This is a genomic window from Roseivirga sp. BDSF3-8, from assembly GCF_041449215.1.
Classification (GTDB): domain Bacteria; phylum Bacteroidota; class Bacteroidia; order Cytophagales; family Cyclobacteriaceae; genus JBGNFV01.
Map to the genome: position 1 here is coordinate 57,672 of NZ_JBGNFV010000002.1, position 56,147 is coordinate 113,818.

A 56,147-nucleotide genomic window follows, 5' to 3' on the forward strand; every position below is an offset into this window, starting at 1 on the left:
TGCGCTGCACATTCTCACGGCTTATGGTGTTGGGGCTGCTTACGGACTGTACGTTGGCCAGTTCGGTGAGTGGAGCCATGCTGCCGTTTGGCAAGGTGATAAGTGCATGGCTTATGTTGCGGATGGAATTGCGCGATTCAGGGCGGAACCTGACTATCAGGTCGAAATACTTCTGCCCCTCGTAGATCTCCCCGGCTTTCTCCCCGGCAAATGCCACATCTACCTGGTGCATGAGGTCCCCCACGGTCATGCCATGGGCCGCAAGCATGTGCCTCCTGGGAGTGATGCGCAACTGGGGCACTTCTATTTGCTGGTCTACCGCTACGTCTGCTATGCCTTCGATGGGGGTGATGGTGTTCTCTATGCTTTTTCCCAGCTCGAAAAGCTTTTGCAGGTCATCACCAAATACTTTGATAGCTATGTTAGCGCGCGTACCGGACAGCATGTGATCTATCCTGTGGGCAATGGGCTGCCCCAGGCTAATATTGATGCCGGGTACAGTGCTGAGTTTGGTCCGGACCTCTTTAAAGAACTGCTCTTTTGTCTTGTCTTCCAGGGTAAAGGGCACGTCTATTTCGGCTGCATTTACTCCCTGGGCATGCTCGTCCAGTTCAGCCCGGCCGGTGCGTCGGGTCACTACCTCTACTTCGGACATTTCCAGGAGGATTTCCTCCACCATCTTGCCGGCCTTATTACTTTCTTCAATGGACATGCCCGGTATACCTACGGCACTTATGACCAGGGAGCCTTCATTAAACTCGGGCAGGAAGCTCCGGCCTAGCTGGGTAAAGAGGATCAGGCTGACTCCGAATGCTATGAGGGTGAGGCCAATGACCGTTTTTGGGAAACGCAGTACATAATGTAGTACCCGCCCATAATGTTTTTGCAGCCACCGTTCTACGCGGGTGCCTCCGGCCTTTTGGCTTAACTTCTTCCTGCTTTTGAGCAGGTATGAGCATAAGACCGGCGTCACGGTCACGGCCACCAGTAGTGAGGTAAGTACTGAGGTAATAAAGGCCACCCCAAGAGGCCTGAGCAGACGGCCTTCCATGCCGCTCAGGAAGAAGAGGGGAACAAATGAAACAATGATGATGAGGGTGGCGATGATGATGGAACTGCGTATCTCTACACTCGCCTCGCGCACCACGGTGAGCACCGGCTGCCGTGTGGCTTTTGGCTTACGTATGTTTTCGCGCAGGCGCTTGTATACATTTTCCACATCAATGATGGCATCATCCACCAGGGCGCCTATGGCAATGGCCATGCCTCCCAGGCTCATGGTGTTGATGGTGTAGCCTAATAGCTTAAGGACAATGACGGATACGAGCAGTGAGACGGGGATGGCAATAAGGGAGATAAGGGTGGTGCGCCAGTTCATCAGGAAAATGAATAGCACGATGATGACGAAAAAAGCCCCTTCCAGCAGGGTCTGGTTCAGGTTATCTATCGATGCTTCAATAAAGTCTGCCTGTCTGAAAATGTGGCTTTCTATATGCACCCTGCCGGGGAGGGTCTTTTGCAAATCGGCGAGGGCGGCATCCAGCCGTTCGGTCAGGTCCAGGGTGTTTACATCAGGCTGTTTGGATATGGTGAGGATCACGGCGGGGGAGGCATTCAGTGAACCGTCGCCGATCTTATCCGCAGCGCCTACCTTTACCTGGGCCACCTCACGCAGTTTGACTACGCCGTCATCCGTCTGCCTTACGACGGCCTCTCCAAGCTCCTCTATTGAGTAAGCACGGCCGCTTCCTTTTACCAGGTATTGATTGCCATATTGATTAAGGAACCCGCCGGGAGCATTTACATTAGCTGCCTGCACCTTTTTCAGCAGTTCGCCGAGGCTTATGTTATGATACCTCAGCTTTTCAGGATGTGCCAGCACCTGGTATTGCTTGTATTCACCGCCAATGACCACTACGTTGGCAATACCACCTATGGCTTTTACTCTTGGTCTGATGGTCCAGTCGGCCAGGGTTCGTAGCTCCATAGGGCTCAGGCTATCAGAGCTGAGGCCCAGCAGCATGACTTCCCCCATAATAGAGGAGATGGGGGCCAGGATGGGGTGCTGACCTCTGAGGGCAGGTTTTCCTGCACCAGCGGGATACGCTCGCTTACTATCTGCCGGGCCCGGTAGATGTCGGTGCCCCACTCAAACTCCACCCACACAATAGAAATACCTGCTGCGGAGGACGAACGGATGCGCCGTACGTTTGGCGAGCCGTTCATGGCAGTCTCGAGTTGGTAAGTGACTAGTCTTTCCACTTCCTCAGACTCCAGGCCGTGGGCTTCCGTCAATATGGTGACGGTAGGGGCGGTGAGGTCAGGAAATACATCCACGTTCATCTCCCGCGCGAGATAAAGCCCTGCCACACTTAACAGTACTGCCCCCAGCAAGACCATTATGCGATTTTGTAAGGATGCAGCGAGTATTTTATTTAACATGTGAAATTTAAGTTTTTAGTGCTTAGTTGTTTGAGGTTTGTCCCAACTGTCAATTTGTAACCCGGCATTCTCAATTCTCCCATCTCTGTACTTATTTAGTTTTTAGTTTTAAGTGCTTAGTGTTTAGTTGATGGTGCGATACCCTGACTCAAAACTCATAACTCAACACTCAAAACTTTCCCGTCACTGTACTTATTTAGTTTTTAGTTATGAGTGCTTAGTGTTTAGTTGGTGCTGCTGTACCTCAACTCAAAACTCACAACTCAACACTGAAAACTTTCCCATCCTTGTGCTTGGTTAGTATTTAGTTGGTGCTGCGGTACCCCAACTCATTCCCCACCATTCAAAACTTTCAATTCAAAACTTCTTTCCATTTTTCAATTCACTCTGTGTGGTCTTGACGATAGAGGTGAGCAGGCGGATGAGCTCATCGCAGGCTTCCATTTCAATCGTAAAATCATAGGTGACAAGCTGACTTTTCTGAAGTAAAAAGAGCCAGTATTTTGATTCACGGGCTTCTTTAGATGAGATAGACATTTTAGCCAGAAAGTCTTTTCTGCTTTGACCGGCCAGCGCTTCCGATATATTTGCGCCTATAGAGGTGCCACTACGTAGCAATTGCTTTGACAGGACATACTCCTTCTGCGCTTTGCATAACTTATAGAGCTCTATGATCTGCAAAGCGAATAGTATGGCTTTTTCCTCTACAATGCTTTTCCCTTTCATTTATTTAGTGGTTAGTTAATGGTACTTTCTGCCGGCTCTTTATTTGTCGCTCGATATTTGAGGTTATCCTCATCTCTGTGCCTGGTTTAGTGTTTAGTTTTAAGTGCTTAGTGTTTAGTTAATGGTGCCTTTCTCTAACTCAAAACTCAAAATTCAAAACTCACAACTCTACATACCCTATCAGTGTGCGTGGCCATGTGCGGGAGCCTGTCCGGCCATAGAGGCCATTTTTACCTGGAAGGCACCTTCTGTAACCACCACTTCGCCCGGATTCAGTCCTTCCGTGATTTCTGTTTCGTGGCCATTTTGCTTTCCTATCTTCACATAGCGTCTTTTGAAGGTTTCACCACCGGTCTGGACGATCACCGAATACTGACCGTAGTCTTCCAGCAGTGCTGAGGAGGGTATTACCGTGCTTGCGCTGGCTTCACCTATGGCAAGTTGTACCTCGGTAAAGCTGCCCTGTGGCATCTGCACTGCCTCACTTACCCGGGCAAATACTGAAAGGTTAGCCTGCCCGCTACTTACCTTTCTGTCCACTGACAACACCTCACCGCTGCTCTCTTTCAGGCTTGACCACACGCCTTGCCGTGGCTGATACCATATATTCTGAATGTCTGCCATAGAAAGGCCTGCCGAGGCACTTACTTTTGCTTCCAATACGCTGTTGCTCTGGCGGCTCACCGTCAGCAGGCGGGCCCCCTCCTCTACAAAATCACCGTTGCCGGCAGTAATAGAGGTGATATAGCCATCGAAAGGGGAGAAGATGCTCTTTTTACCTCCTGATACACCGGCTGTCAGAGACTGATAAGTAGCCCTGGCCACCTCATACTTTTGCTGAGCCTGCTCCAGTTCCGCTCCGGGGATGATCTTTGACTCGTTCAGCTTCTTTTTTCGCTCATACTCAGCCTTTGCCTGCTCCAGAGAGGCGCGGGCTTTTTGAATTTCTGCGCTAAGGTTATTCGCTGTAAGGCCCTCCGTGCTAAGGGTCATCAGAGGCTGCCCGGCTTTCACGGCGGTGCCTTCTGTCAGGTTTTCATAGCTGAAATTCACCCTGCCTGTAGAGGTGGCCACCAATGTATGCATGTCTGAAGGGGCTGTATTCCAGGTGCCTGAGGTGTTTATTACCTCATATATAGGTTTTTGCACGACCATGGCTGTCCGGAAGTCCATTTTCCAGGCCTGTTCTTTTGAAAAAGATATCCCCCCTTCCTCTGCCTCATGGCTTGTCGCTTCGGCTGCGGCCTCCTCTGTGGGGTACACCCGTACCTCGTTAATAGTGATTCTGTCAGTGAATCCCGAAGCTTGTAAATCGAACACCAGCGTATACTCACCAGGCTCCTTTGGCTGCAAGGCAGGGGTAAAGATGCCTGGGGAAGCAGGCCCCTCCGCCGTGTTTCTGATACCGCTACGTCCCCTGATCAGGCTGGCCGTTACCTTACCCTCTGTTACAGGCTCATGCCCCTGAAGCCTGGTTAGGTGGGCAGCAAAGCGGCTGGTTTTTCCGGCCACCAGGGCGGGAAACTCTACAAACAGCTCTGTCTGGTCTGTCCATACGGTGTAGGAGGCAGTGGCCCCGCTCTCATGAGAATGCCCGCCCTCTTCTCCGTGCGCATGTCCGCCGGAGGCTTCGTGGCTATGGCCGCCACCCAGCTGCCCGCAGGCAGTCAGGGCAAGGGCCAGTGCTATTAATAAAAGCCTCATGGATCAGTGGTCGTGGTCATGGTGAGACGTACCCTCTTCATGCATGTGGGTGCTATCTTCCGATACTTCGAATTCCTCCTGCTCGTGCATGTGGTCGTGGGCATCCTCCCCATGGGCATGGTCGTGCTCATCCCCTGCATGGGTATGCTCTGTGGCATCAGGGCCGTGCTCATGCCCGTGATCATTTTCAGAGGCTTTTTCCGAGCACGCCATAGCGAAAGTGAATAGTAGTGCGAATAGAATAGTCGAGATTTTCATGACTTATAGATTAAGATTAAAATGAATCAAAGAGTATGTTTTAAAAGGTCGGTCTGGAGCTGAAAAAGCGTCTTTTCCATTTCCAGCATCGTGTCGTAAGCCTGGCGATAAAAGTCCAGCTCCTGGTAGTATGCTATGAAGGATAATTCCCCCAGCCGGTAGGCCTGTAGCAGCAAGTCCTCTGTGTTTAGTTCGCCCAGTGTTTGCCGGTACTCGCGGTATTTGTGTGCCTTATGCTGTAGCTGGCTGAACTGTTCGTCAAATTCCGCACGGGCCTTTATGATAGTGGCTTCGGCATGGTTGTCTTTGTATTCCAGGTCTTTGCGTGCGGCCTTTACGGTATGGCGGCTGCTCCAGAGGGGTATGCTCAGGCCTGCATATACTCCCGAAAAGCTTACCTGCGAATCGTTCTGGTAGTTATATCCCGCCGTAAGGTCAGGGAGTACCTGATGCCGGGTCAGCTTTAGTTGCTGTTCAGCTATGGCCTGTTGCTTTTGCAGTTGCTGCAGAGCCGGGTCCATAGCCAGTTTGGTCTGCCACAGGCTGTCTTTTTCTCCGGCAGTAAGCAGCCTCATGTCATACGCTGCCTGCTCCAGGGTGAGCGGCTCCCCGCCATTTAGCCGGGCAAGGTGGCGTAAGGTGATTTGCCGCTTACTTTCTATTTCTTCTATGGTGAACTGCTCCTGCATCCAGGCCAGCCGGGCCTTGTTGAGGTCGAGTATGCCCACCTGGTCTTGTTCAAACAGCTCCTGCACCTGCTCATAGATGTTCTGTGCCTGCCGGTGGCGTAGCGTTTCCACCTCCAGTCTTTTATTAAGGTACACCAGTTCCAGGCAATACCCGGCGGCCTCCAGGAGGACGGCCTGCCTGCGTGACTCATAGTCAAGGCGCAGTCCCTCCGCCTGTTTCTTTATGAGATTACTTCTTGCACCATATACCGTGGGAAATTCCATGGACTGGCTAATCTCCAGCTCGCGGTAGTTTCCTTGGGCACCGGAGCCGAATGGCAGGTAGTAGGCAGCCACCCGCGGGTCTGGCAGGGTGTTGCCTGACTTCAGCGCCAGCTCACGGCTTTCGATGTAGGTAGCCAGGGCTGTAAGCTCTTTATTGTTCTGTTCTATTTCCTGCAGGATAGCTGTCATACTGCCCGCCTGACCATCTACTCGGGCAGATAACAGGTATACGCACAGGGCGAACACCACGTGTTTTTTCATGAGAAAAGGGGATTATAAAAGTGATCCGATGCAGCAAGTGGGCAGTACTGCTGTGTACCGCTGCCTGCTGATTTTACGCACAGGCGAGGGCAGGCGGACCACGTAAGGGAGGGGCGTCAGGATAGTAAAGTGATGGGGGGAAAAGGGCTGTGTACCCTGGCGGAGAGGGTTCTTTACCTATAGTATAGTCGATAGAAAACGGGCTGCCGGCCATTGACTGACTTTGGCCTGCCGCATCTTTTACCTGCTTTCCATACGCGATTGGGGTGCCATATTGCAGATGGAAGGCTCCTGTATGGCTATAGCCCTCAGCAAATAGGGGAATAAGATGGCCCTTATCCGAGTCGCATTCTTTTTGTGGATCAGGCTGGTGATCGCCAGCGCTTTCATCTTGGCTGTGTCCGTGATGGTGATGATGGTCATGGTCGTGCGAGTGGGCCTTCTGTTCATGCCCATGAGCGTGCGACTCACCCGTGACCTTGTGATGATGGTGAGGCACGACATTGTGCATGATCATGATTCCCATGATCAGGGCAAGGAATGCTGATTGTATTTGCCGTGCTGATGCCATGTACTTCAAAAGTAACGAAAATTTTCCAGATAGAGCAGGCGTGCGCGCCCTGCGGGATGTGGATGGCGTGATTGTGGGCGGAAAGCGCTGTGATTCAGTAAAAAGGCTTTTTGTAATATTATTCTTACCGGAACATATGTGTTTTTTTATGGAATCGTGCGTTTTTCTTATCCCTGTTATGTACATCAATGTGACCAAATCATGAAATATGCTTTTGCCTTACTAACCAGCCTGATCATTTCCGGAAATGCTTTTTCACCATCAGACGCTACCGCCCTGCCGCCGGATGAAGCGGCTTTTGAACTGGCGATGGAGTTTTACCATGATGAATCATATAAAGTGGCCCTCGATATGTTCAGTGAGTTTATGGATGATTTTCCGGAAAGTGACCTGCTGGCCCGTGCTGACTATAATAGGGCTATGCTGCTTTTGTATAACGGCCGGCATGAGGAGGCTATTCCGGTTTTTAAGGAGATACTGGTCTCTGGCTATAATGAACATGATGAGACAGGGGGCATAATGGAGCAGTACGCCCTGTACAAACACCATAGCGCGACCCACCTGGCATTGGTCTACCTGGAAAGGGAGGAGTGGGACAGTGCGGCCACGTATATCCGTATGTTTGACGAGGTATACCCCTATCAGCACTTCTGTGGCAATGAGCTTACTGCCGATGCTATATTTACCTCCCTGTGCTATGCCCGGCTGTACCGGGGCCAGGGGCAGCCGGAAAAAGCCATAAAGGAACTCTTACCCCACATCTTCGACAGCGGCCTGGCAGACCACAGCGAAGTACAGGACATGCTTATCGAGCTGCTGGATGAAACTTATACCGGGGAGGAGGCGACCGGGATCATGGAAAAAGCGGTTAATTCGGTAAAAGTGAAGAAGAATCAGGTACAGATGCGGCTTTTCGGAGAAAAAATAACCTTGAACAGGTACTGGTATATTTATGATGATAATGGAGAGATGGACGATTTGTCGGAGAAAGATAAAGCAATAATAATGATCCGTAGCAACGTCGTTTTTACCCGGTACCTCTAAGTATAATCTGCTATATTGAGGAGGTGGAAGCTATAACATACCGCCTGCTTCAGCCTGATGAGGCAGGCGAATACCGCACACTCAGGCTACGCTGCCTCAAAGAAAATCCCATGGCATTTGCTACGAGTTTTGAAGAAGAGCAGGCGAATGAAAAGCTACGTTTTCATGAGGCGATAGCGTCCGGCGACCCGGATGATTTTGTGATGGGGGCTTTTCAGGGCCCTTCCTGCGTAGGCATATGCGGGCATTTGCGTGAAAAAAAAGGTAAGGCCAGGCACACCGGCCGGCTGCTGCAGGTATATGTACATTCGGAACAGCAGGGCAGGGGGGTAGGCTCAAAGCTGATCCTTGCTACGGTAGATCACGTATTTAATAAATTAGGGGTCGAAATGGTCACCCTGGGCGTGGTAGCCCGTAACGAGGGGGCCCTGTCCACCTACACCCGGCTGGGTTTTGAACAATATGGCCTGCTTAAAAAGTATCTTTATTATGAAGGTAACTACTATGATGAGGTGCTGATGGCGAAATATAAATAAGTCCTGTATAAGTACGTTTCTCCTCCTGGCACCTCCCTACACATGCCATTGACTTTTCCCTTCCTGCATTGCTTCGGAATTTATCTTGACTTATTTTGTTTTTCTTAGTATTAAGATGGGCGGGAATCATTTACTATGATCCTAAATCCTGTTAGCTTTGTTGCAGCAGGTAACAACTGGTTATTTAACCCCTTGACTTTCACTATATGGCAGGAAAACAAACCCCAAATGTAAAATGTGAGGATTGTGAGTTCAGACAGCAGTCGCTGTTCGGCGTGCTTTGCGGCCATGAGCTGGATGATCTGAACGAAGCAAAATCCTGTACCGCCTATAAAAAAGGCCAGGTACTTTTATATGAAGGAACTCGCCCCCTGGGTGTATTTTGCATTAATAGGGGTAAGGTAAAAGTGTATAAGCTGGGTATAGATGGTAAGGAGCAAATAATCCGTATTGCCAAAGAGGGTGATATCCTCGGCTATAAGGCCATGATCAGTAATGAGACCTACCCCGTGACCGCTGAAACCCTCGAGCCCTGCACCATCTGCTTCCTGCCCAAAACCGATTTTCTCAGTCTGCTATCCAATAACCAGGAGTTTAACCAAAAACTGCTACAGGCCGTATGTCACGAACTCGGCGTAATGGCGGATAACCTTACGAACCTGGCACAGAAAAGTGTACGCGAACGCCTGGCCGTTACGCTGCTCATGCTCAGGGATACCTATGGGATAGATGGTGAGCGGGAAGAGGTGGAGATCAATTTAACGCGTGAAGATCTGGCGAATATTGTAGGTACGGCCACAGAGACGCTCATACGCCTGCTGCATGACTTTAAGGAAGAGAACCTTATCATTACCAAAGGCCGCAAGATCACTGTCACAGACCCTAAAGGCCTGGTGAAAGTGGGACGCCTTTAAGGGATGCACGTCCAAGGGGGTAAAATACCCAATAAAACAGTCTTAATTCCCCGGCTGTGGGCCGTAAGGGGAACCACTGTAGTGAATGTTTTGGCTCAGGATTTTTATTGACTTGGTGATGGTCAGGATTTTCTTATCGCTATTATTTCTGGTCTTACCCGCATTAATCCAGAAGAGCCACCTCCAAAATTCCTTCCCTGTTTTAGGGAAGGTGTCCGCGCCTGAAATATGATTCACTATCATAATATGCCTGGTTGAAAAACAAACACCATGTTTACAACTACCGCTCCCTCGCGGACGGAAGGGTAACAGGCAGATAGTGGGCTAAATGTACTAGCGGCCATTTAGCCTGCCTTTGCTGCTTGGTTACATTCCCCGATATCTACTCCTCAACTTCGAATAGCTGTTCTGCATCTGCCCGTGTTCGAGTCCAACCTCCGCAGGTAGTCCATAGCCGTCAAGTTAAAAGTAGTAGTATACTGAAATGATTACTCTCTTGCCATTTGCTGCATGTACCACCGGGTTGCCGGCTCAGCGAAAGTCGGACCATTGAAAGTCGGACCATTGAAATGCTGGACCAATCAACTGGTTCGAGATTAGCGAAGTGTATCTCGTCCAGAGTGGATTGGACCTATTATTTAAGTTTAGTTTGTAACTGAACAGCCCCCCAAGGGGCTAATAGCTGAGCAGCTAATCCAGGCTGTTCGATGCTTGGAAGTACAAATCAACCTTCGTGCATGCGAAGTTCAACTTCGCTTAGGTGGCAACCCCGAGGTACAACCCCGCGGCAGTTATTTTTATTCGGTATAAAAATAAATATTTAATATGCTGATAAATAGCGCTTTACATCCTTAGCTTGACGGCTATGCTCTTTGAAAGAGGGGAATTATTTGTATACCCTTTTAGTCACTTACGTCAATCTTTGATGCCAGTCCGTCCGGAGACAGTAAGCCTATGCCGGGTCCGTGAAGCCCCTTTTTCATTTCCTGACATTTATCAGTTTTTGCCTTGAGACCGGTCATGCCTAAAGGGTAAATATATGCTTTGCTTTGTAGAGTGAAGGAAAAGCATATGCGTTGTCGTAAAATACTGATAGGATTCGATAGTAATGAGAGCCCCGGGGTGGAGATAGACTTTGTAAGCCGGTACCTTGCCCGTGGCCGCGGGCTGGTGGTCGGCTCTCTCATTAGGAAGTTCAACACACTGCCTGCCATCTGCAAGTGCGTAGGGTGTGGCAGTAAGAAGGACTGTGGCACCAAGCGTGCGGCCAGGCAACTGGATGAACTGGCTGGTCAGCTACAGACCGCGGGCCAGCTGGCCGGTTTTCGGTCCCTGGTACGCCGTGAGCAGGATGGCACCCTCAATGACCTGATCCGTGAATCGCGCTTTGCCGACTTACTGGTGGTGAGCCAGCATACGTGGAGAAAGATCATTGCCGGACTGGGCAAGTCTGCCATATGTCCCGAGGATGCCGTGGAATGCCCGGTGCTGATTGTGCCGGACCCGCAAAAGGGGATAGACCAGGTAATACTGACCTACAATGGCACCCCCGAAGCCATGCGGGGCATTAAGCAGTTCGTATATATGTTGCCTGAACTGGCTGCTAACCTGCCGGTAACTATTCTCACGACTTATGACAGTGCCCACACGCCCTCAGGTACTGATGAGAAGCTTTTCATAGAGTACATGAAGGAGCACTTTAACGAGGTGGCCCTGCACAAAATGGATAGTCACTCCGAGCATACGCTTATCTCGGCAGTAGGGCTGAACCAAAACAGCCTGGTGATCATCAATAGTGACTCCCCGGAATCATTTACCCTGCTGAATAGCCTGCTGAAACCGGACGGTGATACACTGATACCGGTAGAACTTTACACCGGAAGGGCCCCTTTGCCCACGGGTGTGACCCCCCACCACCTTAATTAATATGTATAAAGAAGCCTGTCTTGACCAAAAGTGCCGCCACTGCGGTGATCCTCTACCAGCTACCGGAGGGCTTACTATACCTGACCATCAGCCAGATAGAGGGGCATTTTGCTGCGAGGGCTGCCGCACAGTATACGCCATGCTGCATGAGGCCGGCCTGGATGATTTTTATACCATCGATGAGGAAGCAGGGCAAAAGATCAATGAGGCGAATAAGGATAGGTGGGCTTTTCTGGACCTGGAAGAAGTGCAGGGTAAGGTGCTTGACTTTACAGACGGCCATACGGCCCGCCTTACGCTGGACCTGCCTACCATACACTGCAGCTCATGCATATGGCTGCTGGAGCATCTGAACCGTCTGAATCCTGCCGTGCTGGAGGTGCAGGTAAACTTTCCTAAGAAACAAGCGGCTATAAGCTGGCACATCAGCGAGCTGCCGCTAAAAGACCTGGTGGTATTACTGGACAGGCTCGGCTACCCGGCAGACATCAGACCGGAAAAGAAAAAGAAGGCAAAGCAGCCCAACCGCAGCCTTGTCATCCGGCTGGGTGTGGCCGGGTTCTGTTTCGGTAATATCATGTTGCTGAGCCTGCCGGAGTACCTCGATCATAATGGCCTGCTGGAGCAGCACTATCGCAGCTACTTCTTATGGCTCAATATGCTGCTGGCCATACCGGTGTTGCTGTACTCCGCCTATCCCTTTTTTCAGTCTGCACTCAGTGGCCTCAGGCACCGGTTTATCAATATGGATGTGCCGATAGCGCTGGGTATCACCGTGCTGTTTGCCCGCAGTACCTATGAAGTGCTCAGCATGACCGGCCCGGGCTACTTCGACTCCCTGGCTGGCCTGGTATTCTTCCTGCTTATCGGGCGGTGGTACCAGGGCAAGACCTACGATGCCATGAGCTTTGACCGGGAGTATGAGAGCTACTTTCCTGTAGCCGTGACCGTACTAAAAGATGATGAAGAACATACGACTCTCATAAAGGACCTGCAGGCAGGGGATGTGCTCCTGATCCGTAGCGGGGAACTGATACCAGCGGATAGCATCCTGCTGAAAGGGGAGGGAGCGATAGACTATGCCTTTGTTACCGGGGAGTCGGACATACACCAGCGCCGCAGCGGCGACAGGTTATATGCCGGCGGCAGGCAAACCGGAAGTCCTATAGAAATAAGCCTTAGCCGTGAGGTGGCGCAGGGCTACCTTACCGGCCTGTGGAACCGCAGGCAGAAAACCCTGCCCTACGGCCTTGGTAATATCGCTTCGGGTATGGGCAAGTGGTTCACTTTCTTCATCCTCATCCTCTCTGCGGGTACCGCTATATATTGGTATCAGCAAGATGCCTCCCGTATGTGGGAGGTAGTCACTGCTGTACTCATTGTGGCCTGTCCCTGTGCGCTGGCTCTGGCCGTTCCCTTCACTTACGGCAGTGCCCTGCGGCTATACGGCAGGCAGGGCCTTTACCTGAAAAATGCCGATGTGGTAGAGAAACTCGCCAGCCTGGACACGCTCGTATTTGATAAGACCGGTACCATTACTCATAAAGGCAAGGGGGCGGTGACGCCACACCTTGATCTGAGCCATGACGAACGGGCAGCAGTGGCCGCCTTATGTCGCAGCTCCACCCACCCGCTCAGCCGTCAGGTATATGACCAACTGGTGGAAACAGTAGATAAGCTACCCGCTCTTATGAACTTTCGTGAAACGGCCGGTCAGGGTATAGAAGGCGTGGCCGGGGGGTACTATGTACGGATGGGTTCTGCGGCCTTTACGGGTAATGCTCAGGCGGAAGGTACCCGTGTATACGTTTCTCTCAATGGACGCAAAGCGGGTTACTTTAGCATTACCAGTGAGTTTCGCCCGCACCTGTTTGCTACCCTCGGCACACTGGCTCGGCGTTACAGGCTGTGGCTCGTGAGCGGGGACAATGAAAAAGACCGGCAGGCTTTGGAGGGCTATTTCTCCAGGCTTGCATTTAATCAAAAGCCCGGCGACAAGCTAAACCATATTGAAGGCCTTAAGGCGGAAGGTAAAAAAGTAATGATGCTGGGCGATGGCCTTAACGATGCCGCTGCCCTTAGCGCGGCCGACATTGGGGTGAGTGTAAGTGACGATGTATACCAGTTCTCTCCTGCCTGCGATGCCATCATGGACGGCTCACGGCTGGATCAGCTTCCGGTCCTGCTTAGGTTATCCAGGGTGAGCCGGATAGTGGTGCTGGCTGCCTTTGGCCTGTCACTTACCTACAATGCCGTGGGCATAGGCTTTGCCATCACCGGCATGCTTACCCCGCTTGTGTCAGCCATACTTATGCCTCTTAGCTCTGTAACTGTAGTAGGGTTCTGCACACTGGGCGTGGGCCTTGGGTTTAAGTTTTACGCTAAACAATAACCTGCATTCTAAACTCTCGAAATAGTTAGAGGCTGTTCCCACAGGGGGCAGCCTCTTTTTCTGGCATACAACCTAATTAAGGCAACCTGGGCATTGCCTTCAGCCCCCGGTCTGTTCTGCTATCCGCTACGAGTCGCGATCAATCGCGCCTCTACAGGGGTAGCTCTTTCAATTATTGTGTTATTCAATCATTCTATTACTTTACTCATTCACCCATTCAAAATTCATTCATTAAAAAAGGCAGCAACCCTCCGGCCAGTACCCCTTCTCCATTATTCTACCACTCTCCAACTCAACACTAAAAACTCAACACTCAATAACTCTGTTACTCAATCATTCTATTACTTCACCCATTCAAAATTCACTCATTACCCTTGTAAACAGGGCGATGTTTTTGTACTTTTACTATACGGCTCCTCTCCACTAAAGCTACTTTTTAGTGAAAAACGCCCTTTTTCTCCATAATCATCTTTCGCTTCTGCTTCGCTCATCCTACGGTTCTGCTTCGCTTCTCCTTCGCTATGAGTATTACATCAGCCCATGGTGCGTTCGTCTTGCCTTCGTTCCTCCCCCGATAAAACCCATAAATTGCACTATTCTCATAAAGTCATACCCGCTTACGAAAACCTTATTATTCAATTAATCTGTAACTCAATTATTCTATCATTCCCCCATCTCCACCATTCTACCCTACTCCAACTCATAACTAAACACTCAACACTCTATTATTCCATCATTCACTCATTAACTACCCTGCTATCCGCCACCCCATCAATCTACCACTCTCCAACTCAACACTAAAAACTAAACACTCAACACTACCCCTCCTCAACTATTCACTCATCCACTCATTCAAAATTCACTCATTACCCAACACCTCAAAAATGTGCTTTGATCAGTTACAAAAAATGCATAATTTGCTACCTGTTCTGTTTCATAAGAAAATAATACCCGGAAAAAGATCAGATCACACCCGGCATTATGGCGGCAAATAGCCTGGTGCTCAGGTGTATAAGAAAGTTACGTGAACATAAAGCATAATACATTGAAGACTAAACCAGCAAACCAAGAAAGCGCACGGCAGCTCCGCCTGATTGATGAATGCACAGCTTCCATTTTAGGTACAGCAGTCAAGCTCTGCTTTAATTCCCCTACTTTTCAAGGAGGGGGGAAATAAAAACGCGGACGCGTGTTTTATTTCGGGGTGGTTATGTCTCAGCAGGTCCGACTTTCGGTGGCCGACATTCGCTGGGCCGACTTTCGGTGGGCGGCATTCCGCAGGTCCTACTTTCGGTGATTCATGCAGCAAAGCACAAGAGCCTAAGACCATGGTACAGGGCATACACCCACCTTTACCATGCCTGCCTGTGCCCTCTTCTGCTTGTCGGCAAAATGCCTTATTTTGTCATATCAAATAAACTGTAGCGTATTAGGCGACAACACGCCTCATATGCTACCCAAAAAATTTTGCTATGACATATAACAAAAAAGAAAACTTTGAAGCCGTGCGGCAATTCTGCCTGCTTAGCAACCAATCGGCCCTTTTATTTGGTGGATCTGGCGACGGAGGGACCGTAGGTAGTGGGGGAAGCGGCACCGGAGAATCAGAAGATCCGCCACCAATTTGGTATGATCCAAAAAATACAAGTAGCAGCCAAATGGCTTCGCCAAACGTTTAGCAGAAAATGAAAAGACTTCTACCAGTTATTATTTTACTGATTACTTTATGCTCATGTGAAAAGGAGCAAATACCGGAGGGGGGAAATACCACCCCCTCCAACTTCAGAACAGTATCTTCCCTGAATAAGGGAGCCAGGGAAATTTACAAGGAAGATCCGGATAAGGCTATCCAAATGGCTAAACAAGCCTTAAGTCTTGCTGAGGAGGAAGGCTATTTGGAAGGACAAAAGCAAAGCCATAATACGCTCTCCTTCATTTATTTGAAAGGGGCTGAAGATAAAAGGCTGGCTGAATATCATTCAAGTGAATTTATCCGTCTTAACAAAGAGGTTGAAGAAAATAATGACCTGGCACTACTCAACTATAACAAAGGTTACACCCTATTCAAACAAGACCAGCTTTCCGAGTCCGTTCCCTATCTCTTTGAGGCCAGAGACCTATATCACGGCCAAGGTGATTTTGAAAAAGAAGCTTATTCTTTATATGCCCTTTCCCTAATATTTGAAAAGGTAAAGCAGTACGAAAAAGGCATTGAATACCTGAACAAAGTAAATTTTGAAGCGCTGGATAAAAACTTTTCGTGGTCTGTATACCACCTAAGAGGTAACCTAAACTTTAAGCTAGGTAATTTTAGAGAGGCCCAAAGGGATTTTAGTAAGTCATACGAAATTGTAGTAGAGTTAAAAAAAGAGGAGAAAGCATTAATGCTTTTAACCGCTCTTTCCCTTGTAAGTATAAATCAAAATGACTTTGAAGCAGCCGATAGCTATTTAGAACAAGGAATTTCTAAAGCCAGCGAGCTAACTCATGATGGCTACCTGGCAAAGTTCTACCTAAATTATGGCTTGCGATTCCTGACATCAGAACAATACCATGAGGCTAACAAATGGAGCTACAAAGCCGCTGCAATAAGCAAAAGGACAAATGCTTTTGACCTGCAAGCTACGGCCCTTCTGAACTTGTCAAATGGCTATTATCATCTGGAGAAACTTGACAGTGCATTGAACTATGCGGAACTAGGATTACTGCTAACAACCGACTCAGTTAGTCAAACGACATCCGACCTTCATTACAATTGCGCCTTATTTAGTAAAGCCCTGGGTGATTTAGCGAGCTATCATGAGCACAACAGCAAAATCAAGGACATCCGTATACATTCACTCGAAACCAGCCAATACGGTGGCGTTCATAAGCAGGAACTTGCCTATCGTGATAAGGTAGATGAGAGGCGGTACCTGGCCTATCGGGATAACGTTCACCAAGAGATAGCCCAGCACCAGCGCTATAAGCACTTCTACCTCATGGTCAGCATTGTATTTGCTTTCGGGCTCGTGTTTATACTGGCCATGCGCCTGCCCATACGCTACATCATGAAGCGGGCCGAGCGCTACACCTTCCTTATGGAAGAGCTCATGGCCGCCTTCAAAAAACGTATGCGGGGCAAAGGGCCTATCTACCCTGCTCCTGAACCCCTCAAACCACCTGAGTTACGTGATGAACGCGACCTGCATAACCTGTGGCGAAAGGACAGACACGGCCGCAAGGGCGATAAAGACAAAGGCAAAGACGACCCCGCCCCCGGCCTGGATGACGATGATGAATAACCCCCTGCAGCCATGAATCCAATACTAGAAAACGGAGCCGCCCTCACCGTCATTTTATGCGCCCTGCTCATGATAGGGGTGGGCCTGTACCAGTTTATCCACATGGGCCGCTTTATGGCCATATGCTACAGCGGCCTGGCGCGCATGCTCCGGTCATGTGATGAGCTGGACGTGACCCTGCAGCAGGTGCAGCGCACCGGGCGGTATGAGGCCGCCCGCCGGCATACCCACCACTACCTGGGCACCCTCGTACAAGACCGCATCGTCATGCATCACCATGATATGATGGAGCTTATCAATGACCTCTTTTACCGGATGGACGGTGACCGCGAGGAGTTCCGCCCCTACTTCCATGACCTCATGGACCACGTAAGCCGCGGAGGGCGCATCAGTTGCCTGCTCAGTGTATGCCTCAATAGTACCATGGGCCTTTACGGCATACTGAGGGTTCACTGCGTGGCGGCCATGAAGCACGATTTTAAGCACCTGAGCCTGTATAGTAACCAGGAGGACCGCCGCCTGCCCCACGAGCTGGAAGATGACCTTGCCGTGATCTACGTCCTGCTCTTCATCTACTTTGCCTTTGACCGTACCCCCGACAGCATCCACATGAGCCTGCAGTTTGGCGAAAACAGTGTGTCTTTCACAGTGTCTGATGATGATGCAGAGGCCCCCGGAGGCCTTACCCTGAGCCAGAGCGAGCCCGGTCAGTGGCCCGCAGCGCTGCATCATGCCAGTAGCTTTGCCAGCTTACACAAAGGCTTTGCCACGGCAGACGCCACCTATACAGAAGGCCTCAGCTTCACAGTCTGCGTTCCTTATTATGCCGATAGGCTGCTGTCAGAGTAGTCCCCGTTCCTGTCAAAAGGTACGTGCAGGTAAAAGTGCTGGTACTTGTCCTTCCTCACCCAATTCCAGTGGGCACTGAGTAGCTCCCGGTAAGCAAAGGCCATACTCTCAGGGCTGTTTTGCATCTTTTCCAGCCTTAGGTGCTCGCTTAGGTCCAGGGCAGAGTCCGTTACTATCTCAGCCCAGGCCATCTGTTCGTTCTGGCCTACATTGATCTGGCAAAACTCGGCCTTACCCATGCCCCCCGTATAGCTGTCCATAATGATAGTAAGTATGCCATAGTAATAGGCTAGCTGTTGCTGCGGCAGTTCTACCGGCGACTCCTCATTGAGGCTTACGCTTAGCTGCTGCCTTATACAGGACGTTTTCAGGATATACTCCTGTAAGGCACTTACCAGGCCCTCCTCCAGCTTTTGCGGTGCGTACCGCGTTCTCAGGTTTAGTTCATCATACTTCAGGTCATCCAGCCCCACCTGTTGATAGTAAGACAGGCTCAGGTTCAGGCTTTCAATGAAGTCAATGGCTTCTTGCAAAGTCGCCTGGTACAGCATGTTTTCTTCATGTATGTACTCTATGGCCAGCTTTAAAATATGCTTAGTAGCCAGGTTATCAGGGTTTACAGCGGCTAATTGCCTGCCTGTCAGGTGGCGCCTTCTCAGGAAATATACGTTCGCCCCCAGTAATAGAATCGTAACAGCAAGAAGAGAAATATATAGCGTGGTCATACGTGTGGAATTACAGTGCCGGATCAGAGGTAATAGTAAGGTCGGTTAAAGGTGCTTAGGTTGCGTTAATTCGCTGTCCCCTGCACCGGCCAGTCTTTTTACAGGCTCCCACATTTGCTGTACGTCCCGCATCAGCATTTTGCCATCTACCCAGTGGACGTATTTGTCACTACTCGCAGGCTTCCTGTCTCCTGATTTCACACTAACTAACTGACCGCCTGTAATTAACAGGTATTCATTATCACGCTTAAGGTCCGTCAGCCCTGATTTCCTGCAGATTATCTCATCGCCCGCCTGGTAGGGCGGCAGGTCATTCACTATCAGAAACCCTACGTAGGTATCAGTCACCCTGGCAGTAAGCGCCACTTCGCACAGCTTAAAGTGCTTAGGGTAGTCCGCCTCATCAGTAAGGCGTATCAGCTTATCTACATCGTCCTGTGGCACACGGTAGTAGCGCAAGCCATTTATTACCCTGAAGGCCTTCTTTTCCGCCGCTTCGTATGTAATAGCCTCTGCGTCTTCCTCCAGGTAAAGCCAGTTCAGGTCCACCCCGTTTTCATAGTAATAGTTCAGCAGATCATGAGGCACCATCTTGTCCCTCACACCCTTTTCTATGGCGCTGATGTCCCGCTGCGAGCGGTCCAGGTCATAAGACACCTGCCGCTGCGTTCTGCCAAGGAGCTTACGCACCATCTTTATTTTTTTGAAGAAATAAGGGCCAATGTTTTTGCCATCCATGATTACTATACTTTGGGGTTCAAATGATCGCCAATTTAGACAAAAGAATACAAATATGCATTTTATGCATCTTGTTGTTTCGTCTCGGCTCCCATCTTCTTCAGCCTTGTGTGCTGTAATACAGGGCTTTATAAATGGCCATAAAAACCCAACACTCCCTAACTCATAACTAAAAACTAAACACTCAACACTCTATTATTCAATTACTCTGTAATTCTATTACTCAATTATTCACTCATTCTCTCATTCAAAATTCATTCATTAACTTTCTGCCATCCGCCACAAGTCGCGATCAATCGCGCCTCTACAGGGGTATCTCTCTTTCTATTATTCCGTTATCCAACCCTACCAACTCATAACTATCTTATGTAATGACTCAATTATTCTGTCATTCTATTACTCATCAATTCACTCCTTCTCTCCTTCAAAATTCACTCATACCTAACCCTTACAGAACCTGATATATATCAGTTTTTGCGCTGATGCCCATCATCCCAATCCAGCCGGTGGCTGTGCACCTTTGTAAGGTCAGAAAAGCAAAAAGATTATGAGTGCCATTTTTATCCTTATCGGAATTAGCCTGCTGGTAGCCTGTGGCTTCCTGGGGGCCTTTCTGTGGGCCAGCAAGAGCGGCCAGTATGAAGATGATTACACGCCCTCTGTCCGTATGCTCTTCGATGACGAACTGATCGATAAAAGTCAAAAAACCGGAAAGTAGATATGAGTATCGGTGTACTATCCACATCCGAAAAAGAGAGCCGTTCCCGTGAGCAAATGCACCTCACACCGGAGCGGTTCTCTTACGATAATAATATCGTTAGGATGTTTGCTGCCGCCACCACGATTTGGGGCGCTATTGGAATGCTGGTGGGCTTACTTGTGGCCCTGCAGCTTGTTTGGCCGGATTTGAGCTTCGGCATTCCTTATACCACATTTGGCCGTATCCGACCGCTTCATACCAATGGGGTGATCTTTGCCTTTGTAGGAAACGGTATCTTCACAGGGGTATACTACTCGCTGCAGCGCCTTTGCAAAGCACGGATGTACAGTGATGCCCTCAGCAAGATCAACTTCTGGGGATGGCAGCTTATCATCCTCGCCGCCGTGGCTACCCTGCCGCTGGGTATCACCACGAGTAAGGAATATGCCGAGCTGGAGTGGCCTATTGATATCGCCATTACCCTTATGTGGGTGGTATTTGGTGTTAATATGTTCGGTACCATCCTCAAGCGCCGCACCCGCCACCTCTACGTGGCCATATGGTTTTACATAGCCACTTTTGTGACTGTGGCGGTGCTACACATCGTTAACTCATTCGAGATACCCGTTACTTTCTTTAAAAGCTATAGCTGGTATGCCGGTGTACAGGACGCCCTTGTACAGTGGTGGTATGGCCATAACGCGGTTGCCTTTTTTCTAACTACCCCTTACCTCGGCCTGATGTATTATTTTATACCTAAGGCTGCCAACCGTCCTGTATACTCATACCGATTATCTATTATACACTTCTGGGCTCTCATATTCATCTATATATGGGCCGGTCCTCACCACCTGCTGTACAATGCCCTGCCTGACTGGGCGCAGAACCTGGGCGTGGTATTCTCCATCATGCTGATTGCGCCTAGCTGGGGCGGTATGCTGAACGGCCTCCTTACGCTGCGTGGAGCCTGGGACAAGGTGCGTGAAGATCCCGTACTTAAGTTTATGGTAGTGGCCGTTACGGCTTACGGTATGGCGACATTTGAAGGCCCTCTGCTTTCACTGAAAAGCGTAAATGCCATCAGCCACTTTACCGACTGGACCATCGCCCACGTACACGTAGGCGGCCTGGGCTGGAACGGTATGCTCACCTTCGGTATGCTTTACTGGCTCATACCTAAGCTGTACCGTACTAAGCTGCACTCTGTGAAGCTGGCCAATGTGCACTTCTGGATTGCCACCCTGGGTATCCTCTTCTATGCCCTGCCTATGTACTGGGCCGGCTTTACTCAAAGCCTTATGTGGAAAGAGTTTACGGAAGAAGGGCTGCTTGCCTATCCCATCTTCCTGGAAACGGTTACTCAGCTTAAACCACTGTATGCGATGAGGGCCTTCGGTGGGGCTGTCTACATCGTGGGTGTGATTGTGATGGCCTATAACCTGATCAGGACTGCTTCTCAGGGTAAATTCCTGAAGAATGAAGAGGCAGAAGCCATGCCTTTAAGTAAAGACTACACTGAGCACAAAGGAGAGCACTGGCACCGCTGGATCGAACGCCGCCCTGTGCAGATGCTGGTAGGTAGCCTTGTCGTGATCCTGATTGGTGGTATGGTAGAGATGGTTCCTACCTTCCTGATAGAGAGCAATGTACCGCAGATAGCAACAGTGACGCCCTATACCGCGCTGGAACTTGAGGGCCGCGATCTCTATATCCGTGAGGGCTGTAATAACTGCCACAGCCAGATGGTAAGGCCCTTCCGCTCGGAAGTGGAGCGCTACGGCGATTACTCCAAGGCCGGTGAGTTCGTGTATGACCACCCCTTCCTGTGGGGTAGTAAACGTACGGGGCCCGACCTGGCAAGGATAGGAGGGAAGTACCCCAATAGCTGGCACTTTAACCATATGCTCAATCCGGAAAGCACCTCCAGCGGCTCTATCATGCCGGTATATGACTGGCTCATTGAAGATAAGCTGGACTATGCCAACATCGGGGATAAGATAGAAGCCATGCGTACCCTCGGGGTGCCGTATCCGGAAGGATACGAAGACAGTGCCCGTGCTCACCTGGAGCGCCAGGCGGCGGAGATCACGCAGGATCTGACGGAAAATGGCATACCTGCCGTACAGGACAGTGAGATCATCGCGCTCATCGCCTACCTGCAGCGACTGGGTACGGACATAAGCGTGGAAGAGGACAAGCAGTACGAGCCTTATGAGATAGCTCCGGCCGAAGAGCCAGCGATACGATAAAGCGATAACCTAACCGGAAGCCGGAAGTGGCGGGAGGTATGACCCTCCCGCCATGAACCCGGAGTTTCTGACCAAATACTGATATCATGTTAAAGTTCATAAAACATCATATGGAAAGCATCAGTGGTATAGATATTTACCCCCTGTTTTCCCTCATCGTTTTCTTCCTCTTCTTCACCGTGCTCATCGTGCTGGTGATGCGTACCGGTAAAAGCAAGATAGACGAAGTAGCGGCCATGCCTCTGGATACTGATACACTGCCTACTAATCTTACGAGCCATGAATAAATACATGAAATATAGCTTAGCAACCGTCCTGCTGCTGGGAGTGAGCCCGCTGGCTGCCTTTGCACAGGCATCCGGTGCAGCCGGCTATAGTGAACAGGACCTCATGCTCTACGGCATCATCGGCCTGCTGGCCCTGCTGATACTTGCCACTGCCGGCCTGGTATACAGTGTCTTCTCACTGATGAAGTTCCTCAAAGATCCTGAGGGGGCGCTGGCAGAAAGCGAAGCGGAAGAAACGAGCTTCTGGCAGCGCTTTAATACCAAATTTAACGACGCGGTGCCGCTGGAACGCGAGGAGGAGGTACTTACAGACCATGAGTATGACGGCATACACGAACTGGATAACAACCTGCCCCCCTGGTGGAAGTACATGTTCTATGCCACAATCGTGTTTGCCGTGGGCTACCTCGCATCCTTCCATATGTTTGGCCTGATGGATAGCCAGGCAGAGGCTTTTGAGGTAGAAATGCTGGAAGCAGAGCTGTCCCGCAAGGCCTACCTGGCCAGTGCCGCCAACCTGATCGATGAGACCAACGTGGCGCTGATGACGGATGAGGCAGGACTGGAAGCGGGTAAAACGCTCTACCTGCAGCACTGTATGCCCTGCCACGCCAAGGATGGCGGGGGAGGGGTAGGTCCGAACCTCACAGACCCCTACTGGCTGCACGGTGGCACCATCCACGATGTATTCTCTACGGTAAAATACGGTGTGCAGGAAAAAGGCATGATCAGTTGGGAGAGCATCCTTACACCCCAACAGATGCAGGAAGTGTCAAGCTACGTCATCAGCCTGCAGGGCACCGAACCTGCTAACCCCAAAGAACCCCAGGGCAAAATGGTAGCTCCCGTAGAGCCCGAAACAGTTACGGACGAGATAGAGGTAACCAAAGAACCTGACGGGGATGTGGAGAATAGTAATGAATGAATTTTGAATGCAGGAATGGTGGGAAGTAATTGAATTACAGAGTAATTGATTTATTGAGTAGGTGAAAATGGAATAGCCGTGCAACGAGGGAATATTAATCAGAGTTGGGCAGACTTTAATCCGGCGGATTTCTTGATTTTAGCCATGATTTTCAAAAGTTCTGTAGCCTCAGTAGCCAGTTTTTCAAGAGAAGGAGGGCAATGGATGTTTGATTCATTCAGTAATTCGATCCAGAAACAGGTTTCGTCTGCCTCTTCTACTACTATGCAGATTTTAGCATAAAACTCTTTACCGGATCGGGCACGGCAAGCGGCACGATAGTTTGCTGCAACGGAAGTAGCACTTCTGAGAAGTTGCCTTTTAATGACATAACATTCGTCTGCCTTAGGTAAAGCCTGGCAAACGCGAATAGCCAAAAGGGCAAATTGCTTGGTTCGGGATTTTAACGTATTAGAAAACTCTATGGTACTTGGTAACACGGCTGATTGAATTAAGTGGCCTGCAAATCTAATATAAATTTTATCAGATCACAGGATAATTAAAGTATGGCGCACTGCTTACCACCCCGTCGTTCATTCTATTAATCGATTACTCTGTAAATCAATTACTAAACAATTCACTCATTAACAAACGTCTATGCTAACGGCTGAGGAAAAACAATCTTATCGTGATAAAATTTCCACTGTGGATGCGGAGGGAAAGCGTGTATGGATATATCCTAAAAAGCCTTCCGGGCCGTATTATAACTGGCGAAAGTGGGTGAGCTATGGCTTATTGATATTATTATTTGCGGGCCCGTTTTTAAGGATAGATGGGCAGCCTGTATTATTATTAAATATCCTTGAAAGGAAGTTTATAATATTAGGACAGGTATTCTGGCCGCAGGACTTTCATTTATTTGCCCTTGCGCTTATAGCGGGTGTGGTATTTATAATATTATTTACTGTAGTATATGGCAGGCTGTTCTGTGGGTGGGTATGTCCGCAGACCATCTTTATGGAGATGCTCTTTCGCCGGATAGAGTACGCCATAGAAGGCGACTGGACCGCCCAGCGTAAGCTGGATAAAGAGCCCTGGCACCGTACTAAGGTCCTGAAAAAGGGCAGCAAGCACCTCATCTTCTTCGTGATCTCCTTTATCATTGCAAATACATTCCTCGCCTACATCATAGGTAGTGAGGAGTTAATTAGTATCATCACGGACCCGCCTGCAGAGCATGTCGGCGGCTTACTGGCCATCCTCATCTTTACGGGTGTTTTCTACGGCGTATTTGCGAAATTCCGTGAGCAGGTTTGTACCACGGTATGTCCCTATGGCCGGCTGCAGGGCGTGTTGCTGGATAGAAAGTCAGTAGTAGTAAGCTACGACTATAACCGCGGAGAGCCGCGGGGCAAGTTCCGGAAAAAGGAGGACCGGGAAGAGGTGGGTAAGGGCGACTGCATCGAATGCATGCAGTGCGTGCAGGTATGCCCTACAGGTATCGATATACGTAACGGCACCCAGTTGGAGTGCATTAACTGTACCGCCTGTATAGATGCCTGCAATACTATCATGGATCAGGTAAACCTGCCACGTGATCTGATACGCTATGACTCAGAAGAGGCGATTGCTGACCCCACCAAAAAGAGCGGTTTTCGCATGGATACGCGCAGCGTGGCCTACAGCCTGGTACTGGTGGCCTTACTCGGTGTCATCGGTGCGCTTCTGTTTATGCGCTCCCAGGTGGAGACCTCTGTACTGCGTACTCCCGGCACGATGTACCAGGAGCAGCCCGATGGCCGCATAAGCAACCTCTACCAGTACAAGGTAGTGAATAAGAGTAATGAAGAACTGGAAGTAATGCTGACTACGCCGGACCATCCTGACGCTGAGATTTCCTTTGTGGGTCAGGAGAGCATCATCCAGGTACCTCCACAGGGTACGGCCGAGGGCGCCATGTTCATCATATTACCACAGTCAGCTATACGCGAGATATCCCAGGAAATCAATCTGCAGGTGGAAAGCCCGGCAGGCGAGGAGTTTGAGGCTGTAAGTACCACATTTTTAGGGCCTGTAAAGTAAGCCTGTGGGCGACTGCTCGAAAACCTGATATATATCAGATTTTAGGCTGAGAGCACTCATACTCCGTGTAGCTTTCATTCCCCACCTTTGTCATAAATGAACGGGGATAGCCTGCGGCGCTCTGGTTAATTTTGCTAATGCAGGTCTTCGGTAGACTTATAAGTGCCCGGGTGTCCCCCTCATTTTTACTATAAACAGAATGACTATGAAGTTTAATTGGGGACATGGAATCGCCTTGTTTTTCAGCTGTTTCGTAGGGTTTATGGTCTTTTTGGCCGTGAAGTCGCATAGCGTGAATATAGACCTTGAGGCTGAGGACTACTACGCTCGTGAGCTGGCTTATCAGGCACATATGGAAAAGAAACATAATGCCGAAAGCCTGAGTACTGCACCTGAAGTGCGCCAGGAGGGCCATACCCTGGTGGTTACCTTTCCCGAAGATGGCGTACCCGATACGGGAGAATTACTTCTCTTTCGCCCCAGCGATAAGCAGTATGACCGCGAAGTGGCGCTGAGGCCCTCCAAGGGTACTACCCGCACCCTGAATGTCGACGGTCTACCGGGCGGACGCTACCGCCTGCAGCTTGACTGGGAGCGGGCTGGCGTCGCCTATTTTACCGAACTTTCTGTTTACCTCAGATAACCATCTCATGACTCTGGTGCCTGCCTTTATCATCGGATTTGCCGGTAGCCTGCACTGCGTAGGCATGTGCGGCCCCCTTGCTCTGGCTGTGCCTGCCGGCTCTATCCGGACAGGTCGCTGGCTGCTACACCGTACAGCCTATCAGGCCGGCCGCCTCCTTGTTTATGCTTTACTGGGGGCGCTTATAGCCCTGGCAGGGCAGGGGGCCGCCTTTGCCGGCTGGCAAAAGGCGCTTTCTATCGGGGCAGGAATGTTTCTTTTACTACTAGCTGTATTACCTGCTCAGATGGAGCGCCTTGCCTCCGGTAACGGGCGTGTGGCGGCACTCATTTCCCGGTTACGAAAAAAACTTTCTGTGCTTATTAAAGCCGGAGGATGGAAAGCAAGCGCTACCCTTGGGGCTTTGAATGGTCTGCTACCCTGTGGCCTTGTTTATGCCGGACTGGCAGGAGCTCTGCTCACAGGCTCTGCCCTGAATGGGGCCTTATGGATGCTGGCATTTGGCCTGGGTACGCTGCCGGCCATGATCCTTGTGCTCACCTCCGGCAACCTGCTCCTGGCCCGGTTCAGGCCACAGGTGCGCAAGGTGATGCCCCTTACGGCTGGCCTCCTTGGCGTAGTGCTTATAATAAGAGGCCTGGAGCTGGGCGTGCCTTACCTGAGCCCCCTACTGGAATGGACCACCCGCAGCATACCTGTTTGCGGGGGCTGATTATCCATTTAGAAAAACACTGGAAAAATGAATACCTCGCTTATAAGAAAATACAATGTGCCCGGCCCACGCTACACCAGCTACCCTACGGTACCCTACTGGGACGAGACACCCCCTACAGAATGGGAATGGAAGCAGCATGTAAAGGCCTCATTTCTGAGAGACAAAAGCATCAGTCTCTACATTCATCTGCCCTTTTGCGAGAGCCTTTGTACCTATTGCGGGTGCAATACCCGTATCACAGTGAACCATAAGGTAGAGGTGCCCTACCTGGAGACCGTCCTGAAGGAGTGGCGCATGTACCGCGAACTGCTGGGGGAGGCACCGGTACTGCGTGAGCTGCATCTCGGTGGCGGCACACCCACCTTTTTCTCTCCTGAAAACCTGGAAAAGCTTATTACTGGTATTCTTAATGACTGCATTGTGCCAGACCAGGCTGAGTTCGGCTTCGAAGGCCATCCTAATAATACTAATTACGCCCACTTACAGACTCTTTATAGCCTTGGCTTCAGGCGGGTAAGCTTTGGCATACAGGACTTTGATCTCAAGGTGCAGAAGATGATAAACAGGGTGCAGCCCTATGACAGGGTAAAGCAGGTGACTGAGTGGGCGAGAGAGATAGGCTATACCTCGGTAAACTTTGACCTCATATACGGTCTGCCTCTGCAGACCTCTGAAAGCGTGAGGGAGACCATACGGCTTACGAATACCCTGCGGCCCGACCGCATTGCTTACTACAGCTACGCCCATGTGCCCTGGGTAAAGCCTGGCCAGCGCCGCTATACCGAGGCGGACCTGCCCTCTAATGAGACCAAGCGACACCTGTACGAAATAGGTAAGAGCATGTTTGAGAAGAACGGCTATGCAGAGATAGGCATGGACCACTTTGCCCTGCCTGAAGACAGCCTGGCACAGGCCATGAGCAAGGGAGAGCTCCACCGCAATTTCATGGGCTATACCACACAGGCCACCGGTATGATGATCGGCCTGGGGGCCTCTTCCATCTCAGATACCTGGACGGCCTTTGCTCAGAATCTGAAGAAGGTAGAGGCGTACAAGGAAGCAGTAACCGAAGGCCGTTTTCCCGTCTTCAGAGGGCATCTTCTCACTGAAGAAGACCTGGTTCTTCGCCGTCATATACTTAACCTGATGTGCCGGTTTAAAACAGGCTGGCAGAAGGAGAATAGTGAAAATGTCTATCTGCAGGGAGTGGGAGACAGGCTGCGGGAGCTGGCAATGGACGGGCTGTTGCGCGTGGAAAAGGACTCCATCTCCATACCGGAGCGGGGCAAGCCCTTTGTGCGGAATATCTGTATGGCATTTGATGCCCGCCTCTGGCGAAAACAGCCGGAAACACAGGTATTCAGCTCTACTGTATAAGCGTTCATTTATAGCTTCTATAAACAAAAATGCCCCGGTGCGTACCGGGGCATTTTGTCTTTAAAGCACTTCCAGTTTTCTCATGATTTTCATGGGAATGTATTCCCCCAGTCTCGGTTCGTATATATCTCTTTCTATGTAATATACTTTCACACGTGAGCCTTCCAGTTTTTTAGCGGCCGGGCCTTCCACCTGGTTGGCATTTTCGAAAAACTCCTGCCATAGCAGCTTATGTTGCCTGCCGCTTTCGTCTTCTATATACAGCACGTTAAACTGCTTACTTTCCAGGCCGCTAAAGGTACCGGTAATGACTCCCCCGCCAGTGCTTTCGCCCTCAGCGTAGTCATCTTCCTCCGCTATCTCATTGATCTGGTCCAGGTTTTCCCCTACATACTGAAGAAAAGCCGGGCAGGATGATACCATGCGCAGGGCCAGCATCTCGAAGAACTTCTCCATGCCGGTCTCGTCATCAAGGTTTTCTATGTTGAAGTCATGTTGCTTCCTGATCTGTTTTGCATATGGAGTGGCTGCCTGTATACCGCATAATGCGATCTGCATTTGTAGTTGTTCTGCAGATTTTATACTTGGTGCCTGGTTGGTGAAGCATTCGCAAGTGGCCTCAGCCACCTTGTCCATCACATCCTGGCTTTGGGCGGTGCCGGTTACTGTCAATAAGAGCATGACAGTGCCAATAAGTACATTTTTCATGTTTAAGCTTTCTAAGTATTAATCAAAGTTAATTTCCGTTATGATCCTGGCGGGAATGTATTCGTTCATGTCGGCCCGATACAGTTCCTGGCTATAGTAGCTTACCCTCACCTTTGTTCCCTCCAGTTTTTTTGCCTCTGCTTGAAGCAGGTCTTCACTATTTTTAAAGTCGTGGAGAATGACGAAGGTGTATCTTTTACCGCGATTATCCAGCAAGGTGAGCTTATAGAAACGCCCTGCCTCCAGGTATTGAATTGTGCCTTCCACTTCTTCCTCTTCGGGATAGCTCTCCGGGCGAGGTATTTCTCTTTCGCTTTTGATGTGGCCCATTCGTTGTTGATAAGCCGGGCAGTCAAGCAAAAGGCGGGTAGCCACCTGTTTTCCCATTTCCCCTATTTGGGGAGGTACCTCACTCATTTCCTCCAGTTTCTTCATGTGGGGCTCCAGGGCCAGATTCATGCACTCGGCTATAGTGTACTTCAGGTCCACAGAGGACATGCTCTCCAGCGGTTTTTTATCCAGGCACTGGCAGGTTTCCTCAGCAAGCTTATCGTAAAAAGCATCATCCTGGGCAAAAGCCGGGGGCAAGAGGCCCCCTAACAGGGCCAGGGTTACGACTGAAGTCAAAATGTACTGACGCATGCGTAATTAGAGCAAGGTGAATTTTCTAATAACATTGGTGGGCTCAAACTCCCCTGAGGCAGGGTTTAGCAGGTCTGTTTGTATATATTCGACCCTTACTTTTTTGCCTTTGAGTTTTTCGGGAGATGTCTTCATAAGCTCCCGGCTGCCGGAGAAATACTGGAGCCAGAGGAATTCATGGGTCTTTCCATCGGTATCTTTTACCATGAAGCTTCTGAACTGTTCACCTTGCACGCCTGAGAGCGTGCCTTCCAGCGCATAGGGCGATGGGCTTTCACCTCTCATGGTGCGCCGGTTGGTATCGTCCAGGGAGCGCCTGAACACCAGGGAGCCAAAGTCGGGACATCTTCGTATGATAGCCATGATGAGGCTCGCCGTTACCTTATCCCATTCGTATGTCGTTTCTTCCTTTATGCCATAGGCCTCCAACAGTTCATCTTTTTTGACCTTAATGATCCGGTCAGAGCAACTTGTAACGGCATCGAGTTTCTGCTCTTCGGATGAGGTGTCCCCGGCTTTTGATCCGGCACATTCGCAAATTGCCGACGTTACCCTGGTAGTAAGCTTTTCTTTAGCACTCAGGTTATCATCAGCCTCCAATTGGGCCGCCTTCATGGAAACACCCACAATGTCACACGTGCTTACCATCTCCTGCCTTACCATATAAGCTGCCTGGTTGGCCTCTTCATAAACCCCGAAATCGAGATCATAAGCGGCCTTAAATTCAGCCTTTCTTCTTTTTATTTCCAGGTAGACACAGGCTGAAATATCATGGGAGGCATCCGGATCTTCCACTGATAACAATTCCAGGCAGTAGCAGGCATCGGCTGCCGCTTCCCTGGCAAGGTTGCTATCCTGTGCCCCGACGGATGAACTACATGAGAACAAGACACAAGCGAGTAAAAATCTCTTCACGTATTGATATGAATTTTCCCTCACAAATATGCACTGTTATTGGTCTTCAGGCAAGGTGGGGTGTAAGCATTTGACCGTTTTAGGCGGGGTAAAAGGCTGGATAGCCGCAGGGTGAAGAGAAAGGGGGGATAAGAGCCCGATGCATCAGGCTCTCATGTAATGTTTCTAACAAATAGGCTCTCCTGGTCCGAAGTTGGTCACACAGTATTCATTATAGGTGCAGTTATAGAGACTGGGGTCTTTGCTCCCGCCGGCTATTTCACGACTGCCCTTGTCAGACAGGCCTGTTTGGAAGCTCTCTACCTGCAGGGTGCTCAGGTTCATTTTCTTTCGTTTCATAGGGCTGTAATTAGATAGTTTGACTTAATTCCAAGTTCGGAAATATTATTATGAGCTGCCATCACCATTTTTAGGTAAATATTTTCTAAAAAAAATAGCCCCCTGGATGTCCCGTTTGTCAATGCCACCTTGTCTATAGAGCAAAGGCAGAAAGAAATTACGGTCCCCGTTTTATCCATTTGCCGGTAATCAGTACATTTATTTACCCTATACTATGATACTCATGAAAAACTTTATGTTGCTCATACGTGAAGACCTGGCCCTTACCAGCTCTAGATCGGAAGAAGAAATGCAGGCAGAAATAGACGAATATACCCGCTGGGTAGAGTCCCTTTCTGCAGAGGACTTATATGTAGCCGGTGATCCGCTTGCCCCCGAAGGCCGTCTTATGACCGGCGAGGAGGTGCAATCCGATGGTCCCTTTATCGAATCTAAAGAAGCCGTGACAGGCTATATTCTTATTAAGGCCCGGGATCTGGACCATGCTGTGGAGCTAAGCAGGGGCTGTCCGGTGTTCCGCTATGGTGGCCAGCTCGAGGTTCGTCCCGTATTCTCATACTGAGCTGCATGTCCTCATCTGCACTGCATACTGAGGTAGACAGGCTGTATCGTACCCACTACGGCAGCCTTACCGCTTCTCTGTCGGCCTTCTTCCGTCTGGCAAACCTGGAGCTGGCCGAAGATGTGGTGCAGAATGCCTTCATGGCGGCCCTCCGTGCATGGGAAAAGGATGGGCTGCCCCGCGAGCCGGTCGCCTGGCTATACCGTACATGCCGTAACATGGCTATTAACGAGTTGCGAAGAAAGCAGCCCCTATCAGCACCGGCAGGCCGGGTTTCGGCTCTGCCGATACCGGCTGACGATGCGCGTCTGCGGCAGACCTTCCTGCAAAATGAGATCAATGACAACCGCCTCCGTCTGCTTTTTGCCACCTGCCACCCGGATTTTGCTCCCAGGGCCAGGCTCATCCTTACGCTGAAAACGCTTGGGGGCTTAAAACGGAAGAGATTGGCCAGGCGCTGAATATGAACGGTGAGGCTGTACGAAAATCACTGAACCGTACGCGCAGCCGGATCAGGGAGAAGAATATGCCCCTCCGGGTACCCTTTGCCATGCAATCGCGCGAGCGGCTTGCCAGTGTGCACCAGGTGCTTTACCTCATGTTTACCGAAGGCTATAGTGCCACAAGGGGTGCCGAACTGCTTCGCCGCGACCTGTGTCTGGAGGCCCTGAGACAGGTAGCGGCGCTACTTCAGCAGCCAGACATAGCTAATGGCGCCACCCATGCCCTCTATGCCCTTATGCTATTCACGGTAGCCCGATTCGATGCCCGCACCGATAGCGAGGGAGGGATGATAGAGCTGGCCCGCCAGGACCGTAGCCTGTGGGACAGGAAGGTAATTCAAAGCGGCATAAGCCATTTCCTGGTGGCTAAAAAAGATAACCTTTGGGGACGATATCACTATGAGGCAGCCATTTTGTCACTGCATGCCACGGCGGCCCACTTTCACGAGACGGACTGGGAGGCCATCGTAAGGTTATACGATGCCTATCTTCAGGTAGATAACAGCCCGTTTGTAAGGCTTAACCGGGCCCTTGCCCTGCACTTTGGCGGCAATACGGCGACGGCACTGAAAGAAGCTAAGCAGCTTGATGAACTCAAAGACCATCTACAGTACCTTATCTCTATGGCAGAGTTACATAAAGCCATAGGTGATAAGGACACAGCTACAAACTATTGCCTGGAAGGGCTTAAGAAGGCTCATAATGACCGGACCAGAGAAGCTTTGGAGAAGGAATTAAGGGCCCTGTCTGGCATAAGTTGAATAATCAAATTATATATTAGGTTAATAAGAATGGATTAAATATTAAATTTAATTATTTGAATTGTTTTTTTATGTAAAGGGTTATATTTATAAAGTGAAATATGAAAAAACTAAGCCTTTGGATTATGCAAATTTGGAAGTATTGATTTGTTTAATTGATAAGGCTGCCCTGACCAAAGCAGCCTTTTTGTTTTTTTGCCCTCCCCCGATTTAAAATGTTCGGTATTATGGTTATATTTTTAGCTGTAATTATTAAGCAGCTATAGAAAGAAAGGCCAGTTTCACTTTCTTGGCCAGGCATGTTCTCCTTAAAGATTATGAAAGGTAGACCTTTGCCTGCCACTTGTCTGTAAATGTGCTTACGTATCCGTGGCTGCTTCCCGGTAGTGATTTGATGGGTACATGCCTTTGAATCAACACTGAATGCATTTAATTTTTAACTATTTCTATAATGAAAAAAGAAAAACTGACCCTTGATTCTCTGCAGATAAGCAGTTTTAAAACCTCCGAAGCCGGTAGAGCAAAAGGCGGTAACTTTGCTACCCGCTACCCTCAGCTTTGTGATTCTGAGCTGCGCTGTGAAACCATCGATTACACAGCGTGTGACGGTGGTTACCAATGCCAGAAATACCCTTGATTTCGGCAGCGTAGGGTATTAAGGCCATACAGGCTTGGGCGTGTGGGTTTTAACAATTACGCTACAAATGATATAGACGGCTTTGAACCAGGTTCAAGGCCGTTTTTTTTAACTAAATTTAACAGCCATGAGGAAAGAGAAATTGTCTCTTCGGCACCTGAAAGTAACGAGCTTCAAAACATCAGCCATAAAAAGGATAAATGGAGGGGATGCAGCCACCCAATATGAGGTTTACTGTGATTCAGTCAGGCATTGTGAAACCATAGATCACTCGGCATGCTATGGTGACCAGATTTGTAAAAGGTACTATTGATGAGTTGCCTAGTCAGAACGGCCCTCTTTCACCGGGGGGCTTTCCACCGGCAGTAGGGACAATACCTCTTCGACGATCTCATCGGGCGTTTGGTCTACTGACACGATAATGGCTTCATCTTCCGGGGGTTCTTCCAGCGTGTCAAATTGAGACTGCAGCAATTCTTTCTTCATGAAATGCCCTTTGCGCGAATCGATTCTGGAAAAAATAAGATCAAAAGGCCCCTGCAGGTATACCAATATCATTTCTCCTTTCATCTTGCTTTCCAGCTGCTGCCGGTAGCTTTTTTTCAGGGCTGAACAGGCCAGTACTGCCCCATCCAGGGTTTCCATCCCTGCCAGCACTTTTGAGAGTGCCTCAAGCCATGTGCTGCGGTCCTTGTCCGTCAGTGCCGTTTTGGCCTTCATCTTTTCTATGTTCTCTTTAGAGTGGTAATCGTCCGCATCCTCAAAGGGCAGGTCCAGCGCTTCCGCTACCTTTTCCCCTATCAGTGACTTGCCGGAGCCTGACACACCCATTACCACAATTATCGGTTTTAGATCAGCCATATAGTAAGCTAACTGATTATCCGGTAATTTGATATAAGCAAATGAATTTTGTTGCCCTCCTTAGACGTGTGTTGTAGGTGTTTCAAGGTAATTTTATACCTTGAGGACTATCTACCAAATCTCATTTACCATGCCCGAATCGATGTTTAAAGGACTAAGAACCACCATATACCGGGTGGCTGATATGCAGGAGGCTGTAGAGTGGTATGCCGGGTTGCTGGGACAGCCTCCCTATTTTAATGAGCCCTTCTACGCCGGCTTTAATGTAGGGGGCTTTGAGCTGGGCCTGCAGCCTTATGAAGAAGAAGTACAGCAGGCAAAAAGCCGTAATGTAGCCAGTTACTGGTCTGTGGATGATATAGAGGATACCTTTTCACAGATGCAAAAGCACGGCGCTAAGGCTTACGAAAAACCGCAGGATGTAGGAGGGGGGATCAAAACTGCCACTCTCCTGGACCCATGGGGTAACCTGATCGGTATCATACAGGAGCCGCCGGTGGTAGAGGCCAGCCAGCGCCAGGATCCAGGCGTAACGGCCCTGGGCGGGATCTTTTTTAAGAGCAAAGATCCTGATGCGCTTAAAAAGTGGTATGAGGAGATGCTGGGCCTGAGTTCAGGGCCGTACGGTACCTCTTTTCGGTGGCGCAAACCGGGCAAGGGTTATGGCTATACCGTATGGTCAGTATTCAGCCAAAAGTCTGATTATTTTGGAGCTGCTGAACAATCCCATATGGTAAACTACCGGGTAAAGGACCTGGACGGCCTGCTTGAAAGATTACGGGCCCATGGGGTCGACATACCGAAAGAGCCTGAGTCATTTGACTACGGTAAGTTTGCCTGGGTAACAGACCCTGATGGCAACCGCATAGAACTGTGGGAGCCTGATGACGGGGTATACGGGAAGATGGGGGACGAATGGGCGGAATCTCACTGATCCGCCCCATCGTCCAGCCTTAAGTCAGTATGAAAGATCAGCCGTAGCCGCAGGCATAAAGGCTATGGCAGCAGTACGGTGCATCCACTGGCTGAAGGTATCCAGCGGGAAATCACGCAGGCTGGTAAAGTTGATACAGCCCTTTTGTACTTTAAAAAAGGAGGTCGTTTCAGCCAGCTCGCGGCGAAGTTCCGGGTGTGCATACATCACTGCCGAGCGAAAGGTGAAATAGAGTTTTGTACGGATCAGGCTGTATTTGAAGACCCCTTCCTGTTCATACAGCAGCACTTTCTTATGTTGCATGTGTTTCCCAAGGCGTTCATCCACCATGGGGTCAGCCTGCATAATTGCTGCGCGGATACTGTCTAATGTTTTTTTGTCTTCCGGGGTGAGGTCTGATGCAAAAGGAGGTGCCTCCACCTGCTTAGCGGGTTTGGTTAGGTTCATTGTAGGGTTTGGGTGTTTTGATTATTTATATTAGATGCGGCAAGGCACACATCACATGACAAGCCGGTAGATTATGGTAATGATATTACGAAATTTTGCCATGAAAACCCATCGGCGGGAAATAAAAATAACCGGCAGGCCTAACGTTTTTTTCTGTGGGACAATAAAGTAGTGTAAAGTACCTTAATCATCATATCAACGGAAGAGGCTGTCTCAAAAGGCAGCCTCTTTTTTTTGGAGTTGGCCATAAAAAAAGCGAGGGCATTACTACCCCCGCTTTCCAAGATGTGATATCTTGAGTTGTGTCAATAAGCGAAAAGATAGTTTTTAAAGACTACAACCCCAAGCAAATTATGCTTTTACCTCCGAGCCTGGAGGAGTTAATAGAGGCAGACCATCCAGTTCGGGTGGTCAACGAAGTGGTCGATCGTCTTGATATTGCCCCTCTATTGACTGGTTATAAGCCTGGCGGTACATCAGTATATCATCCAAGGATGCTGCTTAAAATATTGATTTACGGGTATATGAGTAATATCTACTCTACCCGCAAGTTGGAGGCAGCTATTGGTCAAAACGTTCACTTCATGTGGTTGGCAGGTATGAACAAGCCTGACCATAACACTATTGCCCGTTTTCGATGCGATCGGTTGAAAGATAGCCTGAAGGTGATCTTTGCTCAGATTGTAATGTTCTTAGTTGATGAGGGCCTACTGGACTTAAAGACAGTTTACACCGACGGCACCAAGATAGAAGCCCAGGCTAATCGCTACACGTTTGTGTGGGGCAGGTCTATTAAGACCAATACCGAAAAGATAAGCCAACAGCTTGAAGAGTTGTGGGACTATACCCAGCGGGTGGCAGAAGACGAGTTATATCAGGAAAAGCCTGATTTTAGCAAAATCGATGCTCGAAAGGTTAGTGATACTATTGATAGGATTGACCAGGCACTCACGGGCAAGAAGATAGCAAAAGGGAAGAGGCAGAAGCTTACCTATGCACGAAAAAACTGGCCTGGGAAGCTGGCTGAATACCAGCAGAAGCAAGCTATACTGGGACAACGAAACAGCTATTCAAAGACTGACCACGATGCAACCTTTATGATGATGAAGGAAGACCATATGCGAAATGGACAGCTCAAGCCGGGCTATAACCTTCAGATCAGCACCTCCAATCAATACTTGGTAAACTACACGATCCATCAAAATCCTACCGACACCCTAACGTTACAACCCCATCTTAAGAACTATCAGCAGTTATATAACACCCTGCCTGACACTATATGCGCTGATGCAGGATATGGTAGCGAAGAGAACTATGACTATCTGAAAGATAAAGTAGAGAAGGCCTATGTAAAGTATAATTACTTCCATAAGGAGCAAACCAGAAAATGGAAGCAAGACATATCTAAATCTCAGAACCTGCATTACAACGAAGAGCAGGATAAGGTCTATTGCCCGGCAGGCCAGCCAATGGATCATATAGGAAAGCGAAAAACAAAAACTAAGTCGGGTTATGAACAAACTTATGCACAATATCAGGCCAGAAACTGCCTGGAGTGTCCATTAAGGAGCGGTTGTTTTAAAGCAAAAGGCAACCGGATAGTTGAGATCAATCATAACCTTAGAACTCACAAGCAAAAAGTGCGGGATATGCTTATGAGTGACCAGGGAATAGCTCATCGCAAGCAGCGACCGGCAGATGTAGAAACTGTGTTCGCAGCCATCAAACACAACCGGGGCTTCCGCAGATTTATGATGCGGGGAACAGAGAAAGTCGAAATAGAAGCCGGACTACTGGCTATTGCACATAACCTGCTCAAAAAGGCTTCATAGAGAGCCTGTTTTCTTCGCCAAAAGAAAACAGATCATCAATAGCATTTACAGCAGATGAGCCTGGAAAGAAAAAAGTAAAGGCTGCCTCAACACTTTTGAGACAGCCTCTTTTTTCGTTACTGGAGCGAGATGGGTACTGGTGTAAAGCAGATAACAAAAACAATGAGCGCTATCCAGCCCAGTACCTGCCGGGCGGGACTCAGCGGTTCGTCGTGCTTTACAGGCGGGTGCCCCACTCCGATAACCCTGCCGATAAGAAAGGCAAAGAGCAGCCATCCTGTGAAGCCTTCCACTGCCGGGTAAAATGCTTTGATCGTAAACTGAGCCGCAAAGATGGCCGCCGCCACAAAAAGCCTCTTTTGCTTGTCCTGCGTAAAGCTGAATAGGCACACATAGAGAAAGCCAAGGTACAGCAGGGCATTGAACAGCAGCTCTACAGGGGGCAGAAACGGGGATATTAGGCCCAGGCCACTGTAGAATAACAGGCCTACGTACAGGGTGCCCGCCACCATCTTATGCTTTCGCAGGCCTATGAGGCCGTACAGGATGTGGCCGCCATCCAGCTGGCCGATTGGCAGCAGGTTAAGCGCGGTAAAGAATAGCGCCCAGAAGCCTGCCATAAGCCAGGGGTAATGGCTCATCTCCGCCGCAGGTGGTAGCCGGTCAGGGTCTGCCACTACCTTTTCGAAAAAGAGCATGGTGAGGTTCTTGCCGAATTTGAATGAGGTGGTGCTGTCTGTGGAAACGGCTTCTATCGACTCCTCCAGGGTGCTTCCCTGCCCCACATACTCCGGATGAATGTCATAAATATAATCGTAGGTAGGGAGGTGGCTGTAACCATAGTATAATACCCCTATGGCAATGACAAAACCGGCCAGAGGCCCGGCTATGCCTATGTCGAAGTATTCCCTGCGGGACTGTATACGCTGCTTTATCCGGATAAAGGCTCCCATGGTACCCAGAAATATGGGTATGAAGGGAATGAAATAGGGTAATGAGGTCTTGACTCCGTTGCGCCGGGCAGTTAAGTAATGCCCTGCCTCATGTATCGCCAGAATGCCAAGAAACGGTACGGAAAATGCCATGCCATCCAGAAACTCTTCGTAGCTGATGGGCATGGTAAAAAGTATTTTGCTATGTATCCAGAACACACCCGCCAGGGTGGTAGTGAGGAAAGTGACAATAAGTAAGGTAATATGCAGTAATGCCTGCTTAAGGTTGGGGTTCATATGAAAAAATTTCGAAAAGGCTGTCCGGTTTGGTTACTAGTATGGTGCTTAGCCCGGTTTGCCTGGCACCTGCCAGGTTCTCTTCCAGGTCATCCAGGAAAATACCCTTTGCTGCATCCAGGTTGTTTTCTTTTATCACGCGAGTAAACAGCTCAGGGTTCGGCTTTTTTACCTTTTCTTTATGAGAGTAGTAGCATTTGGTAAATAAATCATCAAAAGAATTCAGGCCGCTCACCTCTTTAAGTTTACGCTCCACTTCACGCATATGAATGCTGTTGGTATTGCTCAGCAGATAAAGGGTATGGGAGGAAGAAAGCTCCCGAAGCAGGGCTATTTTGGCCGGAGGTATTGTCTTTAGCATGCTATTCCACGCTTCGTCCAGCAAATGGTCAGCCGCATGCGTATGCAGGATCTGTCTTAGCTCGGTTCTGAAATCTGCCTCACTGATTGCGCCGGTTTCCAGTGCATTGCTTACCATAGCCAGCGCCTTTAAGTCCAGCCTGTTACGCCTGCGGTGTGGCAGCAGGGTTAGCTGCCGGACGGTGTCCTCAGGTGCGATGTCTATGATGACCCCTCCCAGGTCAAATATCAGGTATGTAGCTTCTTCCGGTTTCAGACCACTTTTCATTATTCCGATTTAGCTTTCAGGATAGTTGCAAGTATACTATTCATCCCTTCAAAAAACCTATTTATAGGCCCAAAAGGATTACATGGTGAGTGATTTCGATTAAAAAAGATTTTTAACGAGTGGTAAGCCATTGATTCACAGAAAAAAATAAAAGCCTCTTGATGAAAAAAAGAGAGGCCAACGCTTTTAAATAATCCGCAATACATCTACTTTATATTATTAAACTAAACACCCCGACCACTTATCTGATATAATCAGACTATTATATCCCGGTTAGCTTTGCCGGTATGCAAACCACCACCGTATATAACCGCTGGTATTAAAGCTGACTATCATTAAACCTTAATCCTTACTACCTATGAAAAAGTACCTTTACCTGATTCTTACCCTTTTAGTACCGCTGGCCGGCTATGGTCAGCAACCGGAATTAGTACCGCAAAATGATGCCGTCCGGGGCTTAGCCGCATTTTCTCCGGAAAAGCTGAAAGGCAAGTCCCACAAAGAGGGGTGGGTTTATACCGCCTCCGATTATGAAAGAGCAGGGGACAACCTCCGCAAGACCTTTTACCTCTCTGTGGATAATCCCGGCAACTATTTCTTTGCCGCCCACGTGATGGGTATAGCCGATGTGCCCGCGGAGAATACGGTTAGTAATAAGCAGTATCCTCTTAAGCAGGTAGCTGTATACCTGGATGATGAATATCTGGGTGAGCTGGACATCAGAAAAGATGGCTGGCATCCTGCCACGCTTAAAGGCAATAAGCAGGTAGGGCTGACAGCCGGGGACCACACCATAAGCTTTGAAAGCACCGCCCCGCACTACCCGGAGGTGGATGTAATCAAGGTGAGCGACCGCCCCGATAAGGCCACTTTTGATATGAGTAAATACAACACATACCTGAGTGAGCTGAAGGATAACGGCCTTAAGAATGTAGGCAAGGCCTTTAAAGCCGAGCCGCCAACTGAAGGGACAGCCGGTGAGGATCCTTTCTCTGTAGAGATGTCTGCTTCTAACTCAGGATATACCCATGAGGTAAACTCATATGTGTTAAGCAACCCGCTGGGTAACTATAAGCACCTCATGAATCTGCCTGTGGTATATACTTATTACAAAAAGCTGAGTCTTAGCAGCGGACAGAATGTGACCTTTCATACAAGCCCCATTTCCGGGCAGGACTACTACAGTGTGGACCCCGTCATGTACCTCTTTCATGCCACCGATATTAATGTAGCCTGGTCTAATGATGATTATACTAATCTGCACCCAAGAATTAGTGTAAGCATACCCAAAAGTGGCGACTATTACCTGGTATTACGCGCCTATAATAACTCTTATGCCAATGACCAACTGGGCAGGCAGGGCCTTGTGCAACTATACCAAAACGGATCACTCCTTACCAGTGAAGCGGTCATTAGTGGCTACCATGTAAGCGTAGGCACAAGTAATACGGGGATACTGAACTACTTTACCGCCTACAGTACAGGCAACCCTAAGCTATGGCTGGCCCCTGACGGCTATACTTCACCCATTAAGTTTTATGGTAACAGGTTCTGGTATGTTTCACCTATGGACCATCAGTGGTATGATGATGCCAGGTTCAGGATACAGAAGAACACCTCATCTTACCAGAATATGTACCTGCTGGTGAGTGCAGAAGGTGCCTGGTATGTGTACTGGGGTAACGCGGATGCATACGGATCTGTCAAGCAGGGGAGCAGTACCGTGAGGAGCTTTTTTCCTAACCTGAAGGAAAATGACGCCATGCAGACGGCCCCCTCTACCAATACGTATAACTGCGCCGCCTGGGCCGGAGGGATGACCAATGGCTGGTTCTGGGGTTGTTTATACCCCAGTAATGCCGGTGGCTCCTGTGCCTCGGGGACGTATTACGGCAGTGCCCAATCCTGGAATACCTGGGATAACTTTTTCGGCAATAGCCCCATGCGGTATAGCGGGGCGGTAACGTATACCCGGACCAGTGCTAATACCAGCAATGCTGAGGTGGCCGGATGGGCGAAAAGTAACGGGGAGATTACCCACTTTTCCGTTACCCGCGAGGCGAATAAACACCCGCACGGATATGCCTGGGAAAGTAAACCCGGAGGCCTGGAAAGGATATTTCACCCGCGCGATGCGCTTAACAGCACAAGTTACGGCTCTATCGTATATTACTACCGTGACCAGGCCAAAGATCCCTACCAGCCCTGGGAGGCAGCACCCCGTGGCGATGATGTTACAGCCCAAAGGGGCATAAATATCTCTGCCGAGCCGGTATTTACCATGGAAGAGAGCGTAAGGCTCGGGCTGACCGTACTGCCGGACGTGGCCCTTTCACAGGCGGAGGCCACTGTACTCAGTGAGCTGTCTGCCAGGTATGTAACCGAAGAGGGCGAGACAGAGGCCCTGTACAATGAGTGGCTGGCTGCCTGTAATGCTAATGAACTGAAGCCTAACAGTAATCCGTATAAGTTCTTTGAATTGCCGGAAGCTGAAAAGCTGCGGGCCCATTTCTACGCCAATGAAGAGCCCGCTACGGCCTTTCTTATGCAAAGGCTGTTCGATGCGGATGAAAACAGCTTCGAGGCCCAGGTAGGGGGGATGTTCTTCAGCGGCCTCACCGGGCAGAAGTATAATGAGCTGATGGATGAGGTGAAGGAGGAGTGGCAGCAGAACAGCTATACTGATGAGGGGGCCTATGTAGCTCCTCTTGCTACCGCTAATACGCGCAACTACATCAAGAAGATACTTGAGAAGCGCTACCTGGGCGAAGAGGAAAAAAGTGCCCCGGCCAGTGTAATACCCGATAATAATGAATTATTTATGGTATACCCTAACCCGGTATACACTATCTCTGAGATTTCACTGAACCTGCAGAAGGCTTCCGTTATTACGCTGACTTTATATGATGTAAATGGCAGAATGGTAAAGGAGTATGCAGTGAACGAAAGCTACCTGCCGGGCCAGTACAGCTTTGCGGTAAACCGCAGTGAGTATGATGCCGGTATGTATGTGGCCACCCTGAATATAGAGGGGAAAACCTTCCAGCGGAAAATCCTGGTGCGCTGATAGTCTCTGCACAATAATAGATTTTACAAAGTCCTGTGTACCTGCATGCACAGGACTTTTTTTATCTTACGTGCATATGACCAGATACCTGTTTGTTTTTATTTTCCTCATATCATGCCAGCCGGCATCATCTGCTGTGAACACACCGGGTGAGATGCCGGACAGCCTGCAGCACCTGGTGGAGGATTATGAGAGGCAGACAATGGTGCTGAGTTGTAGCTGGTGCCGGGTAAATCATGCCTCTTTTCTGCCTGTGATTACTTATGTGACACAGCACCCCGATACCATGCCCTTCTTATTCGATAAAGCTGAGTCAGACCCCCTCTTCAGGTTTGCTTATATCCGCTTGCTGCAGGAAGTGAAGCCAGGACTGTATCGTCAGTTGCTGGAAGCTAACCATATTTCCCTCCGGCCCCCGGACCCGGCTTCGCGTGAGGCTACCGATGCCTATTACAACAGGGTCTATTCGATGGACTGGGAAGAAATAAAAAAGCTCTCTCAAGAGACTGAATAAAGTCGTATAGACGACCTTTTAAAAGCTCTCAGGGGCCTTTTAGCCTATCAAAATAAAATTTTACTAGATATCTGATGCCATTTGCCTACTTTTGCACCGGTTAGTGGTTCCTGCCTTTGCTCATTTCAAAGGAAGGATTAAAAGGGAAGTCCGGTGTAAGTCCGGCGCTATCCCCGTAGCTGTAAGCTCCTTAACCCTTACGGAAATCTAATGCCACTGTCTGCCTATGGCGGATGGGAAGGCTTCCGAAAGGGGGAGTAAGCCAGAAGACCTGCCGTCAACCGTTAAACCAACGAGCTTTCGGGTGAAGAGCTGGCAGGTAGTACCCTTTCCGTAAGCGTACTCCGCTTTTTTCATTGTAGAAAGCTCATATTTCACAATTTGTAAACCGTGTAATATGAGCAGAATTAAGTATTCTCTCGCAGTCGCCCTGGCGATTGTTTTTACGGGCAGTGTGCGTGCCCAGTCCGACTTTTACCAAAACACAGAAACAGACAGCACCGGCACCATACGGCTGCAGGAGGTAGAAGTAACGGCCAGAAAATTTCCCTACAAAACGCTGGAGCAGACCAAAAACCTCACTGTCATTACCAATGAGGAGATTAAAAGGAGCCAGGGCCTTTCACTCAGTGAAGTGCTGGACCGTCAGGCAGGCATTACCATTAATGGCGCTTACAGCAGTCCCGGCAAAAACCTTAATGTGTACGTACGCGGAGCGGATCCGGAGTACACCCTTATTACAGTAGATGGTGTGCCTCTCTATGACCCAAGCGGTATCGGCAGTAATTTTGACCTGCGCTTTTTGCCCCTTGAGCAGATAGAACGTATTGAAATCCTTAAAGGCGGCCAATCCGTGCTTTACGGTACGGATGCCATAGCGGGAGTGATCAATATCATCACCAAGAAGGCAGAGGCCAATGGCTTTTCGCCTTATGCCACGCTTAGCTACGGCAGCTTTAATACGTGGGACGGCGCAGCAGGCGTACGTGGCAGTGCCGGTAAGGTAGATTACCACGTTGGCTATTCTATGCTTGATACCGACGGTATCAGTGAGGCCGTTTCTGAAGAAGAGTCTGTGGAGTTTGAAGAAGATGGTTTTACCCGCCAAACTGTACAGGCTAACGTAGGGCTGCAGGCAACGCCCGCTCTTTATATCAGCCCCTTTGTACGCTATAGCCGTTTTGATGGCGACCTGGACCAGTCAGCCTTTGTAGATGAGCTAGACTATACCTATGAGTTTGAAAATTATCAGTTAGGCCTGCGTGGCGAGTGGCAAACCACGATAGGGGAGATAAAAGCACTCTACAGCTACAATCATACCTATCGTTTTTTTGAAGATGATTCCACGCTTTCGCAAAACGGATTCTCCGCTTACTCTAATGGCAAATACATTGGAGACGAGCATTTTGCCGATATCTACCTGAATCACCCTATTTCCAGTGACCTTGAGCTGACAGTGGGAGTGGATTACCGCGGCAGCAGCACGGAACAGTACACTCTGTCAGTGAGTGAGTTCGGTCCATTTGCTACCAGCCTGGAAGATGACAGTGTGTCGCAGTCTCAGGTAGGCATTTATACCGCCCTGTTCTACAACCGGGGCGGCGAAGGATTTAGCACCGAAGCAGGCCTCAGAGGCAACCGACACTCAGTATATGGTGAAAACCTGCTCTTTAACTTCAGCCCTTCATACAACTTTGGCGGAGGCTGGAGCCTTTTTGCCAATGTAGCCCGGGCATTCCGTGCGCCTTCCCTGTATCAGCTATACAGCGAGTACAGCAACCCGGCTGAGCAGCTTGACGCGGAGACGGCCATGACGTATGATGGGGGCGTCCAGTATATCCAGCCGCAGGGCCGCTTCTCGGTACGTGCTTCTGCATTCTACCGCGATGTGAATGATGTGATTGCCTTTGACCTTACCAACTATGTGTATGTAAACCGTGACCGTCAACTGGATCGTGGAATAGAGCTGGAACCTGCGGTGTACTTTGGCAACCGGGCAAAGGTGGCAATCAACTATACCTACCTCAAAGGAGAGATTGAAGAGGAGGGCCTGGAAACAGACACTACTTACCTTAACCTGTATCGCAGGCCTGAGCACAGCGTGTCCGCTAATGTAGAGTACCAGGTAACGGATGCTTTGCTGATCAGCAGTAATGTACAGTGGAACGGCGAACGCCAGGATGCAGGCTTTAATGAAACGTTTGACCTGGAGCCTTATTTCCTGCTGAATGTACATGCGCAGTATCGCGTAAACAGTCAGCTTAGCCTGTTTTTCCGGGCCAACAACCTGCTGGATGAGCAGTTTACCGAGGTTCGCGGCTATGGTACCCGGGGCAGGAATATTTCCGGCGGATTTTCATTTCAACTATAAAACCGAAGTGGTATGAAAGAGATGACCAATCCGCGCACACTCGTGCTGTTTGCTTTTATTATGGTAGTGGCCGCCTTTCGGGTGGTGACTACCAGTGAGGAGCTTAATGCTATCAGTACCTTTACCCCCCTGGGCGCCATGGCCCTGTTTGGCGGTGCCCACTTCAGGCAGCATACGAAGGCCTTTGCTTTCCCTTTGCTGGCCTTACTTATCAGCGATCTGGTGCTCAATCGTTTCGTATACGGCATGGGCTGGTCCCTGTACCAGGGCTTTTACTATGTATACGGAGCCTTTGCCCTTATGGTACTGGCCGGTCGCGCCATGCAGCGGGCCATTACAGTGCGTAATGTGCTCTTTTCTGCATTGTTTATCACCTTTATTCACTGGATCGTCACGGACTTTGGCGTATGGATAGGAGGTACCTTATACCCTAAGACCTGGGCCGGATGGTGGGCCTGTCTGGCGGCAGCCATTCCTTTTGAGCGGAACTTCCTGCTAGGCACGCTTCTATACAGCGCCATTATGTTTGGCGGTATGGCCTGGCTGCAGGGGCGCTTTCCTGTGCTCAGGTCTCTGCAAGTGGCTAAGGCCTGATTCATGGCAGGCCATATTACCTTTATTACCGGCGGGGCCCGCAGCGGTAAGAGTCGCTATGCGCAGCAAACAGCCTGTGCCTTGTCATCCAATCCACTGTACGTGGCCACGGCCCGTATTGCCGATGAGGACTTTGAAGCAAGGGTGCAGCGGCATCGGGGCGATCGCCCGCCGGAGGTATGGACGAGCCTGGAGGAGGATAAATTCCCCTCCCGGCTCGATCTTTCCGGCCGTACGGTGGTGCTGGACTGTACCACCCTGTGGCTAACCAACTTCTGCTCAGACCACCAGTGGCAGTGTGAACAGGCCTTCGAAGCCTGGCGCACAGAAGCTGATTGCTTACTGTCCCGGCCATTTCACCACCTGCTTATCATCTCAAATGAACTCGGTATGGGCCTCCATGCGGATACGGAGATCGGCAGAAAATTTACTGATGTGGCAGGATGGGCCAACCAGCACCTGGCGGCCCGGGCTCACACCGCCATTATGATGGTAAGTGGCTTACCTCTTTACCTGAAAAAGACTGATCCATGAATGACCTTCTCTCACAACCTATTTACCCTCCCTCACAAGCAGACGAACCAGCCATACAGCAAAAGATTGACCTGAAAACAAAGCCCCCCGGAGCCCTGGGCCACCTGGAGACAGTGGCGCGGCAGGTAGCAATTATCCTCGGCCAGGCAGCACCGGAATTAGTGCAGCCTCATTTGCTTGTCTTTGCGGGAGATCATGGCATAGCCGCTCAAAATCAGGTGAATCTGTACCCACAGGAAGTTACCGCCCAGATGGTGGGTAACTTTGCGCGGGGCGGGGCGGCCATCAATGTATTTTGTGGGCAGCACGGCATCCATCTAAGGGTGGTAGACGCCGGCGTATGTGCTGACCTGGACCCTCACCTTCCAATTATACATAAAAAGATAAGGAAGGGTACACGAAACTACCTGTATGAGCCGGCCATGACTGAAGCAGAATGTCGTGAATCTTTTAAGACGGGGGCAGGCCTGGTGAGGGAGGTGGCTGGTAAGGGATGTAATGTGATAGCTTTTGGGGAAATGGGTATTGGCAATACTTCTTCTGCCGCTCTGCTCATGCATGGGCTTACCGGCCTTGACATGGCCCTGTGTGTAGGCAGGGGGACCGGCCTGAGTGATGAGGGCCTGAAACAGAAAACGGATATTCTTTCCCAGGCCTGGAGGGCGCATAGTGGTACGGGGCTTACGAATCCCTTGACGCTGCTGCAGCTATTCGGCGGATATGAAATTGCCATGATGACCGGTGCTTACCTGCAGGCTGCGGCCAGTGGCATGGTCATATTGGTAGATGGCTTTATCGCCACCGCCGCACTGGCTGTTGCGTATGCTTTGCAGCCTGCAGTACGTGAATTTTGTGTGTTTGCTCATTGCTCCGGTGAGGCAGGTCATGAGGCGTTGCTAAGGTGGATAGAGGCGAAGCCGCTGCTACATCTGGGACTTAGGCTGGGGGAAGGGACAGGGGCGGCCCTGGCCTATCCGCTCGTAAAGTCCGCGGTGGCCTTTTATAATGAAATGGCAAGTTTTGAAAGTGCCGGAGTGAGCACATCTGCGCAATGAAAAAGGAAATACGCCTCTTCTTTACCGCCCTTATGTTTTATACCCGTATCCCGGTACCGGCGGGGATCGGGCATGGAGCAGATGACCTGAATAAGTCAACCCGGTATTTTCCCTTCATTGGCTGGATAGTAGGAGGTATCTCCGCGCTAACATATATGCTGGCATCACTTGCGCTACCTCCTTCAGTAGCGGTACTGCTAAGCATGGTGGCCGGGGTGTGGATTACAGGGGCTTTTCATGAAGATGGCCTCGCTGACATCTGTGATGGGTTTGGTGGCGGCTGGACGCGCGAAAAGATACTGTCTATTATGAAAGACAGCCGCCTGGGGGCCTTTGGGGCTATATCCCTTGTATTTGTGCTGGCCCTTAAGTTCAGTCTGCTGGTGTCTATGCCTGCTACTTCTATTCCCTTCGCGATCATTGCCGGCCACGCCATAAGTCGCTGGGCTGCCGTGACGATGCTTTATACCCATACCTATGCCCGGGATGACCAGGACAGTAAGGCCAAACCAGTGGCGCAAAAACCTGATAAGGGGATATTGATCTTTGCCACCCTTTTTGGTCTGCTTCCTCTTATCCTCTTTCAGAATCCCCTGGTTTGCCTGGGTATACTGCCAGTATACGGCATGAAAATGTATCTGGGCCGCCTGTATCAGAAGTGGATCGGGGGCTATACAGGTGACGGACTCGGTGCGGTACAACAGACTACCGAAGTAGTGTTTTACCTTTTCCTTCTCGTACTATGGAACTATACCTGATCCGGCACACCACACCAAAAGTGGCTAAGGGAATATGTTACGGACAGAGTGATTTGGCAATAGATGACAGTCGCTATTCGGAGGAAAGTGAACGGGTTATTGAGTCCTTGCCAGCTAAACCTGATGCCGTATACAGTAGCCCTTTAAAAAGATGTACCAAACTGGCCGGGCATATAGCTGCGCAGTTTGGTGCGAATTCAGTCATTACCGATACCCGGTTGATGGAGCTGGATTTCGGCGATTGGGAAATGAAACCATGGGATGAGCTTACCGGTCTGGCATTGGACATATGGATGCAGGACTTTGTAAATCAAAAAGCAGGGGGAGAGGAGTCCTTCACCGGACTGCACCAGCGGGTAGGCCATTTTCTAAACGATCTGGCAGCCAGCTCATACCATAGGGTGGCCGTGGTGACGCACGCAGGCGTTATCCGGTCCGCCATAGCGCACTTCGAGGGGGTAGCGCTAAAGGGTGTATTTGCATACGCTTGTCCTTATGCCTCCGTAAGGCACTATAAGCTTTAGCAGACTAGGTAGGTATGTTAAGGGTAGCCACCAAAAGATAGCTGAGAGGAAAGGTCTGTGGCGCCCTCTCCAGTTCACGCTTCAGGTTGGACAGGTCGTCCGGGTGCTCCTCAAAACGGCTTAGCTGAAGTTTGTTTTCCAGTAGTGCCGAAAATATATCGGCGAGTGTATGATGAAAGGTGTAACACGTCTTTCCTTCATAGGCTTCCTTGCCAAGGTAGTCAAGATCACCGGCCTCTTCATAGGGCGTCTTATCAAAGTAGCCGAATGTTTCAGATACCTTCATGTCATCCTCTACGATAGCACTGAAAGGATGCTGCTCCATGATCACGAGGTGACCGCCATCTTTGAGCTGGGAGGTGGCTGTGGCAAAGAATGCCTTTAGGTCCGGAAGCCAGCACAAGGCCCCCACCGTAAGTAACACATAATCGAAGCGGCCATAGGCAGCATCGGGTAGGTCGTATACATCTGCGACTTCAAAAGTGGCATCCAGGTGGAGGCCAGCCGCCAGTACACGTGCGCTATGTATCGCTGATGAGGAGATGTCAACACCAACGCAGCGGCCGGCATTCAGTTTTTTTAGGCTTACCAGTTCCTCGCCGTCATTACAGCAGAGGTGCAGTACGCTCCTGCCCTCAAGCCCATAGTCCAGAAAAGCCTCATGCAACGGGGCTGGCAGGGTATGGTAGTTTTTACGCAGGAACTTCTTTTTATGCCCGCTTTTCTTCTTGTACGACTGATGACGGGGATTTACCTCATCCCAGGCCTCACGGGCCATGGTTGTAAAGTGCTTAATCTCCTTTTTCAGAGGCTGATCGCCCCTTTCCGGCATCTCGTTTCCTGCTGACATTGGCTTATTCTGGTTTGCAGCAGCAATTTACGGCCTTCACTTGGGATGGCATAGCGACAGGAAGAAAAAATAGTGAAAATTCCCCGGGTCGAACCCTTGACATGCATTACCTATTTACCTAATATTGCGTTCCTTTTGAAGATAACCACAGTATGGTGGTCACTTCAGGGCCTATAGCTCAGTTGGTTAGAGCACTTGACTCATAATCAAGTGGTCCCTGGTTCGAGCCCAGGTGGGCCCACTCTAATTAAAGCCATCTACTGCAAAGTAGATGGCTTTTTGCATTTCTGATAAGTATGGTTGTATAGCAACCTTGGTGAAAAGTTCATCCGACCCTTCGGTGGAAGCCCAGGTAGGACCCGCCTCACAGAAGCAGTACTTAATGATAAGGTGTGCTCCTTCATGTACTCCCCGCTGCATGACGAGGTCGTCTAGCTAAATATGGATAGAATAGGCTGATTAATTCTGTGCATTCTTGTGTATTTCACACTAGCGTCAGGGCCTGTCTGCCGTTCAATTAGCTTTTACAGGCTGCATATGTTAGTTCAAGGGCTACTCTTGAACTAAGTAGTATGTTTCGCGCCAAAGAGGCATAGCCGTCAAGCTAAGCTCCTATTTTGCTGATTATGAATAAATTGCTTTTAAAAATATGGCACTCTGTAGCGATAGGCACAAATAATTCCCCTCCCCCGGGGAGGGGACAGATGAAAAAACGTTCCAAAGTTTTTTCATTAGAGTGATCCGGCATTCCGGAGGGCCCGACTCTCGTAGTCCAGCATTCCGCTGCGCCCGCATCCGGTGGTACATGCAGCAAATGGCAAGAGAGTAATCATTTCAGTGTACTTCTACTTTTAACTTGACGGCTATGGCCAAAGAGGGGGGCATCCCCACGAAAAACACCTTTGTATTATTTATACAAAACAATGTATTAGATTTAATAATGTTGGAATAAATAGGGGTTTATACTTATTTTTAAAGAATTTTATGTTGTTTTTTATTACGCAAATAAATATAAATCAGCGTTTTATAACTTTTAAGTCATAAATAAACCAGCTATGGAAGATATAGAAACTACCTCTGTCATGATAGGTAGTGTAGTGACCTGGGTAGGCAATACGCTTGCGAGGGACAAATCTGTAAAAAAGCTTTTCGGGGACCTCTCGGAGGCTACGGTAAACTGGATACGGCCGCTGCTGCTTGAGCCGGGGGGTAGCGAAAAGGAAGAGGTGAAAAAGCTAAAGGAGAAGCCGGATAGCCCTGCACGGCAAAAGAGCCTGGAGGCAATACTGGAGATGGCAGTGGAGGACAACCCGGAGGGCGAGAAGCACCTGAGGCAACTATATAAGGAGCTCTGCAGCCAACCCGGCGCCATTACGATAAGCCATAGCAAAAACGTGAATACCGGCACCATTACGTCTACAAGTGGAAATATTCAAATTGGGGATAGTCATTAAATGGATAAGAATATAAACAAAGGCAACATCTCTACCGGAAGTGGGAGTGTGCACCTGGGAGACAATAACTTTTACTACAAGAGTGTGGAGTACCAGGATTTTCAGGAGAAAATAGCAATGCTGCGGGACCTTGTAGGTTCTGCTACTTCAGAGGAAAAAAAGACACAATACCAGGCCAAACTGAATATAGCACAGGAAGCTCTGGAGAAATTTAAAAAAGACGTTCTCTCCCTGGCAAAGACCTTTCAGGCGATAAATATAGATACGGAGCGCCTGAAGCGGGCGAAGGAGCACTTTGACAAAGGCGAGTTTAAGGAAGCCCGGGCCATACTGGACGCGGAGCAGATAAAGCTGGACCAGGATACACTGCTTAAGCGGAAGGAGGAACTAGAAAAAGAACAGGAGAAAAATGAGCAGGACCTGAAGCACAACGCCGATGAGTTTCTGGTAAAAGCAAAACTTACGGAAATTGAGTATAGCAGGCCTGATCGTGTAGCGAAGACAAATGAGTATTATGAGGCTTCGCTAAAGTCTTACCGCCATATAGACAACCTGTACGCGTACGCCCTTTGGCTGCAGGAGGATATGAATAAGCTTGAAGAGGCACTTGAGCTATACCGAGAAGCATTGGATCATGCGGATATAGGAAGTGAAGGGTACATAAGCCAAAAGGCGCTTGTGCATAACAACCTTGGCAACCTGTACAAGGATATGAACATATATGCCGAAGCAGAAAACCAGTTTAATTCCTCCATGGAAATCCGAAGAAAGCTATGGTATGATAATAAGCAGGTGCATGACTATGACATGGCGGTACTGCTAAATAACTACGCGATACTATTGAACCTTAAAGGAGAATTTGAGAGGGCAGAAAAATACTTCCTGGAGTGCCTGGATATACGAAAGAGGATTTATAACGAAAGGCACGAGAGCACGTACCTTATGGATGTAGCCATGGTACAAACTAACTTGGGGATTGCCTATAAGGATATGGGCAGATGGGATGAAGCCATTTCCTTGCTGGAAGAGTCACTACATAATAAAATTGCGGTAGATAAACAGCGGCCCGGTGCTATGGCGGACTCGGGCAATACCTATAACGCACTGGGCATTGCCTACAAAGCGAAAGATAATTATGACAAGGCTATTGCCGGTTATAATGAAGCCTTAAGAGTTTTCAGAATCAACGCCATGATAAACCCAAAAGTATTTGAAGGTTCAGTGGCTATGGTTTTGGGTAATCTGGGAAATCTTTGCAGACAAATATATAAAAAGGATGACGCCGACAAGTACTACCAGGAGGCTATAATTATATACACAAAATTGCTTGATCAGAATTTCATGCAATATGCACCTACCGTAGGAGCATTATTTGTTAATATAGCCATGTACCAACATCAGGAAGGTAGTAGTAAAGAAGTGGTGATGGAGTTTTTGGATCATGCTATCCGGTGCTTGCTGCCTATTGAAACGCCTATGGCGGATACGAATCTATGTAACTGTGTAAACCTATTAGCTGAACTTGGAGAAGATCCGCAAGCCTATTTGGCTCAATTTGCAAAGGATATGGGGCTCTACAACTAAACATTCTAGGCTGGTATATTTCAAGTGACAACTCATAAAGCTTTCAGGCCAATAAGGTGTATGATGCTTTTGCTTGGCGGGGTGATTGAGAGATATCACCCTGTCTATAGCTTTAACGTAACTTTAGGATAGCACCGGTAGAGCCTCTGCCTGAGTTGCTTGTGCATATCCTCGACTATGTAAGTAGCGCACAGGTCTTCTCAAATAATAAACTATACCCTATCCCTCCCCCTTTTATCTACACACAGCCCGCGAAGCCATAAGAACGCGCCGAATAGATACCGTTGGGACAAAGATGCTAACCTCGAAACGATGCCTCGAGAAATTACCCACACTATCAGTTAACAATTAGAAGTGCGCCGTTTCTGTGCGAAGCACACCCTGGAGTTAGTGGTAGAGACGGACCTTTGGCCTGGGCATTGTGCCCCTTATTTCTTCTTATCAATTACTTTCAGCACCAGGTTAATGATGGGCAGCGCCACAAAGCCCACTACCAGGCCTACCAGGAACTCGCCCAGGATAGACGGTAGCCCGTGAACCAGGTCATGGATGAAGTGGATGTTGTGAACAAATATGCCCCCTCCCACGAGGATCATCGCCAGGGTGCCTATCACAGCAAGCGCCCGGATCACTACCGGCAGCGACTTTACGAGTCCTTTTCCTAGTTTACTCATAAAGCTCTTTTCACTGTCGCTGTTAGCAATCAGCTTATACCCCAGGTCATCCATACGTACCAGAAGGGCGACTATGCCGTACACACCTACAGTTGCCAGTATGGCTACCACACTTACCGCCACTATCTGTATCTCCAGCGGCTTACCCACTACCGTGCTCAGCGCTATGATTACGATCTCTACCGAGAGGATAAAATCTACCAGTATAGCCGCCTTTATTTTCTTCTTTTCGTACGCCTGCGCTTCGGCCTGGCTCATCTTGCTTACGTCCACCCCTTTTTGGGCCTCTTTACTGTGAAAGAGGTACTCATATATTTTTTCAGCGCCTTCGTAGGCGAGGTATACCCCCCCTATTAGGAGCATGATGGTGATGGCAATAGGCAGGTAGGCACTTAGCAGGAAGGTTACCGGCAGTATGATCAGCTTATTCAGGAAGGAGCCTTTCGTAATCTTCCATAGTACCGGCAGTTCCCTGGATGATACAAAGCCTGAAGCTTTTTCCGCATTCACTGCCAGGTCATCAGCCAATATGCCTGCCGTTTTTTGAGTAGCGATTTTACTCATAGAAGCTACATCATCCATGAGTACCGCTATGTCATCAAATAGAGCGAAAAATCCTGAAGCCATCTGGTGCTATGTATTATTGCGTATAAATTCCAAAATCAGCCCCGAAAGATAAGGGAAAGCCCCCGCTTTGCCAATAGTGAGCCGGGGCAGGTGATTACAAGCCCTTATACATGACTTTCCGGATGAGAGTAGGGTGGGGTACGGCCGCAGGTTTTAATAATTACACTATGCATTATTGAAAACCCGCCATTTCATATGGTGTAAATAGTTGCTGATATTTACTTTACGCTCTATGCTCGGATCCCATATAAACAGCCCTCCCAAACTGATAAGAAAGACGGTGAGAATAATGATTACTTTACCCATTGGCCTTGGTTGACTTTTTATCTATTCTAGGGGAGGTAATGCTTTTCTTCTTATAGATATTTTTCATAACGATGCTGTAAATGACCCCCGCCACCAGGCCAAACAAGCCTCCCAGGTAGCTGAAGTTGTGCATCGATCCCACGGCAATGAAGCTGCTTACATCCACCAGGTTTTCCGGGAGTTTCCAGTGTACGCCTGTTTTAGCCAAGTGAAATATGCCATAAGCCAGCCCTAAAAGTCCGGTCAGCAGGGTTACCGCTATGGTTATAAGCATAGCACGGAAAGTTACGCGTAGCATCTGGCTACCGTCTTTATGTATGAAGCCAACCAGGCCTAGAATAAGCCCTATGGGTACGCCCATCCACCATGTAGCCATGAACCCTACAACAGATACCTGGATTCTCGGTTGGGGAAAAATAGCCTCATTTCCCATGTCCATTAATCCGAATTGGTAGAACTTAAACTTTGTATAGTACTCCGGTGAAATGCTATAGGTTAGTTGGTCATGAATAATACCGTAAAGACCACCAAGCAAGGGAGCAATTATAATAATGAGAATGAATATGAGGAGTTTCTTCAAGGGTATATCGGGTAGTGGGCATATCTGGATGATTATGCTGATAAGTATACTGGTTTTGTTTCATACTATTCTTCTCTTCCAGTTTCTCTTTTCGATATGCCTTACGTTATCCGCGAATTTCAGGGTATCCAGGTAGGTGGCCAATTCCTTTAGCTCTGTATCATCCGGTGATCCTTTAAACTCAGTTACGTAAATGGCATTACCATAATTACCTCGTACTTTAGCAGGCGTATCATCTACTATTAATACCCTATTCAGATCATATCCTCTCCTTCTCACCTTTTTCAGTGGTTTGACATACCCGTAATGGCTGGGCCGGTCCTGGTCATACTGGCCATAATCATCTGTGGCACTGATAACCCTGGTGGTCGTCCTCGACCGTCCCCATATAAATTCTAGGCACTCACCGATACCCAGCCACTCCACAATATTATATACATAATCATCCGAAGCTGATGACCATATAGCCACCCGGTAGTGGCTCAGGGAGTACTGCAGAAACGTATCCAGCCCTGGCCTTTTGTAAATATGATAGCCGGCCAGATGCCCGTCAGGGTCTGTAGCTAACCGGGCCGCAGTAGCGTGGATAAGCGTTTCGTCCAGGTCCAGTATTAGAAGTATGTCAGATTTTGTTTGAGTCATACAAGAGGTGTTCTGACCCGCAGAAGTACCTATTGATGTAGCTTTTCACTAAAGATAGCCCTGAGTTCTTCGTTTCCTGTTTTCTCAGAAAAATCAACCAGGTAGCGGATCACCTCCTGGCGCGTGGTGTCTGTCTGGTGTGCCGTATAGAGCACCCCTACCGCAAATCGTTTATAGTCCGTACCTTTTACACTGTCTCCTTCTTCCATATAGCCATTGCCGTAATCAAAGGCCAGCGTGCCTATGTCCAGCAGGTTGTCAACAGCATGGTTTACTGTTTCCCGGCTGTTGTGGTCTAAGGCGATGGCCTTATCAATAGCTACTTTACCGCTTCTTATGTCGCCGAGGTTTATCCTACAGAGGCCATACTCCAGGTGAGCCGGCACATTGGCCGAGTCCAGGGCCAGGGCTTTCTCATACCATTCCAGGCACTGGTCAAATTCCCGTAGCATAAAATGGCTATGCCCCATCGCGCTTAAGGCAGGGGCATGGTCCGGGTCCGCGGCTAGCGTTTCATCAAATTTCACTATCGCCTTACGGTGCAGTTCTTCAGCTTTTTCAGGGTTGCCTTCCTGTGCGGCGCTCTCTGCATCCAGAGAATAGGAAACACCTTCATTAAAGGTTTCGAAAGATTTGTCCTGCTGCCCGGAGGAATTACATCCAAATGTGATGCTCAGTAAAACTAGTAGACCCGTAAGTACCTTATACATGTTTTTAGTGAAGCTATAAGTCAGA

Annotated in this window: 56 protein-coding genes, 1 tRNA gene, 1 pseudogene and 1 riboswitch (2 of these 59 cut by a window edge); of the genes and pseudogenes, 34 read left to right on the forward strand and 24 right to left on the reverse strand. The window is 49.3% G+C overall.

The window, feature by feature from the left end; genetic code table 11:
* From AB9P05_RS23930 to AB9P05_RS23955, 6 genes and pseudogenes are all read right to left on the reverse strand, one after another.
* Positions 1 to 2,442, reverse strand: a pseudogene (locus AB9P05_RS23930) (efflux RND transporter permease subunit); it reaches 647 nt to the left of the window's first position.
* Positions 2,443 to 2,799: 357 nt separating this feature from the next.
* The gene (locus tag AB9P05_RS23935) at positions 2,800 to 3,168 is read right to left on the reverse strand and encodes a four helix bundle protein (RefSeq protein ID WP_371911430.1); all 369 of its coding nucleotides are present in this window, start codon (positions 3,166 to 3,168) and stop codon (positions 2,800 to 2,802) included.
* A 180-nt stretch (positions 3,169 to 3,348) separates the two neighbouring features.
* On the reverse strand, positions 3,349 to 4,872 hold the full coding sequence (locus tag AB9P05_RS23940; RefSeq protein WP_371911431.1) for an efflux RND transporter periplasmic adaptor subunit: 1,524 nt from the start codon (positions 4,870 to 4,872) through the stop codon (positions 3,349 to 3,351).
* Between the two features lie 3 nt (positions 4,873 to 4,875).
* The gene (locus tag AB9P05_RS23945) at positions 4,876 to 5,130 is read right to left on the reverse strand and encodes a hypothetical protein (protein WP_371911432.1); all 255 of its coding nucleotides are present in this window, start codon (positions 5,128 to 5,130) and stop codon (positions 4,876 to 4,878) included.
* 26 nt (positions 5,131 to 5,156) lie between these two features.
* Positions 5,157 to 6,344 (reverse strand): TolC family protein, encoded by a 1,188-nt coding sequence (locus tag AB9P05_RS23950; protein WP_371911433.1) that lies wholly within the window; start codon positions 6,342 to 6,344, stop codon positions 5,157 to 5,159.
* Between the two features lie 73 nt (positions 6,345 to 6,417).
* Positions 6,418 to 6,915: a hypothetical protein gene (locus AB9P05_RS23955; protein WP_371911434.1), complete on the reverse strand. Its 498-nt coding sequence runs from the start codon at positions 6,913 to 6,915 to the stop codon at positions 6,418 to 6,420.
* Between the two features lie 201 nt (positions 6,916 to 7,116).
* On the opposite strand from AB9P05_RS23955, the gene AB9P05_RS23960 reads away from it, so the two are divergent.
* The 5 genes from AB9P05_RS23960 to AB9P05_RS23980 all read left to right on the forward strand — a co-directional run bounded on the left by AB9P05_RS23960 (position 7,117) and on the right by AB9P05_RS23980 (position 13,727).
* Positions 7,117 to 7,959, forward strand: coding sequence for a tol-pal system YbgF family protein (locus tag AB9P05_RS23960; RefSeq protein WP_371911435.1), 843 nt, complete (start codon positions 7,117 to 7,119; stop codon positions 7,957 to 7,959).
* Positions 7,960 to 7,982: 23 nt separating this feature from the next.
* Entirely contained in the window at positions 7,983 to 8,495 is a 513-nt protein-coding gene (locus tag AB9P05_RS23965) for a GNAT family N-acetyltransferase (RefSeq protein ID WP_371911436.1), read from the forward strand.
* 206 nt (positions 8,496 to 8,701) lie between these two features.
* Positions 8,702 to 9,409, forward strand: coding sequence for a Crp/Fnr family transcriptional regulator (locus AB9P05_RS23970; RefSeq protein WP_371911437.1), 708 nt, complete (start codon positions 8,702 to 8,704; stop codon positions 9,407 to 9,409).
* 1,071 nt (positions 9,410 to 10,480) lie between these two features.
* The gene (locus AB9P05_RS23975) at positions 10,481 to 11,335 is read left to right on the forward strand and encodes a hypothetical protein (protein WP_371911438.1); all 855 of its coding nucleotides are present in this window, start codon (positions 10,481 to 10,483) and stop codon (positions 11,333 to 11,335) included.
* A 1-nt stretch (position 11,336) separates the two neighbouring features.
* Positions 11,337 to 13,727, forward strand: a complete 2,391-nt coding sequence (locus AB9P05_RS23980) for a heavy metal translocating P-type ATPase (protein WP_371911439.1) — start codon at positions 11,337 to 11,339, stop codon at positions 13,725 to 13,727.
* Between the two features lie 368 nt (positions 13,728 to 14,095).
* Here the strand turns inward: AB9P05_RS23980 and AB9P05_RS23985 are convergent, their stop codons facing one another.
* Entirely contained in the window at positions 14,096 to 14,218 is a 123-nt protein-coding gene (locus tag AB9P05_RS23985) for a hypothetical protein (RefSeq protein WP_371911440.1), read from the reverse strand.
* 981 nt (positions 14,219 to 15,199) lie between these two features.
* On the opposite strand from AB9P05_RS23985, the gene AB9P05_RS23990 reads away from it, so the two are divergent.
* The 3 genes from AB9P05_RS23990 to AB9P05_RS24000 are packed head-to-tail and all read left to right on the forward strand — an operon-like array spanning position 15,200 to position 17,860.
* Positions 15,200 to 15,406, forward strand: coding sequence for a hypothetical protein (locus AB9P05_RS23990; protein WP_371911441.1), 207 nt, complete (start codon positions 15,200 to 15,202; stop codon positions 15,404 to 15,406).
* Positions 15,407 to 15,412: 6 nt separating this feature from the next.
* Positions 15,413 to 17,011 carry a tetratricopeptide repeat protein gene (locus tag AB9P05_RS23995; RefSeq protein ID WP_371911442.1) on the forward strand — a complete coding sequence of 533 codons (1,599 nt, stop codon included), beginning with the start codon at positions 15,413 to 15,415 and terminating at the stop codon, positions 17,009 to 17,011.
* A gap of 12 nt (positions 17,012 to 17,023) precedes the next feature.
* Positions 17,024 to 17,860: a hypothetical protein gene (locus tag AB9P05_RS24000; protein ID WP_371911443.1), complete on the forward strand. Its 837-nt coding sequence runs from the start codon at positions 17,024 to 17,026 to the stop codon at positions 17,858 to 17,860.
* Here the strand turns inward: AB9P05_RS24000 and AB9P05_RS24005 are convergent.
* Both AB9P05_RS24005 and AB9P05_RS24010 read right to left on the reverse strand, forming a co-directional pair.
* Positions 17,833 to 18,585: a hypothetical protein gene (locus AB9P05_RS24005; protein WP_371911444.1), complete on the reverse strand. Its 753-nt coding sequence runs from the start codon at positions 18,583 to 18,585 to the stop codon at positions 17,833 to 17,835. The two genes, AB9P05_RS24000 and AB9P05_RS24005, sit on opposite strands and share 28 nt — an antisense overlap.
* 45 nt (positions 18,586 to 18,630) lie before the next feature.
* On the reverse strand, positions 18,631 to 19,323 hold the full coding sequence (locus AB9P05_RS24010; RefSeq protein ID WP_371911445.1) for a helix-turn-helix domain-containing protein: 693 nt from the start codon (positions 19,321 to 19,323) through the stop codon (positions 18,631 to 18,633).
* A 547-nt stretch (positions 19,324 to 19,870) separates the two neighbouring features.
* On the opposite strand from AB9P05_RS24010, the gene ccoS reads away from it, so the two are divergent.
* The 4 genes from ccoS (at position 19,871) to AB9P05_RS24030 (ending at position 23,484) form a co-directional block, all read left to right on the forward strand.
* Positions 19,871 to 20,041, forward strand: coding sequence for a cbb3-type cytochrome oxidase assembly protein CcoS (gene ccoS / locus AB9P05_RS24015; RefSeq protein WP_371911446.1), 171 nt, complete (start codon positions 19,871 to 19,873; stop codon positions 20,039 to 20,041).
* Between the two features lie 56 nt (positions 20,042 to 20,097).
* Complete coding sequence (gene ccoN, locus AB9P05_RS24020) at positions 20,098 to 22,272, forward strand: cytochrome-c oxidase, cbb3-type subunit I (protein WP_371911541.1); 2,175 nt, start codon at positions 20,098 to 20,100, stop codon at positions 22,270 to 22,272.
* Between the two features lie 86 nt (positions 22,273 to 22,358).
* On the forward strand, positions 22,359 to 22,559 hold the full coding sequence (locus tag AB9P05_RS24025) for a CcoQ/FixQ family Cbb3-type cytochrome c oxidase assembly chaperone (RefSeq protein WP_371911447.1): 201 nt from the start codon (positions 22,359 to 22,361) through the stop codon (positions 22,557 to 22,559).
* A gap of 4 nt (positions 22,560 to 22,563) precedes the next feature.
* Positions 22,564 to 23,484: a cbb3-type cytochrome c oxidase N-terminal domain-containing protein gene (locus AB9P05_RS24030; RefSeq protein ID WP_371911448.1), complete on the forward strand. Its 921-nt coding sequence runs from the start codon at positions 22,564 to 22,566 to the stop codon at positions 23,482 to 23,484.
* Positions 23,485 to 23,582: 98 nt separating this feature from the next.
* Here the strand turns inward: AB9P05_RS24030 and AB9P05_RS24035 are convergent, their stop codons facing one another.
* On the reverse strand, positions 23,583 to 23,963 hold the full coding sequence (locus tag AB9P05_RS24035) for a four helix bundle protein (protein WP_371911449.1): 381 nt from the start codon (positions 23,961 to 23,963) through the stop codon (positions 23,583 to 23,585).
* Positions 23,964 to 24,120: 157 nt separating this feature from the next.
* On the opposite strand from AB9P05_RS24035, the gene ccoG reads away from it, so the two are divergent.
* From ccoG to hemN, 4 genes are all read left to right on the forward strand, one after another.
* The gene (gene ccoG / locus AB9P05_RS24040; RefSeq protein ID WP_371911450.1) at positions 24,121 to 25,545 is read left to right on the forward strand and encodes a cytochrome c oxidase accessory protein CcoG; all 1,425 of its coding nucleotides are present in this window, start codon (positions 24,121 to 24,123) and stop codon (positions 25,543 to 25,545) included.
* 205 nt (positions 25,546 to 25,750) lie between these two features.
* The gene (locus AB9P05_RS24045) at positions 25,751 to 26,188 is read left to right on the forward strand and encodes a FixH family protein (protein WP_371911451.1); all 438 of its coding nucleotides are present in this window, start codon (positions 25,751 to 25,753) and stop codon (positions 26,186 to 26,188) included.
* 7 nt (positions 26,189 to 26,195) lie between these two features.
* Complete coding sequence (locus AB9P05_RS24050) at positions 26,196 to 26,900, forward strand: sulfite exporter TauE/SafE family protein (protein ID WP_371911452.1); 705 nt, start codon at positions 26,196 to 26,198, stop codon at positions 26,898 to 26,900.
* Positions 26,901 to 26,927: 27 nt separating this feature from the next.
* Complete coding sequence (gene hemN, locus AB9P05_RS24055; protein WP_371911453.1) at positions 26,928 to 28,280, forward strand: oxygen-independent coproporphyrinogen III oxidase; 1,353 nt, start codon at positions 26,928 to 26,930, stop codon at positions 28,278 to 28,280.
* 60 nt (positions 28,281 to 28,340) lie between these two features.
* Here the strand turns inward: hemN and AB9P05_RS24060 are convergent, their stop codons facing one another.
* The 4 genes from AB9P05_RS24060 to AB9P05_RS24075 all read right to left on the reverse strand — a co-directional run bounded on the left by AB9P05_RS24060 (position 28,341) and on the right by AB9P05_RS24075 (position 30,884).
* On the reverse strand, positions 28,341 to 28,988 hold the full coding sequence (locus tag AB9P05_RS24060; protein ID WP_371911454.1) for a hypothetical protein: 648 nt from the start codon (positions 28,986 to 28,988) through the stop codon (positions 28,341 to 28,343).
* An 18-nt stretch (positions 28,989 to 29,006) separates the two neighbouring features.
* On the reverse strand, positions 29,007 to 29,615 hold the full coding sequence (locus AB9P05_RS24065) for a hypothetical protein (RefSeq protein WP_371911455.1): 609 nt from the start codon (positions 29,613 to 29,615) through the stop codon (positions 29,007 to 29,009).
* Between the two features lie 21 nt (positions 29,616 to 29,636).
* Positions 29,637 to 30,545: a hypothetical protein gene (locus tag AB9P05_RS24070; RefSeq protein WP_371911456.1), complete on the reverse strand. Its 909-nt coding sequence runs from the start codon at positions 30,543 to 30,545 to the stop codon at positions 29,637 to 29,639.
* Between the two features lie 165 nt (positions 30,546 to 30,710).
* Positions 30,711 to 30,884: a pinensin family lanthipeptide gene (locus tag AB9P05_RS24075; protein WP_371911457.1), complete on the reverse strand. Its 174-nt coding sequence runs from the start codon at positions 30,882 to 30,884 to the stop codon at positions 30,711 to 30,713.
* Between the two features lie 223 nt (positions 30,885 to 31,107).
* Between AB9P05_RS24075 and AB9P05_RS24080 the strand changes: the two genes are divergently transcribed.
* The 5 genes from AB9P05_RS24080 (at position 31,108) to AB9P05_RS24100 (ending at position 33,660) form a co-directional block, all read left to right on the forward strand.
* Positions 31,108 to 31,446, forward strand: coding sequence for a YciI family protein (locus tag AB9P05_RS24080; protein WP_371911458.1), 339 nt, complete (start codon positions 31,108 to 31,110; stop codon positions 31,444 to 31,446).
* 5 nt (positions 31,447 to 31,451) lie between these two features.
* Positions 31,452 to 31,907, forward strand: a complete 456-nt coding sequence (locus AB9P05_RS24085; protein ID WP_371911459.1) for a sigma-70 family RNA polymerase sigma factor — start codon at positions 31,452 to 31,454, stop codon at positions 31,905 to 31,907.
* Positions 31,908 to 31,909: 2 nt separating this feature from the next.
* Positions 31,910 to 32,710, forward strand: coding sequence for a DUF6596 domain-containing protein (locus AB9P05_RS24090; RefSeq protein ID WP_371911460.1), 801 nt, complete (start codon positions 31,910 to 31,912; stop codon positions 32,708 to 32,710).
* A gap of 451 nt (positions 32,711 to 33,161) precedes the next feature.
* Positions 33,162 to 33,347: a hypothetical protein gene (locus AB9P05_RS24095; protein WP_371911461.1), complete on the forward strand. Its 186-nt coding sequence runs from the start codon at positions 33,162 to 33,164 to the stop codon at positions 33,345 to 33,347.
* Between the two features lie 127 nt (positions 33,348 to 33,474).
* Complete coding sequence (locus AB9P05_RS24100; protein ID WP_371911462.1) at positions 33,475 to 33,660, forward strand: hypothetical protein; 186 nt, start codon at positions 33,475 to 33,477, stop codon at positions 33,658 to 33,660.
* An 8-nt stretch (positions 33,661 to 33,668) separates the two neighbouring features.
* Here the strand turns inward: AB9P05_RS24100 and AB9P05_RS24105 are convergent, their stop codons facing one another.
* The gene (locus AB9P05_RS24105; protein WP_371911463.1) at positions 33,669 to 34,208 is read right to left on the reverse strand and encodes a gluconokinase; all 540 of its coding nucleotides are present in this window, start codon (positions 34,206 to 34,208) and stop codon (positions 33,669 to 33,671) included.
* A gap of 130 nt (positions 34,209 to 34,338) precedes the next feature.
* Between AB9P05_RS24105 and AB9P05_RS24110 the strand changes: the two genes are divergently transcribed.
* Positions 34,339 to 35,142, forward strand: coding sequence for a VOC family protein (locus tag AB9P05_RS24110; protein WP_371911464.1), 804 nt, complete (start codon positions 34,339 to 34,341; stop codon positions 35,140 to 35,142).
* A gap of 24 nt (positions 35,143 to 35,166) precedes the next feature.
* Here AB9P05_RS24110 and AB9P05_RS24115 read toward each other — a convergent pair whose 3' ends face one another.
* Entirely contained in the window at positions 35,167 to 35,589 is a 423-nt protein-coding gene (locus tag AB9P05_RS24115; protein ID WP_371911465.1) for a hypothetical protein, read from the reverse strand.
* A 308-nt stretch (positions 35,590 to 35,897) separates the two neighbouring features.
* Between AB9P05_RS24115 and AB9P05_RS24120 the strand changes: the two genes are divergently transcribed.
* A complete protein-coding gene (locus AB9P05_RS24120) occupies positions 35,898 to 37,421 on the forward strand; it encodes an IS1182 family transposase (protein ID WP_371911331.1) in 1,524 nt (507 codons plus the stop codon).
* 116 nt (positions 37,422 to 37,537) lie between these two features.
* Here AB9P05_RS24120 and AB9P05_RS24125 read toward each other — a convergent pair whose 3' ends face one another.
* Positions 37,538 to 38,650 carry a site-2 protease family protein gene (locus tag AB9P05_RS24125; protein WP_371911466.1) on the reverse strand — a complete coding sequence of 371 codons (1,113 nt, stop codon included), beginning with the start codon at positions 38,648 to 38,650 and terminating at the stop codon, positions 37,538 to 37,540.
* Positions 38,634 to 39,278 (reverse strand): HAD family hydrolase, encoded by a 645-nt coding sequence (locus tag AB9P05_RS24130; RefSeq protein WP_371911467.1) that lies wholly within the window; start codon positions 39,276 to 39,278, stop codon positions 38,634 to 38,636. The genes AB9P05_RS24125 and AB9P05_RS24130 overlap by 17 nt, the downstream gene beginning before the upstream one ends.
* A gap of 358 nt (positions 39,279 to 39,636) precedes the next feature.
* Between AB9P05_RS24130 and AB9P05_RS24135 the strand changes: the two genes are divergently transcribed.
* From AB9P05_RS24135 to cobC, 8 genes are all read left to right on the forward strand, one after another.
* On the forward strand, positions 39,637 to 42,345 hold the full coding sequence (locus AB9P05_RS24135; RefSeq protein ID WP_371911468.1) for a T9SS type A sorting domain-containing protein: 2,709 nt from the start codon (positions 39,637 to 39,639) through the stop codon (positions 42,343 to 42,345).
* 76 nt (positions 42,346 to 42,421) lie between these two features.
* Positions 42,422 to 42,859, forward strand: coding sequence for a hypothetical protein (locus AB9P05_RS24140; RefSeq protein WP_371911469.1), 438 nt, complete (start codon positions 42,422 to 42,424; stop codon positions 42,857 to 42,859).
* A gap of 87 nt (positions 42,860 to 42,946) precedes the next feature.
* Positions 42,947 to 43,153: riboswitch (cobalamin riboswitch) on the forward strand.
* 103 nt (positions 43,154 to 43,256) lie between these two features.
* The gene (locus AB9P05_RS24145) at positions 43,257 to 45,230 is read left to right on the forward strand and encodes a TonB-dependent receptor plug domain-containing protein (RefSeq protein WP_371911470.1); all 1,974 of its coding nucleotides are present in this window, start codon (positions 43,257 to 43,259) and stop codon (positions 45,228 to 45,230) included.
* 12 nt (positions 45,231 to 45,242) lie between these two features.
* Positions 45,243 to 45,824 (forward strand): DUF6580 family putative transport protein, encoded by a 582-nt coding sequence (locus tag AB9P05_RS24150; RefSeq protein WP_371911471.1) that lies wholly within the window; start codon positions 45,243 to 45,245, stop codon positions 45,822 to 45,824.
* A 3-nt stretch (positions 45,825 to 45,827) separates the two neighbouring features.
* On the forward strand, positions 45,828 to 46,358 hold the full coding sequence (locus tag AB9P05_RS24155; RefSeq protein WP_371911472.1) for a bifunctional adenosylcobinamide kinase/adenosylcobinamide-phosphate guanylyltransferase: 531 nt from the start codon (positions 45,828 to 45,830) through the stop codon (positions 46,356 to 46,358).
* Complete coding sequence (cobT, locus tag AB9P05_RS24160) at positions 46,355 to 47,413, forward strand: nicotinate-nucleotide--dimethylbenzimidazole phosphoribosyltransferase (protein WP_371911473.1); 1,059 nt, start codon at positions 46,355 to 46,357, stop codon at positions 47,411 to 47,413. Before AB9P05_RS24155 ends, cobT begins: the two co-directional genes overlap by 4 nt.
* Positions 47,410 to 48,171 (forward strand): adenosylcobinamide-GDP ribazoletransferase, encoded by a 762-nt coding sequence (locus tag AB9P05_RS24165; RefSeq protein ID WP_371911474.1) that lies wholly within the window; start codon positions 47,410 to 47,412, stop codon positions 48,169 to 48,171. Before cobT ends, AB9P05_RS24165 begins: the two co-directional genes overlap by 4 nt.
* Positions 48,156 to 48,695, forward strand: coding sequence for an alpha-ribazole phosphatase (gene cobC, locus AB9P05_RS24170; RefSeq protein WP_371911475.1), 540 nt, complete (start codon positions 48,156 to 48,158; stop codon positions 48,693 to 48,695). The genes AB9P05_RS24165 and cobC overlap by 16 nt, the downstream gene beginning before the upstream one ends.
* Positions 48,696 to 48,699: 4 nt before the next feature.
* On the opposite strand, the gene AB9P05_RS24175 is transcribed toward cobC, so the two are convergent.
* On the reverse strand, positions 48,700 to 49,545 hold the full coding sequence (locus AB9P05_RS24175; protein WP_371911476.1) for a class I SAM-dependent methyltransferase: 846 nt from the start codon (positions 49,543 to 49,545) through the stop codon (positions 48,700 to 48,702).
* 167 nt (positions 49,546 to 49,712) lie between these two features.
* Between AB9P05_RS24175 and AB9P05_RS24180 the strand changes: the two genes are divergently transcribed.
* Positions 49,713 to 49,786 (forward strand) — tRNA-Ile (locus AB9P05_RS24180).
* 2 nt (positions 49,787 to 49,788) lie between these two features.
* Here AB9P05_RS24180 and AB9P05_RS24185 read toward each other — a convergent pair.
* Positions 49,789 to 49,965 (reverse strand): hypothetical protein, encoded by a 177-nt coding sequence (locus tag AB9P05_RS24185; protein ID WP_371911477.1) that lies wholly within the window; start codon positions 49,963 to 49,965, stop codon positions 49,789 to 49,791.
* A gap of 635 nt (positions 49,966 to 50,600) precedes the next feature.
* Between AB9P05_RS24185 and AB9P05_RS24190 the strand changes: the two genes are divergently transcribed.
* The gene (locus AB9P05_RS24190) at positions 50,601 to 50,999 is read left to right on the forward strand and encodes a hypothetical protein (RefSeq protein WP_371911478.1); all 399 of its coding nucleotides are present in this window, start codon (positions 50,601 to 50,603) and stop codon (positions 50,997 to 50,999) included.
* A complete protein-coding gene (locus tag AB9P05_RS24195) occupies positions 51,000 to 52,583 on the forward strand; it encodes a tetratricopeptide repeat protein (RefSeq protein WP_371911479.1) in 1,584 nt (527 codons plus the stop codon).
* A gap of 428 nt (positions 52,584 to 53,011) precedes the next feature.
* Here AB9P05_RS24195 and AB9P05_RS24200 read toward each other — a convergent pair whose 3' ends face one another.
* The 4 genes from AB9P05_RS24200 to AB9P05_RS24215 form a co-directional block, all read right to left on the reverse strand.
* Positions 53,012 to 53,884, reverse strand: coding sequence for a DUF808 domain-containing protein (locus tag AB9P05_RS24200; RefSeq protein WP_371911480.1), 873 nt, complete (start codon positions 53,882 to 53,884; stop codon positions 53,012 to 53,014).
* Positions 53,885 to 54,182: 298 nt separating this feature from the next.
* Entirely contained in the window at positions 54,183 to 54,770 is a 588-nt protein-coding gene (locus AB9P05_RS24205) for a hypothetical protein (protein WP_371911481.1), read from the reverse strand.
* A gap of 60 nt (positions 54,771 to 54,830) precedes the next feature.
* Entirely contained in the window at positions 54,831 to 55,412 is a 582-nt protein-coding gene (locus AB9P05_RS24210; protein ID WP_371911482.1) for an HAD family hydrolase, read from the reverse strand.
* 29 nt (positions 55,413 to 55,441) lie between these two features.
* Positions 55,442 to 56,147, reverse strand: partial view of a tetratricopeptide repeat protein gene (locus AB9P05_RS24215; RefSeq protein ID WP_371911483.1) — the 3' portion only. It continues 14 nt past the right edge of the window; only the last 706 of its 720 coding nucleotides appear in the window; its start codon lies beyond the right edge, outside the window — the gene reads right to left on this strand; it ends in the stop codon at positions 55,442 to 55,444.

Excerpts from the sequence above, each read along its gene's own strand:
- AB9P05_RS23955 (WP_371911434.1), bottom strand. The coding sequence starts at position 6,915 with ATGGCATCAGCACGGCAAATACAATCAGCATTCCTTGCCCTGATCATG.
- AB9P05_RS24135 (WP_371911468.1), top strand. The coding sequence starts at position 39,637 with ATGAAAAAGTACCTTTACCTGATTCTTACCCTTTTAGTACCGCTGGCC.
- ccoN (WP_371911541.1), top strand. The coding sequence starts at position 20,098 with ATGCACCTCACACCGGAGCGGTTCTCTTACGATAATAATATCGTTAGG.
- AB9P05_RS23945 (WP_371911432.1), bottom strand. The coding sequence starts at position 5,130 with ATGAAAATCTCGACTATTCTATTCGCACTACTATTCACTTTCGCTATG.
- AB9P05_RS24195 (WP_371911479.1), top strand. The coding sequence starts at position 51,000 with ATGGATAAGAATATAAACAAAGGCAACATCTCTACCGGAAGTGGGAGT.
- AB9P05_RS23985 (WP_371911440.1), bottom strand. The coding sequence starts at position 14,218 with ATGAGCGAAGCAGAAGCGAAAGATGATTATGGAGAAAAAGGGCGTTTT.
- AB9P05_RS23960 (WP_371911435.1), top strand. The coding sequence starts at position 7,117 with ATGAAATATGCTTTTGCCTTACTAACCAGCCTGATCATTTCCGGAAAT.
- AB9P05_RS24210 (WP_371911482.1), bottom strand. The coding sequence starts at position 55,412 with ATGACTCAAACAAAATCTGACATACTTCTAATACTGGACCTGGACGAA.
- AB9P05_RS23990 (WP_371911441.1), top strand. The coding sequence starts at position 15,200 with ATGACATATAACAAAAAAGAAAACTTTGAAGCCGTGCGGCAATTCTGC.
- ccoS (WP_371911446.1), top strand. The coding sequence starts at position 19,871 with ATGAGTGCCATTTTTATCCTTATCGGAATTAGCCTGCTGGTAGCCTGT.
- AB9P05_RS24110 (WP_371911464.1), top strand. The coding sequence starts at position 34,339 with ATGCCCGAATCGATGTTTAAAGGACTAAGAACCACCATATACCGGGTG.
- AB9P05_RS24190 (WP_371911478.1), top strand. The coding sequence starts at position 50,601 with ATGGAAGATATAGAAACTACCTCTGTCATGATAGGTAGTGTAGTGACC.
- AB9P05_RS24095 (WP_371911461.1), top strand. The coding sequence starts at position 33,162 with ATGAAAAAAGAAAAACTGACCCTTGATTCTCTGCAGATAAGCAGTTTT.
- AB9P05_RS24000 (WP_371911443.1), top strand. The coding sequence starts at position 17,024 with ATGAATCCAATACTAGAAAACGGAGCCGCCCTCACCGTCATTTTATGC.
- AB9P05_RS24140 (WP_371911469.1), top strand. The coding sequence starts at position 42,422 with ATGACCAGATACCTGTTTGTTTTTATTTTCCTCATATCATGCCAGCCG.
- AB9P05_RS23950 (WP_371911433.1), bottom strand. The coding sequence starts at position 6,344 with ATGAAAAAACACGTGGTGTTCGCCCTGTGCGTATACCTGTTATCTGCC.
- AB9P05_RS24165 (WP_371911474.1), top strand. The coding sequence starts at position 47,410 with ATGAAAAAGGAAATACGCCTCTTCTTTACCGCCCTTATGTTTTATACC.
- AB9P05_RS24115 (WP_371911465.1), bottom strand. The coding sequence starts at position 35,589 with ATGAACCTAACCAAACCCGCTAAGCAGGTGGAGGCACCTCCTTTTGCA.
- AB9P05_RS24045 (WP_371911451.1), top strand. The coding sequence starts at position 25,751 with ATGAAGTTTAATTGGGGACATGGAATCGCCTTGTTTTTCAGCTGTTTC.
- AB9P05_RS23940 (WP_371911431.1), bottom strand. The coding sequence starts at position 4,872 with ATGAGGCTTTTATTAATAGCACTGGCCCTTGCCCTGACTGCCTGCGGG.
- AB9P05_RS24105 (WP_371911463.1), bottom strand. The coding sequence starts at position 34,208 with ATGGCTGATCTAAAACCGATAATTGTGGTAATGGGTGTGTCAGGCTCC.
- AB9P05_RS24010 (WP_371911445.1), bottom strand. The coding sequence starts at position 19,323 with ATGGATGGCAAAAACATTGGCCCTTATTTCTTCAAAAAAATAAAGATG.
- AB9P05_RS24175 (WP_371911476.1), bottom strand. The coding sequence starts at position 49,545 with ATGTCAGCAGGAAACGAGATGCCGGAAAGGGGCGATCAGCCTCTGAAA.
- AB9P05_RS24200 (WP_371911480.1), bottom strand. The coding sequence starts at position 53,884 with ATGGCTTCAGGATTTTTCGCTCTATTTGATGACATAGCGGTACTCATG.
- AB9P05_RS24145 (WP_371911470.1), top strand. The coding sequence starts at position 43,257 with ATGAGCAGAATTAAGTATTCTCTCGCAGTCGCCCTGGCGATTGTTTTT.
- AB9P05_RS24050 (WP_371911452.1), top strand. The coding sequence starts at position 26,196 with ATGACTCTGGTGCCTGCCTTTATCATCGGATTTGCCGGTAGCCTGCAC.
- cobC (WP_371911475.1), top strand. The coding sequence starts at position 48,156 with ATGGAACTATACCTGATCCGGCACACCACACCAAAAGTGGCTAAGGGA.
- cobT (WP_371911473.1), top strand. The coding sequence starts at position 46,355 with ATGAATGACCTTCTCTCACAACCTATTTACCCTCCCTCACAAGCAGAC.
- AB9P05_RS24060 (WP_371911454.1), bottom strand. The coding sequence starts at position 28,988 with ATGAAAAATGTACTTATTGGCACTGTCATGCTCTTATTGACAGTAACC.
- AB9P05_RS24185 (WP_371911477.1), bottom strand. The coding sequence starts at position 49,965 with ATGCAGCGGGGAGTACATGAAGGAGCACACCTTATCATTAAGTACTGC.
- AB9P05_RS23975 (WP_371911438.1), top strand. The coding sequence starts at position 10,481 with ATGCGTTGTCGTAAAATACTGATAGGATTCGATAGTAATGAGAGCCCC.
- AB9P05_RS24075 (WP_371911457.1), bottom strand. The coding sequence starts at position 30,884 with ATGAAACGAAAGAAAATGAACCTGAGCACCCTGCAGGTAGAGAGCTTC.
- AB9P05_RS24030 (WP_371911448.1), top strand. The coding sequence starts at position 22,564 with ATGAAATATAGCTTAGCAACCGTCCTGCTGCTGGGAGTGAGCCCGCTG.
- AB9P05_RS24090 (WP_371911460.1), top strand. The coding sequence starts at position 31,910 with ATGAACGGTGAGGCTGTACGAAAATCACTGAACCGTACGCGCAGCCGG.
- hemN (WP_371911453.1), top strand. The coding sequence starts at position 26,928 with ATGAATACCTCGCTTATAAGAAAATACAATGTGCCCGGCCCACGCTAC.
- AB9P05_RS23995 (WP_371911442.1), top strand. The coding sequence starts at position 15,413 with ATGAAAAGACTTCTACCAGTTATTATTTTACTGATTACTTTATGCTCA.
- AB9P05_RS24125 (WP_371911466.1), bottom strand. The coding sequence starts at position 38,650 with ATGAACCCCAACCTTAAGCAGGCATTACTGCATATTACCTTACTTATT.
- AB9P05_RS24150 (WP_371911471.1), top strand. The coding sequence starts at position 45,243 with ATGAAAGAGATGACCAATCCGCGCACACTCGTGCTGTTTGCTTTTATT.
- AB9P05_RS24025 (WP_371911447.1), top strand. The coding sequence starts at position 22,359 with ATGTTAAAGTTCATAAAACATCATATGGAAAGCATCAGTGGTATAGAT.
- AB9P05_RS23980 (WP_371911439.1), top strand. The coding sequence starts at position 11,337 with ATGTATAAAGAAGCCTGTCTTGACCAAAAGTGCCGCCACTGCGGTGAT.
- AB9P05_RS24100 (WP_371911462.1), top strand. The coding sequence starts at position 33,475 with ATGAGGAAAGAGAAATTGTCTCTTCGGCACCTGAAAGTAACGAGCTTC.
- AB9P05_RS23935 (WP_371911430.1), bottom strand. The coding sequence starts at position 3,168 with ATGAAAGGGAAAAGCATTGTAGAGGAAAAAGCCATACTATTCGCTTTG.
- AB9P05_RS24155 (WP_371911472.1), top strand. The coding sequence starts at position 45,828 with ATGGCAGGCCATATTACCTTTATTACCGGCGGGGCCCGCAGCGGTAAG.
- ccoG (WP_371911450.1), top strand. The coding sequence starts at position 24,121 with ATGCTAACGGCTGAGGAAAAACAATCTTATCGTGATAAAATTTCCACT.
- AB9P05_RS24080 (WP_371911458.1), top strand. The coding sequence starts at position 31,108 with ATGAAAAACTTTATGTTGCTCATACGTGAAGACCTGGCCCTTACCAGC.
- AB9P05_RS23970 (WP_371911437.1), top strand. The coding sequence starts at position 8,702 with ATGGCAGGAAAACAAACCCCAAATGTAAAATGTGAGGATTGTGAGTTC.
- AB9P05_RS24130 (WP_371911467.1), bottom strand. The coding sequence starts at position 39,278 with ATGAAAAGTGGTCTGAAACCGGAAGAAGCTACATACCTGATATTTGAC.
- AB9P05_RS24085 (WP_371911459.1), top strand. The coding sequence starts at position 31,452 with ATGTCCTCATCTGCACTGCATACTGAGGTAGACAGGCTGTATCGTACC.
- AB9P05_RS24005 (WP_371911444.1), bottom strand. The coding sequence starts at position 18,585 with ATGACCACGCTATATATTTCTCTTCTTGCTGTTACGATTCTATTACTG.